55 protein-coding genes and 2 pseudogenes (2 of these 57 cut by a window edge) are annotated in these 56,255 nt (G+C 56.2%); 31 read left to right on the plus strand and 26 right to left on the minus strand.

Features of this window, described 5'->3' with window-relative positions; all coding sequences use genetic code 11:
• From AC0Z5Z_RS17820 to rfaH, 6 genes are all read right to left on the minus strand, one after another.
• A protein-coding gene (locus AC0Z5Z_RS17820; protein WP_485611430.1) for a UDP-glucose dehydrogenase family protein crosses the window boundary here: on the minus strand, nt 1-1,125 show its 5' portion. The gene continues 234 nt to the left of window position 1, outside the view; the window shows 1,125 of its 1,359 coding nt (coding positions 1-1,125); it begins with the start codon at nt 1,123-1,125; its stop codon lies off the left edge, out of view.
• Nucleotides 1,126-1,171: 46 nt separating this feature from the next.
• Nucleotides 1,172-2,563 carry an undecaprenyl-phosphate glucose phosphotransferase gene (locus AC0Z5Z_RS17825; protein ID WP_485611431.1) on the minus strand — a complete coding sequence of 464 codons (1,392 nt, stop codon included), beginning with the start codon at nt 2,561-2,563 and terminating at the stop codon, nt 1,172-1,174.
• 66 nt (nt 2,564-2,629) lie between these two features.
• Nucleotides 2,630-4,939, minus strand: coding sequence for a GumC family protein (locus AC0Z5Z_RS17830; protein ID WP_485611432.1), 2,310 nt, complete (start codon nt 4,937-4,939; stop codon nt 2,630-2,632).
• A gap of 2 nt (nt 4,940-4,941) precedes the next feature.
• The gene (locus AC0Z5Z_RS17835; RefSeq protein WP_056785638.1) at nt 4,942-5,475 is read right to left on the minus strand and encodes a polysaccharide biosynthesis/export family protein; all 534 of its coding nucleotides are present in this window, start codon (nt 5,473-5,475) and stop codon (nt 4,942-4,944) included.
• A gap of 12 nt (nt 5,476-5,487) precedes the next feature.
• On the minus strand, nt 5,488-6,648 hold the full coding sequence (locus AC0Z5Z_RS17840; RefSeq protein ID WP_236168958.1) for an outer membrane beta-barrel protein: 1,161 nt from the start codon (nt 6,646-6,648) through the stop codon (nt 5,488-5,490).
• Nucleotides 6,649-6,699: 51 nt separating this feature from the next.
• The gene (gene rfaH, locus AC0Z5Z_RS17845) at nt 6,700-7,218 is read right to left on the minus strand and encodes a transcription/translation regulatory transformer protein RfaH (protein WP_056785643.1); all 519 of its coding nucleotides are present in this window, start codon (nt 7,216-7,218) and stop codon (nt 6,700-6,702) included.
• 685 nt (nt 7,219-7,903) lie between these two features.
• Between rfaH and AC0Z5Z_RS17850 the strand changes: the two genes are divergently transcribed.
• A complete protein-coding gene (locus AC0Z5Z_RS17850; RefSeq protein WP_485611433.1) occupies nt 7,904-8,878 on the plus strand; it encodes an NAD-dependent epimerase in 975 nt (324 codons plus the stop codon).
• 1 nt (nt 8,879) lies between these two features.
• Here the strand turns inward: AC0Z5Z_RS17850 and AC0Z5Z_RS17855 are convergent, their stop codons facing one another.
• Complete coding sequence (locus AC0Z5Z_RS17855) at nt 8,880-9,089, minus strand: hypothetical protein (protein WP_056785649.1); 210 nt, start codon at nt 9,087-9,089, stop codon at nt 8,880-8,882.
• A gap of 94 nt (nt 9,090-9,183) precedes the next feature.
• Nucleotides 9,184-10,110: an alpha/beta hydrolase gene (locus AC0Z5Z_RS17860; RefSeq protein WP_485611434.1), complete on the minus strand. Its 927-nt coding sequence runs from the start codon at nt 10,108-10,110 to the stop codon at nt 9,184-9,186.
• Between the two features lie 118 nt (nt 10,111-10,228).
• On the opposite strand from AC0Z5Z_RS17860, the gene AC0Z5Z_RS17865 reads away from it, so the two are divergent.
• The 9 genes from AC0Z5Z_RS17865 to AC0Z5Z_RS17905 all read left to right on the plus strand — a co-directional run bounded on the left by AC0Z5Z_RS17865 (nt 10,229) and on the right by AC0Z5Z_RS17905 (nt 19,638).
• A complete protein-coding gene (locus tag AC0Z5Z_RS17865) occupies nt 10,229-11,134 on the plus strand; it encodes a LysR family transcriptional regulator (RefSeq protein ID WP_256809917.1) in 906 nt (301 codons plus the stop codon).
• Between the two features lie 202 nt (nt 11,135-11,336).
• Nucleotides 11,337-12,584 carry an ABC transporter substrate-binding protein gene (locus AC0Z5Z_RS17870; protein WP_056785656.1) on the plus strand — a complete coding sequence of 416 codons (1,248 nt, stop codon included), beginning with the start codon at nt 11,337-11,339 and terminating at the stop codon, nt 12,582-12,584.
• Nucleotides 12,585-12,660: 76 nt separating this feature from the next.
• A complete protein-coding gene (locus AC0Z5Z_RS17875) occupies nt 12,661-13,536 on the plus strand; it encodes a branched-chain amino acid ABC transporter permease (RefSeq protein WP_024012825.1) in 876 nt (291 codons plus the stop codon).
• 11 nt (nt 13,537-13,547) lie between these two features.
• Entirely contained in the window at nt 13,548-15,329 is a 1,782-nt protein-coding gene (locus AC0Z5Z_RS17880; RefSeq protein ID WP_252878103.1) for a branched-chain amino acid ABC transporter ATP-binding protein/permease, read from the plus strand.
• A complete protein-coding gene (locus AC0Z5Z_RS17885; RefSeq protein ID WP_073474647.1) occupies nt 15,322-16,026 on the plus strand; it encodes an ABC transporter ATP-binding protein in 705 nt (234 codons plus the stop codon). The genes AC0Z5Z_RS17880 and AC0Z5Z_RS17885 overlap by 8 nt, the downstream gene beginning before the upstream one ends.
• A gap of 33 nt (nt 16,027-16,059) precedes the next feature.
• Complete coding sequence (locus AC0Z5Z_RS17890) at nt 16,060-16,830, plus strand: SDR family oxidoreductase (protein WP_252878104.1); 771 nt, start codon at nt 16,060-16,062, stop codon at nt 16,828-16,830.
• Nucleotides 16,831-16,854: 24 nt separating this feature from the next.
• On the plus strand, nt 16,855-18,000 hold the full coding sequence (locus AC0Z5Z_RS17895) for a glycerol dehydrogenase (RefSeq protein WP_315435011.1): 1,146 nt from the start codon (nt 16,855-16,857) through the stop codon (nt 17,998-18,000).
• A 108-nt stretch (nt 18,001-18,108) separates the two neighbouring features.
• Nucleotides 18,109-18,645: a 2,4'-dihydroxyacetophenone dioxygenase family protein gene (locus AC0Z5Z_RS17900; protein ID WP_024012829.1), complete on the plus strand. Its 537-nt coding sequence runs from the start codon at nt 18,109-18,111 to the stop codon at nt 18,643-18,645.
• An 87-nt stretch (nt 18,646-18,732) separates the two neighbouring features.
• Entirely contained in the window at nt 18,733-19,638 is a 906-nt protein-coding gene (locus AC0Z5Z_RS17905; RefSeq protein WP_016774575.1) for a LysR family transcriptional regulator, read from the plus strand.
• A 121-nt stretch (nt 19,639-19,759) separates the two neighbouring features.
• Here AC0Z5Z_RS17905 and AC0Z5Z_RS17910 read toward each other — a convergent pair whose 3' ends face one another.
• From AC0Z5Z_RS17910 to AC0Z5Z_RS17920, 3 genes are all read right to left on the minus strand, one after another.
• A complete protein-coding gene (locus tag AC0Z5Z_RS17910; protein WP_305383019.1) occupies nt 19,760-22,219 on the minus strand; it encodes a fimbria/pilus outer membrane usher protein in 2,460 nt (819 codons plus the stop codon).
• Between the two features lie 197 nt (nt 22,220-22,416).
• On the minus strand, nt 22,417-23,166 hold the full coding sequence (locus AC0Z5Z_RS17915; RefSeq protein ID WP_041478776.1) for a fimbrial biogenesis chaperone: 750 nt from the start codon (nt 23,164-23,166) through the stop codon (nt 22,417-22,419).
• Nucleotides 23,167-23,233: 67 nt separating this feature from the next.
• Nucleotides 23,234-23,839, minus strand: a complete 606-nt coding sequence (locus AC0Z5Z_RS17920; protein WP_083352866.1) for a fimbrial protein — start codon at nt 23,837-23,839, stop codon at nt 23,234-23,236.
• A gap of 320 nt (nt 23,840-24,159) precedes the next feature.
• On the opposite strand from AC0Z5Z_RS17920, the gene AC0Z5Z_RS17925 reads away from it, so the two are divergent.
• From AC0Z5Z_RS17925 to AC0Z5Z_RS17950, 6 genes are all read left to right on the plus strand, one after another.
• Nucleotides 24,160-25,380, plus strand: coding sequence for an EAL domain-containing response regulator (locus AC0Z5Z_RS17925; protein ID WP_056785675.1), 1,221 nt, complete (start codon nt 24,160-24,162; stop codon nt 25,378-25,380).
• A 173-nt stretch (nt 25,381-25,553) separates the two neighbouring features.
• On the plus strand, nt 25,554-26,261 hold the full coding sequence (locus AC0Z5Z_RS17930; protein ID WP_041478777.1) for a response regulator transcription factor: 708 nt from the start codon (nt 25,554-25,556) through the stop codon (nt 26,259-26,261).
• Between the two features lie 7 nt (nt 26,262-26,268).
• Nucleotides 26,269-29,901, plus strand: coding sequence for a transporter substrate-binding domain-containing protein (locus AC0Z5Z_RS17935; protein WP_485611435.1), 3,633 nt, complete (start codon nt 26,269-26,271; stop codon nt 29,899-29,901).
• Between the two features lie 101 nt (nt 29,902-30,002).
• A complete protein-coding gene (locus AC0Z5Z_RS17940) occupies nt 30,003-30,380 on the plus strand; it encodes a type 1 fimbrial protein (RefSeq protein WP_016774580.1) in 378 nt (125 codons plus the stop codon).
• Between the two features lie 338 nt (nt 30,381-30,718).
• Nucleotides 30,719-31,150, plus strand: a complete 432-nt coding sequence (locus AC0Z5Z_RS17945) for a hypothetical protein (protein WP_150635414.1) — start codon at nt 30,719-30,721, stop codon at nt 31,148-31,150.
• A 115-nt stretch (nt 31,151-31,265) separates the two neighbouring features.
• Nucleotides 31,266-32,894 (plus strand): methyl-accepting chemotaxis protein, encoded by a 1,629-nt coding sequence (locus tag AC0Z5Z_RS17950; protein WP_095179876.1) that lies wholly within the window; start codon nt 31,266-31,268, stop codon nt 32,892-32,894.
• A gap of 38 nt (nt 32,895-32,932) precedes the next feature.
• On the opposite strand, the gene AC0Z5Z_RS17955 is transcribed toward AC0Z5Z_RS17950, so the two are convergent.
• Nucleotides 32,933-33,517, minus strand: a complete 585-nt coding sequence (locus tag AC0Z5Z_RS17955) for a hypothetical protein (protein WP_056785683.1) — start codon at nt 33,515-33,517, stop codon at nt 32,933-32,935.
• A 330-nt stretch (nt 33,518-33,847) separates the two neighbouring features.
• On the opposite strand from AC0Z5Z_RS17955, the gene AC0Z5Z_RS17960 reads away from it, so the two are divergent.
• Nucleotides 33,848-34,804: a fimbrial protein gene (locus tag AC0Z5Z_RS17960; protein ID WP_056785684.1), complete on the plus strand. Its 957-nt coding sequence runs from the start codon at nt 33,848-33,850 to the stop codon at nt 34,802-34,804.
• On the opposite strand, the gene AC0Z5Z_RS17965 is transcribed toward AC0Z5Z_RS17960, so the two are convergent.
• Complete coding sequence (locus AC0Z5Z_RS17965; RefSeq protein ID WP_016774585.1) at nt 34,799-35,158, minus strand: response regulator; 360 nt, start codon at nt 35,156-35,158, stop codon at nt 34,799-34,801. The genes AC0Z5Z_RS17960 and AC0Z5Z_RS17965 overlap by 6 nt on opposite strands.
• Before the next feature lie 23 nt (nt 35,159-35,181).
• The gene (locus tag AC0Z5Z_RS17970; protein WP_041478782.1) at nt 35,182-36,621 is read right to left on the minus strand and encodes an ATPase domain-containing protein; all 1,440 of its coding nucleotides are present in this window, start codon (nt 36,619-36,621) and stop codon (nt 35,182-35,184) included.
• Nucleotides 36,622-36,934: 313 nt separating this feature from the next.
• Between AC0Z5Z_RS17970 and pstS the strand changes: the two genes are divergently transcribed.
• The 6 genes from pstS to AC0Z5Z_RS18000 all read left to right on the plus strand — a co-directional run bounded on the left by pstS (nt 36,935) and on the right by AC0Z5Z_RS18000 (nt 42,187).
• A complete protein-coding gene (gene pstS, locus AC0Z5Z_RS17975) occupies nt 36,935-37,966 on the plus strand; it encodes a phosphate ABC transporter substrate-binding protein PstS (RefSeq protein WP_051600442.1) in 1,032 nt (343 codons plus the stop codon).
• 74 nt (nt 37,967-38,040) lie between these two features.
• The gene (gene pstC / locus AC0Z5Z_RS17980) at nt 38,041-39,006 is read left to right on the plus strand and encodes a phosphate ABC transporter permease subunit PstC (RefSeq protein ID WP_024012838.1); all 966 of its coding nucleotides are present in this window, start codon (nt 38,041-38,043) and stop codon (nt 39,004-39,006) included.
• Nucleotides 39,006-39,917 (plus strand): phosphate ABC transporter permease PstA, encoded by a 912-nt coding sequence (gene pstA, locus AC0Z5Z_RS17985; protein ID WP_016774590.1) that lies wholly within the window; start codon nt 39,006-39,008, stop codon nt 39,915-39,917. The genes pstC and pstA overlap by 1 nt, the downstream gene beginning before the upstream one ends.
• 75 nt (nt 39,918-39,992) lie before the next feature.
• A complete protein-coding gene (gene pstB, locus AC0Z5Z_RS17990) occupies nt 39,993-40,754 on the plus strand; it encodes a phosphate ABC transporter ATP-binding protein PstB (RefSeq protein WP_016774591.1) in 762 nt (253 codons plus the stop codon).
• A 93-nt stretch (nt 40,755-40,847) separates the two neighbouring features.
• Entirely contained in the window at nt 40,848-41,546 is a 699-nt protein-coding gene (locus AC0Z5Z_RS17995) for a hypothetical protein (RefSeq protein ID WP_150635412.1), read from the plus strand.
• Nucleotides 41,546-42,187 carry a hypothetical protein gene (locus AC0Z5Z_RS18000; protein WP_485611436.1) on the plus strand — a complete coding sequence of 214 codons (642 nt, stop codon included), beginning with the start codon at nt 41,546-41,548 and terminating at the stop codon, nt 42,185-42,187. The genes AC0Z5Z_RS17995 and AC0Z5Z_RS18000 overlap by 1 nt, the downstream gene beginning before the upstream one ends.
• 336 nt (nt 42,188-42,523) lie before the next feature.
• Here AC0Z5Z_RS18000 and AC0Z5Z_RS18005 read toward each other — a convergent pair whose 3' ends face one another.
• The gene (locus AC0Z5Z_RS18005) at nt 42,524-43,573 is read right to left on the minus strand and encodes a tyrosine-type recombinase/integrase (protein ID WP_485611437.1); all 1,050 of its coding nucleotides are present in this window, start codon (nt 43,571-43,573) and stop codon (nt 42,524-42,526) included.
• A gap of 1 nt (nt 43,574) precedes the next feature.
• Nucleotides 43,575-43,817, minus strand: coding sequence for a DUF4224 domain-containing protein (locus tag AC0Z5Z_RS18010; RefSeq protein ID WP_485611438.1), 243 nt, complete (start codon nt 43,815-43,817; stop codon nt 43,575-43,577).
• Between the two features lie 103 nt (nt 43,818-43,920).
• Here AC0Z5Z_RS18010 and AC0Z5Z_RS18015 point away from each other — a divergent pair, with 103 nt between their 5' ends.
• Nucleotides 43,921-44,130, plus strand: coding sequence for a hypothetical protein (locus tag AC0Z5Z_RS18015; RefSeq protein WP_485611439.1), 210 nt, complete (start codon nt 43,921-43,923; stop codon nt 44,128-44,130).
• 302 nt (nt 44,131-44,432) lie between these two features.
• Here the strand turns inward: AC0Z5Z_RS18015 and AC0Z5Z_RS18020 are convergent, their stop codons facing one another.
• Nucleotides 44,433-44,876, minus strand: a complete 444-nt coding sequence (locus AC0Z5Z_RS18020; RefSeq protein WP_485611440.1) for a hypothetical protein — start codon at nt 44,874-44,876, stop codon at nt 44,433-44,435.
• Nucleotides 44,877-44,924: 48 nt separating this feature from the next.
• A pseudogene (locus AC0Z5Z_RS18025) lies at nt 44,925-45,185 on the minus strand (phiTE_072 family protein); the annotation flags it as partial.
• A gap of 105 nt (nt 45,186-45,290) precedes the next feature.
• Here AC0Z5Z_RS18025 and AC0Z5Z_RS18030 point away from each other — a divergent pair.
• Both AC0Z5Z_RS18030 and AC0Z5Z_RS18035 read left to right on the plus strand, forming a co-directional pair.
• Nucleotides 45,291-45,623, plus strand: a complete 333-nt coding sequence (locus tag AC0Z5Z_RS18030; RefSeq protein WP_485611441.1) for a hypothetical protein — start codon at nt 45,291-45,293, stop codon at nt 45,621-45,623.
• A 278-nt stretch (nt 45,624-45,901) separates the two neighbouring features.
• Nucleotides 45,902-46,987 (plus strand): PIN domain-containing protein, encoded by a 1,086-nt coding sequence (locus AC0Z5Z_RS18035; RefSeq protein ID WP_485611442.1) that lies wholly within the window; start codon nt 45,902-45,904, stop codon nt 46,985-46,987.
• Between the two features lie 301 nt (nt 46,988-47,288).
• Here the strand turns inward: AC0Z5Z_RS18035 and AC0Z5Z_RS18040 are convergent.
• A pseudogene (locus tag AC0Z5Z_RS18040) lies at nt 47,289-47,942 on the minus strand (DNA cytosine methyltransferase); the annotation flags it as partial.
• A gap of 77 nt (nt 47,943-48,019) precedes the next feature.
• On the opposite strand from AC0Z5Z_RS18040, the gene AC0Z5Z_RS18045 reads away from it, so the two are divergent.
• From AC0Z5Z_RS18045 to AC0Z5Z_RS18055, 3 genes are all read left to right on the plus strand, one after another.
• The gene (locus AC0Z5Z_RS18045; protein WP_485611443.1) at nt 48,020-48,919 is read left to right on the plus strand and encodes a hypothetical protein; all 900 of its coding nucleotides are present in this window, start codon (nt 48,020-48,022) and stop codon (nt 48,917-48,919) included.
• Between the two features lie 73 nt (nt 48,920-48,992).
• Nucleotides 48,993-49,181 (plus strand): hypothetical protein, encoded by a 189-nt coding sequence (locus AC0Z5Z_RS18050; protein WP_485611444.1) that lies wholly within the window; start codon nt 48,993-48,995, stop codon nt 49,179-49,181.
• Between the two features lie 501 nt (nt 49,182-49,682).
• On the plus strand, nt 49,683-49,895 hold the full coding sequence (locus AC0Z5Z_RS18055; RefSeq protein ID WP_485611445.1) for a hypothetical protein: 213 nt from the start codon (nt 49,683-49,685) through the stop codon (nt 49,893-49,895).
• Between the two features lie 26 nt (nt 49,896-49,921).
• Here the strand turns inward: AC0Z5Z_RS18055 and AC0Z5Z_RS18060 are convergent, their stop codons facing one another.
• The 7 genes from AC0Z5Z_RS18060 to AC0Z5Z_RS18090 all read right to left on the minus strand — a co-directional run bounded on the left by AC0Z5Z_RS18060 (nt 49,922) and on the right by AC0Z5Z_RS18090 (nt 55,610).
• Nucleotides 49,922-50,236: a hypothetical protein gene (locus tag AC0Z5Z_RS18060; protein WP_485611446.1), complete on the minus strand. Its 315-nt coding sequence runs from the start codon at nt 50,234-50,236 to the stop codon at nt 49,922-49,924.
• Nucleotides 50,237-50,318: 82 nt separating this feature from the next.
• On the minus strand, nt 50,319-50,549 hold the full coding sequence (locus tag AC0Z5Z_RS18065) for a hypothetical protein (RefSeq protein WP_485611447.1): 231 nt from the start codon (nt 50,547-50,549) through the stop codon (nt 50,319-50,321).
• 69 nt (nt 50,550-50,618) lie between these two features.
• The gene (locus AC0Z5Z_RS18070; protein WP_485611448.1) at nt 50,619-50,921 is read right to left on the minus strand and encodes a hypothetical protein; all 303 of its coding nucleotides are present in this window, start codon (nt 50,919-50,921) and stop codon (nt 50,619-50,621) included.
• 402 nt (nt 50,922-51,323) lie between these two features.
• Complete coding sequence (locus tag AC0Z5Z_RS18075) at nt 51,324-51,575, minus strand: DUF1654 domain-containing protein (protein ID WP_485611449.1); 252 nt, start codon at nt 51,573-51,575, stop codon at nt 51,324-51,326.
• 442 nt (nt 51,576-52,017) lie between these two features.
• On the minus strand, nt 52,018-53,064 hold the full coding sequence (locus AC0Z5Z_RS18080; RefSeq protein ID WP_485611450.1) for a DNA cytosine methyltransferase: 1,047 nt from the start codon (nt 53,062-53,064) through the stop codon (nt 52,018-52,020).
• A 4-nt stretch (nt 53,065-53,068) separates the two neighbouring features.
• Entirely contained in the window at nt 53,069-54,856 is a 1,788-nt protein-coding gene (locus AC0Z5Z_RS18085; protein ID WP_485611451.1) for an ATP-dependent nuclease, read from the minus strand.
• Between the two features lie 97 nt (nt 54,857-54,953).
• Nucleotides 54,954-55,610, minus strand: a complete 657-nt coding sequence (locus AC0Z5Z_RS18090; protein WP_485611491.1) for a LexA family protein — start codon at nt 55,608-55,610, stop codon at nt 54,954-54,956.
• Between the two features lie 88 nt (nt 55,611-55,698).
• On the opposite strand from AC0Z5Z_RS18090, the gene AC0Z5Z_RS18095 reads away from it, so the two are divergent.
• On the plus strand, nt 55,699-55,911 hold the full coding sequence (locus AC0Z5Z_RS18095; RefSeq protein ID WP_485611452.1) for a Cro/CI family transcriptional regulator: 213 nt from the start codon (nt 55,699-55,701) through the stop codon (nt 55,909-55,911).
• 83 nt (nt 55,912-55,994) lie between these two features.
• A protein-coding gene (locus tag AC0Z5Z_RS18100; RefSeq protein WP_485611453.1) for a phage regulatory CII family protein crosses the window boundary here: on the plus strand, nt 55,995-56,255 show its 5' portion. 162 nt of this gene lie beyond the right edge of the window; only the first 261 of its 423 coding nucleotides appear in the window; it begins with the start codon at nt 55,995-55,997; its stop codon lies beyond the right edge, outside the window.

Below are 56,255 nucleotides of genomic sequence, written 5' to 3' on the forward strand. Positions count from 1 at the left end.
CGTCAGGTCATCGCGCGGGCCGTAAAGCTGCTGCGCCTGTTCCATGGCTTTCGGGTCGAATGCCTGCACATTGGCGCCGGCTCGCCACAACGCCTCCATCAACACGCGGCTGGGCGCTTCGCGCATGTCATCGGTGTTGGGCTTGAAACTGAGGCCCCACAGCGCGAAGGTCTTGCCTTCCAGCGCACCGTTGAAGTGCTCGGCGATCTTGTGGAACAGCGTGCTTTTCTGCTCGTTGTTGCGCGACTCGACTGCGCGAAGCAGGCGCGCATCGATGTCGACGCCGTGGGCGGCGTGGATCAGCGCGCGCACATCCTTGGGAAAACACGAACCGCCGTAACCGATGCCGGGATAAATGAACTGGTAGCCGATGCGCGGATCCGAGCCGATGCCATGGCGAACCATTTCGATGTCGGCGCCAAGCTTTTCGGCAAGCCCGGCCATCTCGTTCATGAAGCTGATCTTGGTTGCCAGCATGCAGTTGGCGGCGTACTTGGTCAGTTCGGCGCTGCGCACATCCATGACGATGATTTTTTCGCGGTTGCGATTGAACGGTTCGTAGAGCTCGCGCATCAGCGCTTCGGCGCGCGGGCTGTCGGTGCCGATGATGATCCGGTCGGGGCGCATGCAGTCGTCGACCGCGCAGCCTTCCTTGAGAAATTCCGGATTGGCGACCACGTCGAAGGTCAGCGCAGCGCGGCCGCTCTCGGCGAGGATGGCGCTGATGCATTCGCGTACCCGATCCGCCGTGCCCACCGGTACCGTGGATTTGTCGACGATGATCTGCTCGCCGCGCAGGTGCTCGCCGATGGTGCGGGCGACGCTGAGCACATGTTTGAGATCCGCCGAGCCGTCCTCGTCCGGCGGCGTGCCGACCGCGATCAGCAACACATCGCCGTGCTTTACCGCAGCGGCCAGATCACTGCCGAATTGCAGACGGCCGCTGTGATGATTGTCCCGCACCAGGCTTTTCAGGCCGGGTTCGTAGAGGGGCAGAGTGCCGTCGTTCAAGGCCTGCACCTTGGCCGCGTCGACATCCACACACAGCACGTTGTGGCCGACCTCGGCCAGCGCGGCGCCCTGGACCAGTCCGACATAACCGATACCGAATACACTCACATTCATGGGAAAACCTCATGCGTGGCGGGGTGGGCCAGAGCGCTGGCCGCTGTCAGTAGATGTTTTTCGAGAACAGGGTGAAGGGCGTCTTCAGGAGGATCTTGATGTCCAGCCACAGCGACCATTGATTGATGTAATTGAGGTCCTGGGCGACCCGGCGCTGCATCTTTTCCACGGTCTCGGTTTCGCCGCGGTGCCCGGTGATCTGCGCCAGCCCGGTGATGCCAGGCTTGAGCCGATGCCGTGCCATGTAGGCGCGCACCTTGCCGGTGTAATAGATGTTGTGGGTGACCGCGTGCGGACGCGGCCCGACCAGCGCCATGTGGCCGAACAGCACGTTGAACAGTTGCGGCAGCTCATCGATGGAGCTGCGCCGCAGAAAGCGTCCCAGCGGTGTGACGCGGTCGTCGTCGCGGGTGGCCTGACGCACTTGCTGATCGTTGTGCACGCGCATCGAACGAAACTTCCACACGCGGATCACTTCGCCGTCGCAGCCATGGCGGTTCTGCTTGAACAGCACCGGTCCCGGCGACGTCAACTTGATCGAAATGGCCACGCCGAGCAGCAGCGGACTGAGCAGAATCAGCGCTACCGCTGCAACGCTGCGTTCGAACAGGTCCTTGCAGAACAGGCTGCCGGGGTGCGAGGTAAGCAGGCTTTCGTTGAGATAGATCGCCGGCATCCGCTCGATCTCGGAGATCGAATGATTGAGCAAGACCATGCTGCCCAGGTCCGGAATCCAGACGACGTCGACGTTCATGTCGAGCAGATTGATGTACAACGCTTCGATCGTCGCCGCCTCGGCCATCGGCAGCACGATGTACACCCGCCGCGCCTGCAAGCGCGTGATGATTTCGCGGATGTCCTCGACTTCACCGAGCAGCGGCAGAATGCTCGGCGCCGGGCCGCTGTCGGCTTTCGCCGCGACAAACCCGAGCAGTAACGCGCGATCCGGGTCGAGGAGTTTGCGCGCCAGTTCATGGGCGGTCGGGCAGGTGCCGATGATTACCGCGCGGCGCTCGTTGCAAATCATTTTGGTGTACATGCGCACGAACAGATGCAGCGGCAGAAACGTCGCCGCCTGGGCGAGAAAACCGACCACCGCCCAGACAATCACCACCTGCCGGGAGAACAACGCGCTGGTCTGGGTGACGAAGGCGATGCTCATCAGCAGTCCGAGCAGAATCAGCCAGCCGGCCAGCAAACGGCCGAGCCCGACCAGCAGGCCATGACGTTTGTGGTAGACCTGAACGAGGCTGTAGACCGGCATCGAGCCGAGCACCGTGAGGATGATCAGTAGCCGGTATTCACTGGGCAAGGCGCCGATGCGCCAGTGGACCAGAACAATCAGCAACAGATTGACCAGGGTCATTGCGCACAACCATTGCCCCCAGAAGGTGAGGCCGCGACGGTGTGCCATTTGCGCGGAATATTGCGAGGTCATCGGCGCGATCTCCGATTCATCGAACAGGGAAGGACAGGCTACGGCCGGGCGGCACGGCCCGAAGGATCAGCGCGGGGCGAAGTCGTAGTCGTAGAAGGAACGGGAATGGCCATGGCCGTACTTGCGCGCCTTGCGCAGATCGACCTGATTGAGCACCACGCCGAACACCGGCGCCTGGCTCTGCTGCAATACGGCGATGCTTTTGCGCACCTGGCCGACCGGCGTGCTCTGCGCCTTGACCACGTAGATCACCGCATCGGAATGCTGGGCCAGCAACAGCGCGTCACTGACGATTTCCGCTGGCGGCGAATCGATGATGATGTGCCGGTAGCGCGACTTGAGAATCTGCAACAGCCGACCGAGGCGCGGTGAGCTGAGCAAGTCCTGCGCGGGGGCCACGGCGTTGCTCGAACTGCTCGAGGCTTTCAAGCGTGGTGCCTCGAACGGGTCCAGCGCTGCGGGCGTCAGGCAGCCGGCCGGGAGCATGTCCAGATTACCGACACTGCGAATGCAGTCTTCCAGCCGCGCGCTGCCGGCCATGAGGTTGGCGAGGCCGGGGCTCTGCGGCGGGAAATCGAAATTCAGCGACAGCGTCGGCTGCCGCATGTCGGCATCGATCAGCAGCACCCGTTCCAGTGGCGCCAGTGACGAGGCAAGGTTGTTGGCGATGGTACTTTTGCCTTCGCCCGACACCGAGGAAGTGACGAGCACCACCTGCGCCGGGCGTTCGTTGTTCTGCAGCATCAGCCAGGTGCGCAGGTTGCGGATGGTTTCGCAGAAGCGCGGGTGGTCGTTGTCTTCGAACAACCGCGCCAACTGCCGCCGGCTCTTCTTCATCACCAGCGGCACGACGCTGAGCAACGGCACATTGAGCAGACTCTCGACGGTGTCGTCGGTCTTGAAGGTGTTGCTCAGCGTATCGAAGAGGAAGGCGAGGGCGACGCCAACCACCGCAGCGACCAGCGCAACAATCGCGAGAATCAGGTTCTTGCGCGGTTTGCTCGCTTCCAGCGGTGCGATCGCCGGGTCGACGATGCGCGCCTTGGCCGAATCCATGTCCGAAGTGGCGGCGGTTTCCTTGAGGCGGGTGACGAAGGTTTCGTACAGCGCCCGGGTGCTGTCGACTTCACGCTGGAATTCGCGCAGCTGGAATTCCTTGCGCGAAATGTCCTGAATCTGCGCTTTGTTGCTGTTGAAGGATTTGCGCAGGGCGTCTTCGCTGGCCACCGCCAATTGGTATTGACGCTCGATGCCGGCGACCACTTGCTGCACTTGCAGACGCAGACTGTTGGCGGCGGTGCGCTGTTCGGAACGGGCGGATATCAGCGCCGGGTGTTTCGGCCCGTAGCGGCCCGACAACTCCTCGACTTTGGCCTGAGCCTTGGCCAGATCAGCCTGGAACTGCTGAATCAGCGGATTGCTCAGCACTGCCGGCACGCTGGACAAACGACTGATGTCGCCGTTGCTCAAGGCTTGCGCCTGACGGAACTGGCTCTCCGCTTCGGCACGATCGCGGCGCGCATCGATCATGCGGTTGCCGGTCATCTGCAGCTCGTTGGCACTGATGGTGGCGACACCGTCTACATCGACCAGACCCTGTTCCTCGCGATAGGCCTGCAACTTGTTTTCGGCGACGCGCAGGTTGTCGCGCAACTCGACCAGGCGGGTGTTCATCCAGCTGGTGTTGTTTTGCGAAGACTTCAGGCTGGTGTCCTGCTGGCTGTCGATGAAGCCTTGCGCGAGGGCGTTGGCCACCGCCGCAGCGAGTGCCGGGTCGGGCAGTTCGACGTCGATCTCGAGCAATTGACTCTTGCCGACAAACTTGACGCTGGTGTGCAGCATCAGGTTTTGCGTGACGTCATTGAACACTTGCTCTTCGGTCGCTGGCGGCTTCGGCGGCGGCAACAGGTCCAGCCATGGCAGCCACTGGTCGCGATTGAGCTCCGCCAGCCATTGGCGCGGGGTGAACCAGCTCTGCGCCTGCTGGCGTGGATCGGTGATCGGGTTAATAGTCAGGCCAAGTTTGCGCACGGCGCGCTCGGCCAGTTCCCTCGATTGCAGCAGGGCTTGCTGGGTCTGCAAGTAATCAGTGGTGGTGGCGCCGCCGGATTCGGCGGCCTGCTGAAAACTCAACACCGGTGGCGTCTTGTCCTTGATCAGCAACGTCGCACTGCCGACGTATTGCGGCGTGATGAACGACAGCGCCACCACGGCCAGCGCGCAACTGAGCAGCACAAGCCAGGCGATGTTCCACTTCGCCGACCAGATCACCCGCCACAGATGCAGCAGATCAAGGGTGTCCGACTCGTCGGCGGCTTGCGTTGGCAAGTGGCCCTGGAGCGGACGTTCGAGGTAGGTGCTTGGGCTGTTGTCCATGATCAGAAAAAGCCTTGTGCAATGGAAATGGTGTCGCCGGGGGCGATGACGGTGGTGCGCGAAATGTTCTCAGTGACCGGTGGGCCGCCACTGCCGCGCAGGATCGTCACGCGTTTCATCGAGGCGCGTTCGGTCAGGCCGCCACCCAGGGCGATGGCTTTTTCCAGGGTCAGGCCGGGCTGAAACGGATAGCTGCCGGGCTTCTGCACCTCGCCGTTGATGTAGAACGGGCGGTACTCGATCTGGCTGAGGCTGACTTTCGGATCGACCAGGTAGCCTTGCTTGAGGCCGTCGACGAGCTTTTGTTCGACCTGATTGGGCGTCAGGCCCTTGGCGACGATTTCGCCTAAAAACGGATAGGAAAAGGTGCCGGCATCGTTGAGGCGGATCTTCTTGAAGCTCAGTTCCGGCTCGCCGAACACGATGATGCGCAAGACATCGCCAGCGGCCAGGCGGTAATGGGTGTCGGTGTCCGCCGCCTCGACCGTGGGCACTGTCCAGAGCAGCAACAACAATAAAATCAGGCGCGTGTGCATGGCCCAACCCTCCTAAAGACTGACGTCGAACGTGATCTGGAAAACATTGCGGGTGAAGCTTTCGTTGTCGGCATCGGAGTCGTTGTCGCGGTGGCGGTAGGCGACTTCGACGTCCAGCCAGCGGCGCATTGCGTAATTCACGCCGAGTTTGTAATCCTGCAAATCGTCGCTGCGATCCTGGCCTTCGTAGACGTAATGGCCCATGCCGGCTTCAGCAATCGTGGTAATGCGCTCGGTCCAGCCGTGGCGCCAGCCGAACTGGGTGAAGGTGGCTTTCACCGCGTCGGAGCCGTCATCGCCTTCGGCCATGGCCTGGCGCGCGAGGAAGGTGAAGGTCGAGTAGGTGCGCGGTTTCCACGCCAGATCCACTTGCCAGGTGGGGTTGCTCAGGTCGTCGGAACCGCTCTGGTCGAAATTCTTGCGCTCGTAACCGACGCGCAGCTTGCCGGTGGTTTTCGCTGTCATGTCCCACTCGGCCCCAGCCAGCACCGCGTCGGAGCGACTGCTGCGCGGGCTGTTCGATTGCAGGTAATCGAAGCGGGTGTGGTCGTATTCGAGCAGGCCACGGGTCTTGCTGCCGAGGCGGTGATACCAAGTGCTGGACAGATTGCTGGTGTTGCGCTCCTTGTCATCGTTGATGCCGTCGGAGTTGTCGTAGCGCAGCCTTGCGTAACTGGCGCCGAGGTCGATCTGGTTCAGCGCACTGCGCGCGCCGAAGGTGTAGACGCCGCCGACGCGCTGGCTCTCGATTTTGTCGTTGATGCCGTCGACGGCGGTCGAGGTGGTGCGCTCGTACTTGCGCGCCTCGGCTTCGAGTTTCAGCCGATGCCGATCGGTGAATTCCATGATGCTGTCGGCGCGCAGACGCTGGGCGGTGTTCGAAGCGTCCGAGGCGCTGTGATAGATGTAGCGGGTCGGCTCCCAGATCACCCGCGTGGCACTGTTGCGGTCCTCGGCTTTGAGCTCGAAGGCCGGCGCCAGGCGGGTGACCATGGTCGATTCGACATCGTGTTCGACTTCACGAAAGTTGTCGTCGTAGCTTTCCGACAAGGCAAAGGTCGGGGTGAAATCGAAGCCGTACACATTGATCGCTTGCGGCTCAACGCTCCAGGCAGCTTCGGGGGCACAGCAGGCGACGACTAAAACCAGGGAACAGCGAGGCTTCAGAGCCATGGATCACGCTCCTGATTAAGGGGGTCGGGGTCAGGGCGAAGCGGATCCGGACTATTGTCGCTGGCGTTCGAGGTAACTCAGCGGGACGCTGACGTGCTGTTGGCGGTTGAGGAAATTGAGCAGGATCATCACCCGTTCATCACCCTGCATGGAGAGGAACACGCCTTCGAGCGGGGACAGTGGACCTTGGACGATTTGCAGAGGTTCGCCGGGCTTGAGTGTCGGTTCCGCAGGAAAGCCGATCGACTCCTGACTGCGCTCACGCAATTGCGCGATCACGTCTTCATCGACCCGGGCGGGGACATGGTTGAATTCGACGATGCGGCTGACACCACGGGTCGAGCGAATCGGTGCCCAGTTGTCGTCGCGGCTCAGTTGAATGAACACGTAGCCGGGGAACAGCGATTCCAGTGTTCGTTGGCGTTTGCCACGAATACTGCGCTCGCTCATCAGCTGCGGCCGGAAGGTCGAATAGTTCTGTTGCTGCAGATTGAGTTGTGCCCGTTCATCCTGGCGGGGCTTGCACTGCAATAAATACCAGTTAGAGCCGTTGCGGCAAACCGTTAGCATGCTGGAGTACTCCATACATAGCGATCGTTTAAGCAGGACGGCCGATAGCGTGGGACGAGCCGTCATGCTTGCTAGTAGGTAGTAGGCTGATCAAGGCAAAGTGCCGAGCCAGATGCATCAATGTTTATTGGCAGAAGAAGTGTTTCAAAAATGAATCAACTTGGTTGGTTATTGTTATATCCGTGGCCGTCTTGGCTATAACGAATCGGCGCGCTTTCATTCAGGCAAAGCTACCGCACGGTTCGCAGTTGCGACCTTCAGGATCCAATTACATAAGTAGCCGGAGAGCAGAAAAGTGCGCGGCGGCGCGAGCTCTTCGGGCAGTGCTAAGTTATCGGCCAGTCTTTGCAAGCTGTCAATTAATAACAGTCAAAAAGACTGCCTTTCATCCGCTGATAATGGCCGTGTTTCGTAAGTCATTGTTTGTGAACGGTGAAATTTATTCGTCGGATTTTTTAAACTTTTCGAAGTTATTGAAGTCGCGGGTGTTAGATGGCGTCCGTGATAGCAAATTAGTTTCAATCTTACATCTTTCGATTCATCGGCAGTTCGGCTTTTAAATACCTCGCGTCGGATGCTGCTGGCCAGGGTAACTAGGGTCGTCTATCAATAGTTGCCGTTGTTGGCCGGTAAATGTTCGGTGCTGTGTATCTCCTTAAAGTCCAACCGGTGAGCCGAGGTGATCATGAGTGTTCTGGTAACAGGTGCCGCAGGTTTTATCGGTTATCACACGGTCATGCGTTTGTGTCGCGAGGGGCTCGAGGTTGTGGGTATCGACAATCTCAATCCTTATTACGACGTCAAACTCAAACAGGCGCGTTTGCACAGATTGCAGACGCTGGCCAATTTCACTTTCCATCGACTGGACATTGTTGATCAGGCGGCGTTGAACGCGCTGTTACAGCACGGACACTTCAAACAGGTCATTCACTTGGCCGCCCAGGCCGGTGTGCGCTACTCGCTGGACAATCCTGATGCATATGCGCAATCGAATCTGGTCGGGTTTCTCAACGTATTGGAAGCTTGCCGTCGCCATCCGCCGGAGCACTTGATCTACGCCTCGAGCAGCTCGGTGTATGGCGCCAATACCAAGATGCCGTTTGCAGAAGACGACCCGGTCGACCAACCGGTTTCGTTGTACGCCGCGACCAAGCGTGCCAACGAATTGCTCGCGCACAGTTACTGCCATCTCTACGGTTTGCAAGCCACCGGCCTGCGCTTCTTTACCGTGTACGGCCCGTGGGGGCGGCCGGACATGGCGCTGTTCAAATTCACCGAAGCCATGCTGCACGGGCGCGCCATCGACCTTTACAACCAAGGCGAAATGGCGCGGGATTTCACCTACATCGATGACATCGTCGAAGGGATTTTGCGACTGCTCGACAAACCGCCCGCACTCAGCGCCGAGCGTGGTACTAACCGGCTGTTCAATATCGGTCGCGGCAGTCCAGTAGCGCTATTGAGCTTCGTCGAATGCCTGGAGCAGGCATTGGGCATGAAGGCCCAGCGCCGTTATCTGCCAATGCAGGAGGGCGATGTATTGAAGACCTGGGCCGACGTGTCGGCGCTGGCACGCTGCATCGACTTCAGCCCGCAGGTGCCGATCGAGCAGGGCGTGCAAGCGTTCGTGCAGTGGTATCGCGAGTTCTATCAGGTCTGATTCAGTGCAGGGTGACGGCCCTGCGACTTTCCCCGATGCGGATCCGGTCGAGGGCGCGATTCAGCGCATCCAGTGCATCGAGCAGCGCCTTGGCCTCGGCCTCACGACCGTCACCCCACAGGCGTTCGGCCATTTTGTTCAAGGCCAGAATGGCGCGTTCGATGTCGGCTGCGCTGGCGGTGCTGTCAGGGGCTGGTGGTTTTTTCGGCATTCAGGGTTCCTCGGCGGTCGGCAAATCACCATACCGCCAAGGCGCCGAGCAATACAGCGACAAGTGTCCCCGATCAGCAGCTAATGCTGTCTGGTCAGCGATTAGCCTCAGTCAACCCCGCCTCGATAAACCGCACCGAGCTCTCCAGCGCCTGCTGCCCCTCGGCCAGCATGCCCGCGTAGAAATGCCAGGCGTGAAACATGCCGGGCCACACTTCAAGATTGACCCGGACGCGGTTGTCCGCCAGGTGATTGGCCAGACGCATGGCGTCACTGAGCATCAGTTCGTTTTCGCCGATCTGCACCAGAATCGGTGGCAGTCCGGTGACGTCGGCGAACACTGGCGACGCCAGCGGATGGTTGGCCAAGGTGTCGCCGAGAAAGGCTCGCGCGAGGATGTCCAGCACGGGCTTGGAGTTCAGCGGATCAAGGCCTTCACGATTGCTCATGGAGGCGCCGGTGTGTTCGAGGTTGGCCCATGGCGAGATTGACGACCCCACCGCTGGTAATGGCAGGCCTTTGGATTTTGCCGCGACCATCACGCTGACCACCATCGCGCCACCCGCCGACTCGCCTGCGAAGGCAATCTTGCTGGCGGCGATGTTCTGCTCGAGCAGCCACTCATAGGCGCGCAAAGTGTCATCGATGGAGGCGGGGAACTGATGCTCGGGTGCAAGGCGGTAATCCGGCATGTACACCCGCGCGCCAAGCATTTTTGCGTAGTTGCCGCCAATGCCGTGGTAGCCGTCAGGTCGACCGACGATGTAGGCGCCACCGTGGATGGACATCAGCACCGCGTCGGTCTTGAGTTCATCCGGAGTCACCAGCGTAGCGGGCACGCCGCCCATGTCGACTGTTTCAAACCTCACGCCAGCCGGCGGCTGATTCTGCCCGAGCATTTTTGCGTAGGCATCGCGGATGTCGCTCATCTGTGTGGTGGTATCGGTGCCCTTGAGTACGGGTACCAGATCGCTGAGGCTGTTGGCCCAGGTTTGCACGGCTGCTTTTACTTCAGTGTTCATATGACCTCAATCAGGCGTTGGTGATGGATTAACTAATCGAGATGTTATGCTCATGATTAGGGAATAGGGTTCCCCATAACCGGTGCCAAGCCGCTTGAATGCCAAACCCGGAGGCCACATGGAACTGCATAACCTGAACGACATCGCCGCCTTCGTCGCCTCGGTGGATGCCGGAAGTTTTACGGCGGCGGCCAGGCAACTCGGGCTGACTCGCTCGGCCGTCGGTAAATCGATCGTGCGGCTCGAATCGCGTCTGCAGGTCCGTCTGCTCAACCGCACCACCCGCAGCCTGAGCCTGACCGACGATGGTCGGGTGCTGTATGAGCGATGCGTGGGCATCCTGCAGGATCTGGACGAGGTCGAAGAAGCTTTGGCGTTCCGCCGTTCGACGCCCAGCGGCCGCTTGCGCATGAGCCTGCCGGTAGCACTGGGCCGGCTGCACGTTGTGCAGCACATCGAGCGCTGCCTGAGAGACTGGCCGTCGCTCGCCATCGACGCGACGTTTTCCGATCGGCTGGTCGACCTGATCGACGAGGGTTTCGATCTGGCGATTCGCATCGGTCCGCCCAAGGAAGACTCCGGACTACTCACGCGCACGGTGGCTTACCAGCAAATGATCACCTGTGCCTCGCCCGATTATCTGAAAGAACATCCGGCACCGCAGACACCCGAAGATCTCGCCGGGCATGCGTGCCTGCACTTCGTCAGCGGCGGCCGATTGCTGCCGTGGAATTTTCGCGTCAATGGTCAGCCTGTGTCGGTCATTCATGCCGGGCGGCTGCAGATGGACAGCGCTGAGGCCTTGCATCAGGCGACTGCCGCAGGCCTCGGTATCGCGACGTTGCCATCCTATGTAGTCAACGATGACTTGCGCAGTGGCAAGCTCGTGCAGTTGCTCGCAGATTACGCCGAGGCTGCCGAGCCGATCCGGGTGATTTATCCGAGCAAGCGACACCTGTCGCCGAAGATTCGGCTGTTCATCGACAGACTGGTGGAAGCGTGGTCGCCGGCGCCTTGGGACTGATCAATCGGCGATAGAAGCTGTGCCGAAAATTCACAGCAGGTGTGCTTTTTCAGCTATATCCAGCCAATCTTGGCGAGCCGTACTCTTGCAAACAGTGGCGCAGAAACTTGCGTGTCATCGCCACTGTAATCCGATGATGTCTGTGCTCGGCACGGATCATTTGAAGGAACAATAAAAACAATATCTGCGGGAGATGAATCCAATGAGACTCGCTCAAGAGGAAGCCGTGGCCGTGGCGGCTACCGCGAAAAGCTGGCTGAAAGCTGCCGGCATCCTGCTTTGCCTGTCCACTCCGGTTGCCGCGCTCGCGGACATCAGGATCGGTGCGCTTTATCCCCTGAGTGGATCCCTGGCGTTGCTGGGCGACGAGAGCTTCCGTGGCCTCGAACTGGCCGTCGCCGAACGAAATGCCTCGGGCGGTTTGAAGGGCGAGCCGATCAAGTTGCTCAAGGCCGACGCAGTCGATGCGGGACAAGCGGTCGGTGCCGCGCGCCGGCTCACCTCTGTTGAGAACGTCACTGCTGTATTTGGCAGCTATTCCTCGGCGCTGTCATTTGCGGCCACGCAGGTGACGGAGATGGCGGGGGTGCCGTTTTTCGAGTTGGGTGCGGTGTCCGACCACATCACTGAGCGTGATCTGAGCTACGTGATGCGCAGCAACCCGACCGCCAGGAATTTTGCCGAAGGCACCATCACCGCCATCACGGAGATTGTCAGCCCATCGCTCAAGGTCGATCCGAAACAATTGAAGGTCGCGATCATCCACGAGGATGCGCTGTACGGTACGACCATCGCCGGGTTTCAGAAAAAGATCGCTCAGGAGCAAGGTCTGAATGTGGTCGAGGTACTGCCGTATTCGGCCAAAGCGGTTGATCTCTCATCGCTGATCCTGCGTTTGAAGGGCGCCCAGGCGGATGTGGTATTGCAGACCAGTTATCAGAACGACACGACGCTGTTTTTCCGCCAGATCCGCGAAGCCGGTTTCAGGCCCAAAGCCGTTATCGGCGCCGGCGGCGGCTATTCCATGCAGGACACGGTCAAGGTCGTCGGCGCAGCCAATATGGAAGGCGTGCTCGATGTCGATTTCCCACAGTTCCAGACCAATGAAAACGGCGCTCCCGGTATCGGGGCGTTCGCCAAGGCATACAAGGATCGCTACGGCAGCGAACCGCGCTCGGGCCACAGCCTGATCAACTATGTCGGGGCGAAGATATTCCTCGATGCCATGGAAAACAGTACTTCGCTGGACGCCGATGCGATCCGTGCCTCGGTGGCAACCATCGATATTCCTCTCGGTGGCACGGCTGCCGGCATCGGTGCCAGGTTTGGCAAGAACGGCCAGAACCAGCGCGCCAATACGGCAATCATGCAGTGGCAGAACGGACTGCTGAAAACCGTTTACCCCCAGGCAGCCGCCGTTGCCCAAGCGCGTTTTTCCGACCAACCCTGATACCTGAACCCGCAATCTGCTGAAGCTTGATCATTGAGCTTCACGGGTTCGTTCGCTCGCAAAGAGGGCGCCAACCGTGGAAATTTTCATCCAGCTCCTGTTGAACGGCTTATTGCTCGGTGGCACGTTGGCCATCATCAGCATCGGCCTGACTCTGATTTTCGGCATCGTGCGAGTGGTCAACTTCGCCCATGGCGAGTTTCTGATGATCGGCCTGTATGCCGTGTACTTGCTGAATTCGCACTTCGGCATCCACCCGTATATGGCGATCATTCCTGCGACGATCCTGTTGTTTGCCGCTGGTGCGGCAATGCAGCGTTTCATCATTCAGCCGTTGCTTGGCGCCGAGGGACATATCCAGATTTTCGCCACCGTCGGCGTCTCGATTGCCCTGATGAACGGCGCGTTGCTGATCTTCGGTGCCGACGTCATGACGGTGAAGAACATCAGCGTCGGTACCACGACCGTCAGCTTCGGCGCCTTTCGCGTCAGCAGCGGTCAGTTGATCACGTTTGTCGCGTCGCTCGCACTGGTCGCGGGGCTGCACTGGTTTTTGCAGAACACCTTTCTCGGCCGGGCCGTGCGCGCTACTGCACAGCATCGCAACGCGGCGCAACTGATGGGCGTCAACGTCAAGAACATCTATGTGTTTGCCTTCGGCCTGGGTTGCGCCTGCCTGGGCGTCGCCTCGGGACTGATCGCCCCGCAATATCCGGTCTTTCCAACCGTTGGCACTTTCTTCGTGCTGACGGCGTTTGTGATTGTGGTGCTGGGCGGCCTGGGTAGCCTGTCCGGCGCACTGATCGGCTCAATGCTGATCGGCATCGTCGACAGTCTCGCCGGTTACTACATCGCGCCGGACCTCAAGGAGGTCGTCTACTTCACGATTTTCCTGGGCATCCTGGTGTTTCGTCCGACAGGTCTTTTCGGCGCCGGTCGCGGGTCTGAGTGAGGAAGATGTTCATGAATATTTTGCACCCGCGTGTCTATGTCAGTGCACTGGCCCTGGCGCTGTTACTGATCATTCCATTGAGCGTTGGCTCGCCGTTCGTTTATCACCTGTTCATCCTCATATGCAGTTATGCGGCACTGGCCAGTGCCTGGAACATCGTCGGCGGGTTTGCCGGCCAGCTGTCGTTGGGGCATGCCGTGTTCTATGGGGTGGGCGCTTACACGACGACGCTGCTGATGATGAAACTGGGCATCAGTCCATGGATCGGCATGTTCGCTGGCGCAATCCTATCGTCGATTGTCGCGGTGCTGATCAGTTGGCCGTGCTTCAGATTGCGCGGGCCGTTTTTTGCCTTGGCGACCATTGCGGTGCTGGAGGTCGTGCGTCTGGTGGCGATCAATCAGCATGACGTGACCGGTGGTGCGGCAGGGCTGGGCGTACCGCTGAAGCTCGGTTTCGAGTGGATGTTGTTCCGCCCGCGCTGGCCATACCTGCTGATTGCCTTCGCCTTTCTGCTCATCACATTGGCAGTGTCGTGGAAGATCAAGAATTCCCGACTGGGTTATTACCTGATCGCCGTGCGTGAGCGTGAAGACGCCGCCCATGCGGTGGGCGTGAACTCGGTCAAGGTCAAGCTGATCGCCGTGGTGTTGTCCGCATTTATCACCAGCCTGGTCGGCAGCTTTCACGCGATGTACCTGACCTTCATCGAACCCGGCTCGATGTTTTCTCTCGAGATGTCGATTCAGATCGCCATGTTCGCGTTGATTGGTGGACTGGGCACGGTATCGGGACCGCTGATCGGCACTTTGCTGGTGCTGCCGCTGGCTGAACTGGCACGCGGCTGGCTTGGCGATCTGGGCAGCGGGGTGCACGGTCTGGTCTATGGCATCGTGCTGGTCGTGGTGGTGCTGACTATTCCGCAAGGCGTGGTGGGGCGTTTTGGGGCCCGGATATTTGCCTGGATCGACTCATTGCCCGGCGGCCGTCGTTCGATGGCAAATACAAAAGCACCGATCGGGCCGACCTTGGCGCAAGCCCACTCGGCCACCCACGGTGAGCCGGTTCTGGTCGCAGAAAACCTGCACAAGTTCTTTGGCGGACTGCACGCCACCAACGATGTTTCGCTGAGCTTGGCCGAAGGCGAAATCGTGGGTGTGATCGGCCCGAACGGCGCCGGCAAAACTACGGTGTTCAACCAGCTCTCCGGGTTTCTTCTGCCATCCAAAGGCCAAGTGAAAGTGCGCCTGCTCAATGGCGACTGGGTCACCCCGAACAGCCCGGCCGAGTTCGCCCGGGCAGGCATTGGCCGGACCTTTCAGATCGTGCAGCCATTCGCTGATCTGAGTGTCTGCGAGAACATCATGCTCGGTGCATTCATGCACACCGCCGACGCGAAGGAGGCGAGGGCGATCGCCGAGCAAGTCGCCGAGCTGACCGAACTCACCGCGCTGCTCGACACCCGGGCGCGCAACTTGACGGTCGGCGGCATGAAGCGCCTGGAAATGGCCCGCGCTCTGGCGACCCGCCCGCGCATCCTGCTGCTCGACGAGGTCATGGCCGGCCTCAACCCGACGGATGTTGCCAAGGCCATCGCAGTCATTCGCCGGGTGCGTGATTCGGGCGTCAGCGTGTTGATGATCGAGCACTTGATGCAAGCCACCATGAGCCTTTCTGACCGCATCGTCGTGATCAGTTCCGGCACGCTGCTGATGCAGGGCGCGCCTCACGATGTGATCAACGATCCTCAGGTTATCGAAGCCTACCTCGGTAAGGAGTACAGCCATGCTTAAACTCGACAACGTCCACAGCGGCTATGGCGGTACGGAGATCCTTCGTGGCGTGTCGTTCGAGGTCAATGCCGGTGAGGTGGTGACTATCGTCGGCGCCAACGGCGCCGGCAAAACCACGACCCTGCGCAGCTTGTGCGGCATCGTCACACCGTCCCAAGGCACGATCGAATTCGAAGGCCAGCGCATCGATGGCAATCGCCCCGATCAGATTGTCGACGCGGGCCTGACACTGATACCGGAGGGGCGCCAGTTGTTTCCCTTCATCAGCGTGCGCGACAACCTCTTGATGGGCGCCTACAAACGCAGTGCACGAGCGGGCTACAGGCAGCGTCTGGACAATATTCTCGATCTGTTTCCGAGGGTGCGCGAACGTCTTGATCAGAACGCCGGGACACTGTCGGGCGGCGAACAACAAATGGTCGCCATCGCCCGGGGGCTGATGGCCGAGCCGAAATTGTTGATGTTTGATGAACCCTCGCTGGGCCTGTCGCCGCTGCTGGTGTCGCAGGTCTTCGAGATTATCAACAGGATTCTCCAGTTGGGCACCACCGTGTTGATCGTCGAGCAGAACATCGTTCATACGCTGCGCATTGCTCATCGCGGTTACGTGCTGGAGAACGGCGAAGTGGTGCTCAGCGGCACCGGCCAGGAACTGCTGGAAAACCCGCACGTCAAGCGTGCTTATCTGGGGCTCTGACCCAGTCCATTCATCTGCAAGTGAGAACAGCTCATGACTCATTCCAGACACGCCGGGCGCACCGTATTGGTCACCGGTGCCGGTGGTGGTATCGGTGCGGCGATCGCGCGGTTGTATTGCGAAGAAGGTGCAGCCGTGGCGCTGCTCGATGCTGATGCCGACAAGGTGCAACAGCAGGGCGTGGCGTTGCGTGATGCGGGTTTTGCGGTCGCGTGGGCGCAGGCTGATGTCGCGAGTTTTCAAGACTGCGCTGCTGCATGCGAGCGCGTGCAAGGTGAGCTCGGCCCCATCGATACCCTGATCAACAACGCCGGCGTTTCGCCCAAACACCACGGCGCACCCGCGCCGATCTGGACCATGGCGCCGGAGGAGTGGCTGCGGGTGGTCGATATCAACCTCAATGGCTCCTTCAACCTGGTGCGAGTGCTCGCGCCCGGCATGGTCGAGCGCCGGTTCGGGCGCATCGTCAATATGTCTTCGGTGGCGGGCAGCGCGTTCTTGCCGATTGTCGCAGCGCACTACAGTGCGACCAAAGCCGCAATCATCGGCTTTACCCGCCACCTGGCCGGCGAACTCGGGCCGTTCGGTGTCACCGCCAATGCGCTGGCACCTGGACGAATCGAAACGCCATTGCTCAAGACCGTATCGGCCCAGGCCAATCAAACCGTGGTCGACGAGACACCGCTGCGCAGGCTGGGCACACCGCTTGAGGTGGCGAGAGCGGCGTGTTTTCTCACGTCAAGCGAAAGCGACTTCATTACCGGCCAGGTGGTTGATGTCGCGGGCGGCTGGTTGATGCGCTGATGACTTCTTGCGAGGACGTTTGTCATGGTTAAAACGATGGGATTTCCCGGGCGCTACGAGCAGGGTCCGAATGCATTGCAACAATTGGGCAGAGTGCTGAACGACATGGGCCGATCACGGCCGCTGGTGCTTTGCGATGAGTTTGTCGCCCGGCATCTATGGCCGCAGGTTGGCGCCACGTTGCAGGACCAGGGATTGGAGCCATTGCACATCGAGTTTCCCGGCGAGTGCACGCGCGCTGCGATTGCGCAGTTATCCGAGCAGGCATTGCTGCACGCCCCCGACACGATCATTGCGCTGGGCGGTGGCAAGACCATCGATACGGCGAAGGGGCTGGCGGCCAATCTCGACGTGCCGATCATTGTCTGCCCCACGATCGCTTCAAGTGACGCGCCAACGAGTCGGCTGATCGTGCTTTACGACGAAGAGCACAAAGTGGTGGGCGTGGAGTTTCTGAAGATGAATCCCGCTGCGGTGATTGTCGATACAGAGGTCATCGTTCAGGCGCCGGCACGGTTCTTCGCGGCCGGGATCGGCGATGCCATCAGCAAGAAATTCGAAGCCCGACAGTGCTACGCCGCCGGCGGCCACAACTCTTTCGGCACACCGCCGCTGCACACGGCATTGATGCTCACCAACCTGGTTTTCGACACGCTGATGCAGTACGGCGTCCCGGCATATCAGGCGGTGTGTCGACATGAACTCACCGATGATGTCGAGCGGGTCATCGAAGGCACCGTGCTGATTAGCGGTGTCGGTTTCGAGAGCGGTGGTTTGTCACTGTCCCATGCCCTGGTTCGGGGGCTGACCGCGATACCGGCGATGGCGTCGATGCTGCATGGCGAACTGGTGGCGTTCGGCACGCTGGTACAGATGGCGGTGGAGGCGCGACCGGCCGAAGAGATTGAACAGGTCGCGCGTCTGCTGCACGCGGTGAAGCTGCCCGTGACGTTCGCTGAACTGGGTCAGCGCACGCCGTTGACGACGGCGCAGATCAATATTCTCGTGGACGCAACCTTATCGGCGGCTTACGCCAGAAACATGCAACCGCCCTTGAACTACCAGCGCCTGGTGGAAGGATTGGCGGCGGCTGACAGCCTTGGTTCACGGCTGGTCAGAGTCTGCGCGAACCCGCCCCGACACTGTGATCCTGCGTCACAACAGGTGTGACCAAGTAGCTGTTTTCTCCCGTACAGCGACGCCATAACCTTTCCCTCAAGCGAAATCCTGGCGCAATCAAGTGCTGTGAATTCGTCAAAAAAACCGAGAGGCCTGACTATGAATACTCCTGTTAAACCTGATGAACTCGCCATTGCGTATCAGTTGCCGCAAGTTCCCTTCATGACGCCCGACATGGTGCACCCGGGCGTCATGACGCAGTGGCTCGAAGACGATGCGCTGTGGGTGCCGGTAACAAAATCTGTCTCCTTCAAGCCATTGCTGCTCAACACCAGCGGCGGCTATTACATCAACCTGTTGCGGGTGCGTCAGGCCGGCGTGCTGTCGCGTCACCGCCATACCGGCGGCGTGCATGCGATCGTGCTCAAGGGTCGCTGGTACTACCTGGAGCATGACTGGGTCGCGGAGGAGGGGTCTTTTGCCTATGAGCCGCCCGGTGAAACGCATACCCTGTTCGTCCCCGAGGATGTGAGTGAAATGATCACCTGGTTCCACGTGCAGGGTGGCTACACTTACGTCGATCCGCAGGGCGTTGCCGTGGGTTACGAAGATGTGTTCACCAAGCTTGAAGCCGCCCGAGCGCATTACAAGACGCTGGGTTTGCCGGACGACTACATCGAACAGTTCATTCGCTGACCCGGACCCCAGGAAAAAGCGCGCTTCGGCGCGCTTTTTCATAAGCGTTGAGACAACATGCCTTCAAGCTTTTCGCCAGGACCGGCCATGGACAATTATTCGCAGCTGCTCGCTTTTATATGGTCTACCGAATGTGGAAGTTTTTCTGCTGCCGCGCGCGCCCATCACCTGACGCCATCAGCGGTCAGCAAGCTGATCACCCGCCTGGAAGATCGCTTGCAGGTCCGGCTGTTCCAGCGCGGCTCACGCGTGCTGACGCTGACCGAGGAGGGCGCCGCTTACCTGCGCAGCGCCAAAGCCGTCGTTGAAGCCATGAACGAGGCGGACTCGCTGGCCGAGGCGTTGCCCTCCAGGGTCAGTGGCACCCTGCGCATCCACACCATGACCTCTTTCGCCAAACACCAGATCGTGCCGTGGCTACCGGAATTTCTGGATTTGTATCCCTCACTGGACGTTGAGATTCAACTCGGCGCGCAATTCGTCGATCACTTCGAGCAAGGGCTGGATATCGCCATCCACAGCGGCGTATTGCCCAGCTCATCACGCATTGCCAGACGCATCGGCGAATGTGAATGGCTGATCTGTGCCTCGCCGCAGTACCTGGCTGAACACGGCACACCAACCACACCCGCAGATTTGCTGAATCATCGTTGCTTCAATTTCAGCTTCGTCAGCCCGTGGAACAAATGGTCATTTTTGCAGGATGGAGACGGCGTCTCGGTACCGGTGACCGCCAGCGCGTCGTTTACTCAAGGCGATCTGTTGCGCGACATGGCGCTGTCAGGCGCTGGCGTGGTGAAGCTTGCGGACTTTCATATCGGGCTTGATGTAAAAGCGGGAACGCTGGTGCCGTTGCTTGAGGATTTCAAAACGGGTGTGGTCGAGCCGATCTACCTGCTTTATTCGGATCGCAAGCATTTGAGTCCACGGATACGAGTATTCATCGAGTTTTTTCAGAACAAGTGGCGTGAGCATCCGTGGAAGGTCTCCTGACGTTCAGCTCTGGGGGCAGCGTATTGATCAACGCGATGCTAAAACTGCGCATTAAAAAGCCCTGAATCATCAGGGCTGAGTTTTGGTTGAGGGGGCGTAGAGTGACAAGCTCGCGGTCGGTCTACTTCGCGCTCGAAGAGCAAGCCAACCGATATTGCTCGTAATTCAAACCTTCGACCTTTTCCGGCAGCTTGTATGGCACGGGGCAGCTTTTGCCCTGCCACTTGATGGTGATGACACCGTGATCTTTGGTCACCAGCGCCAGGGCCTTGCCCGTCGGATCTGACAATGCCAGTTGTTTGCCGTCGCTATCCAACAGCACCGCGCCGAATGGAATCGGCTGGCCGTTGGCATCGTACAGCTCAAACTGGACGCGTCTGCCTTTGCTGCCTTCGAAGCGTGCAAGAACTATCGAACCTCGTCTTGGCACCAGTTGCTGGGTGGCATTGTCCAGCTCGATCTCACCGCCCAGGTTACGCGTGTCCAGCGTTACCCAGTTCACGCGGTACGGTTGCGCGTTAGGCAGAACCGCATAGCCGTTCAGGCCGGTTTTCACACCCGAATAGCTGCTGACTTCGACGCCCGACATGCCGGGCACTTCCACCAGACCGAACGTTTCACCGACGGTCTGGCCCATATTGATGCCGCCTGCATGGGCCACCAGCGATCCGGCGGCACTCAAGTTCTGTGATTCATAACCGTTGCCTCGGTTGTAACCCAGGCTCAGGTCGCCCATCGATGTGCGGGTACTCAGGCTCAGCGAGCCAGATCGATCGCCTTGGACACTGCGCCCGGTCTGCACGGAATAGTAGGTGTCGCTGTCCTCGGTCAGATAACCGTTGATCCCGGCTTGGGTGCTGGTACCGGTGTTCTGATGGTTACTGGAAATGTAGGCGCGCGGTGCGCGGGGTGTCGAACCGAGCGGAAACGAAATCGAGACGCTCAGTTGTGTGTCGTTGCTGGTGTCACCGCGCGCGCCGAACTCCTGGGTTTTGCTCAGGCTGATGTTGTAGTTCAGGTCGCGCCAATTGTTGTTGTAGCCGGCGGAAAAGCTCCGCGAGCCACCGCGATCCCAATAGCGCTGGTCACTGGCGTTCAGGTACAGCGAGCCGAACTGGCGTGCTTCGCCCAAAGTCTGGTTGACCGTGAGGTCGGTGCGGGTTTTGGAATTACCCAGGCGCCGGGTGGCCCCCGAGCTGGTGTCCTGGACATGGTCGGTCAGCGTGCGGTAACCCTCGGTCGAATAACGATAAGCGGCGAGGGTGAAGCTGGTATCGGTGCCGGTGAAGGTCTTTGCATAGAGCGCGCGTATGCTGCTGCCCTGGGTGGTTTTGCCGAATGCCTTGCTGGACGATTGCGTCACGTCCAGGGACATTGCGCCAATCGAGGTGTTCTTCGCCGCACCGACTGAAATCGCCTTGAAACCATTGCTGGCCTGAAGGCCGGCAATGCCTGTCAGGTTGCTGGTCAAGCCGTAGGCGAACGTGCCGCTGAGGAAGGCGGGCTTGTCATAGCCCTCGCTGTTGTTATTGAATTTGCCGCTCGACAGGCTGTACTTCAACTGTCCCTCACGCACCATCGTCGGCAGGGCGGAGAATGCCTGTCGGGTGACCTTGCGCCGTCCATCCGCTTCAACAATGGTGATCTCCAGATCGCCGTTGGAGCCCGATGGATAGATGTCACTGATCTCGAACGGACCCGGCGGCACGTTGGTGGTGTAGAGAATGTAGTTATCCTGGCGGACCTCGATCGTGGCGTTGGTTTCAGCAACGCCACGTATGATCGGCGCATAGCCGCGCTCGCTGTCTGCGCGCATGCCCTCATCAGAGGCCACCTTGACGCCTTGATAGCGCACGCTGTCGAACAGATCCGAATCGGAAAAGATTTCACCCGCGCTCAGTTGCCCCTTGATCGCCGTGAGGTCGCGCTGGATGAACGTGCGGTTGCTGACAAAACGATTGGGCCGGCCGGTGGAGCTGCTCAGATTGGACTCGTTGCGCAGACGCCAGGCGCCAAAGTTGATGCCGTTGCGCAGCCCCAGGTTATTGGAGATTTGCGTGGTGTAATCGGTTTTGCTGCGGGTGCTGCTCAGCTGGTAGTTGATGAAACCGGCGGCCACACCTTGGTCCCAAAGCTCTGGATCTACATAGCCGCGCATGCCACGCGCCATGGCGACCTGCGGCACGCTGATATTGAGGCGCAGGCGGTTGGCATCGAAGCTGAGACTGGCTTGCTCGATCATTGCAGGCAGGTCGTAGTGATCGGCAGGGTGTTGCTCGTCAACCAGACCCTGCTCACGAAGTTTGCGCATGTCCACACCCAGCTGCTGCAACAGTTCCAGAGTGATGCGTGGCTCGACTTTGCCGTTGACCGGGTTGGCCGCGAAATCGATATCGCGACGCCCGACCAGCGTGCCATTGCTGAACACGTCGACGCGGTATTGGCCTGGCAAGACGCTGTTGGCATTCAGCAACGGTTGCAGATCGACCGCCGATGAACCTTCAAGGAACAGCGTATTGAAAGATTCACTCGCCACTGCGGCCGGGGCTTCGGCGCCCACGGCGAAGCCGCAAATGGCCATGTTGATAGCAAAGCACAATGGATGCAGGCAGCCCAACGCCGCTTTGTTTTTCTGGCGCGCAACATGATGCTTAACACAACTTTCAGATGTGTGGTGTTGGGAGGGAAACATGCAATTTGCCTTATCAGTCCGTGTTGCTTCAACCGGAGTCCGGAACTTGTGAATAGCTTGTAAGTTGGCAGGGTGGGGTGGGGGATTTACTGGGCGGAGGCATCTTTCACGCGCTCGGCATGGCTTTCGGCAACGCTTAGTGGTGCATCGAATCGTTGTTGTGCGCCGTAATCGTTAATTGCTGAAAAACTCAAATGCGAAGTACCAGCTGGCAGATCTTTCAGATTGAATGAGCGAACTTCCCCTGGAACGATCATTGTCGAATCAATTACCAATTCCGCTTTTTTCCCTGCAACGACTTTCAGATCCGCCAGCGACACGTGGTAGTTGCTTTGGTTTTTTACTTTCAGCACCGACTTGCCAGCCTGAGTGACCAATTGCCATGCAAGTTGCTCCGGTGCCTTTGCGGCATCACCGGTGAGTCCGTCCGGGCGGAAGAAGACCTTGATACGCTGACGTACCGCCAATTGCAGCGTGTTGACATCGGCAGCACTGGCCTGGGGGATTTCCTGCACGTTCAGCCATACCACCGACTCCTTGTCCGCAGGCATGCCGCGGCCTTCATAAAGAATCCTCAGTAATTGCTGTTGATTGGGCTCAAGTTTGGCCAGTGGTGGAGTAACAGCGAAAGGCGGTGCGCTGCCAGCCGTGTCGCCGGCATCGAGCCACGATTGTGCGAGGATGGTTTGCCCGCCGTTGCGCACCGTGACGTTCGCCTCTTTGTGCGCGCCATCGAAGATGATCCGGGTGGAGCTCAGAGAGATGCTGGCGAATGCCGAGTGCGTCATCAACACCCCGGCAAGCCCCAGGCAAAGCGGAAAATAGCGACTTAACATAGTTTTCACCGATTAATGGCCGGGGAAGGACGAGGCACAGCGGCCCCGTCCGGGTATTGCGCGTTGCTTATTCGTATTCGAGAACGAACGGCAGAGTGGCGTTACCGGTACCTGCAGTAGCAGCGGTCTTGTCGCCGGTGGTGACGTAAGCGGCTGCGAACGACAGGGTGCCGTCGCCGCCAGTGGTGCCGTCGCCAGTCAGGCTGGTCTGCACTTTGGCGGTGGCTTCGGAGCTCAGGTCGATCAATTGGCCATTGCTGTCCAGCAGCGCGATACCTACGCCTTTGGCCGCATCGGTACCTTGCAGCTTGAGAACTTTTTTGCCATCAACCAGGCCCGAACCGCCGTTTACGGTTGGTTTGAACAGCATCGAAACCTTGGTGCCAGCGTTGCAGTTCACTTTCAGGTTGAAATCGTTGGCGGCCACACGACCGGCGCCCGGAGCAGAGTCGGTGCCCATGTCTTTGATCGACACGCTGCCCATGTCCACGGCAATCATCTTGTCGTTACCCGAAGCGCCGTCTACCGAGCAGGCGTCGTTGTTGATAACGCCGGTGAAGCTGATTTGACCGCTGCCGCCCTTGACAGCTTTAGCGGCTTCTTCTTCAGCCACTGCACCAGTGGAGGCAGCCAGTACGGAAAGAGTGAGTACTGCGAAAGCGAACTTTTTCATGTTTATATCCGAAGTTATTGTGAAGTGCTGCATTGAAATGCCAGGCCATATTAGGTGTGCGGTGGTGGCGGGTCTTTGGGATTTGTCTTAAAGCGATAAAGGTGCGAGCCAGTCAGTAATATGGCAGTGGCGTATTCATATTTGCGGTAATGGTGCAGCGAACCAAATGAGACAATTCTCAAAGTCGTGCGGTTTTTGTCTGGCTAGTATTCGCGGATGCAGAAATTCTCAGTCAACGCAAAGTTTGTGAGCGGGCGTCCTGCTTGAAAGATTATTCAAACTTTCGCGATTAACGACTGATAGAAAGAGGTTCCAGGTTTGTGAACACGCTTCGTATATTGGTCTTGGAAGATCACGCCTTTCAGCGCACGGCGGCAGTCAGTGCGCTTAATAGTCTGGGGTACAAAAATATCTTTCAGGCGGCTGACGGCAAGGATGCGCTGGCTGTGATATCCCAGGCTGGAGGCGTGGACGTTGCATTGTGTGACTTGAGCATGGCCGGGATGGATGGTTTGACGTTCTTGCGCCTGGCGAGAGAGGCCGGTTTGATTCGTGCAGTGATCATCTGCAGTTCACTGCCTGAAGACTTGTTGCGCACGGTTGACCGGATTGTCACGTTGCAGGGGCTGGAATTGCTTGGCAGTGTCGGCAAGCCTCTGATGATCGATGTGCTGGGGCCATTGTTGGCGCGTTATCGGCCGCACACTCCGGGCGATACCAAAGTGGTGGAAAGTCATCTCGATCAGCCTTCGGAGAACGAAGTGCTCGAAGCGATACGCCGTCAGGAATTTCGCGCCTACTTCCAGCCCAAGTTTCATCTGCGCAGTGGTGAGGTGGATGGCGCCGAGGTGCTGGTGCGATGGCAGAGCCCCAGTCGCGGCTTGCTCTCGCCAGGCATGTTCTTGCCGACGATCGAGCGCTGCGGGCTGCTCGATGAGATGTTTTTCAGCCTGCTCACGCAAGGCTTGAGTCTGCAGCGCTTCGTCCAGTCTCACGGCAAGCCGTTCAAGCTGGCGTTCAATCTCGACGTGACGCAGATGGCCAATCCGAATCTTGTCGACCGGATCAAGGCGCTGTTGCGCATCCATGGCGCCTCGCCAGCTGGGCTCATTTTCGAGCTCACGGAAACCGGCCTGCTGCAGATGCCCGAGATCAGCATGGAAAACATGGTGCGTCTGCGCATGCTCGGCTTCAGTCTGGCAATCGATGATTTCGGTGTCGGCTATTCTTCACTTGAGCGGCTGTGCCAGATGCCGTTCAACGAAATCAAACTCGACGCCGGCTTCGTGCAGAATTTCCATCAGGCGCGCTACAGCGCGGTCATCCACGGGGCGTTGGCCTTGGCGCGGGAATTGGACATGCGCGTGGTGGCAGAGGGTATTGAAACCGCAGATCAGGTTCAGCATCTGGCGCGGCTTGGTTGTCAGTGGGGGCAGGGCTTCTTCTATGCTCGCCCGATGAATTGGGCGCATTTGGTCGACTGGCGTTTCGAAGGCCAGAAGTCGTCCTGGCGCCGCGCAATAGGCACATCCGATCGTTGATGCAAGCGGCATTCTGACTTTTGGGACAAAGCCCTATTTCGTCACGCCTTCAAAACACTCATCATGTGCCGAGAAATCAATCAGATGCACCTGAATGCTTCGGTGATGCCCGGGATTTGCCGCGGTTGCCAAGTGCTGATGGTCCTCCAACACTCTTCATCATGGAGCTGTTCATGCATTGGTCAGTCGTGAATCCGTTACGCGTTGCCATCCTTGATGATCACTCGCTCATACGTCTGGCGATGAAGTCGCGGCTGACGCGCGAAGCCGAGTTCAGTGTCGTAGGTGTGTATGGCAGCAGCGCGCAGTTGCTCACCGGATTGCGCGAAATCGACATCGACCTGCTGATACTCGATTACAAACTGCACGATGGGGAGCTGGACGGGCTCAATCTGATCCGCCTGCTGCGCAAGCAATATCCGGGCATGCGCATCCTTGTCTCATCTTCCGAAGAGCGCCCGGCGGTAGTGAATATGGCGATCGGGGCGGGCGTCAGCGGATTCTTCGGCAAGTCGCAGTCGGTCGATGACCTGATCACCGCCATCCGCAGTGCTGCGTCCGGCCAGTTGTATCTTTCGCCGGAAATGGCCTTCGAACTCGATGTGCTGCCTGCGTCGGTCGACGAACCTGCTGGTGCCAATGACGATGGCGCGGCGCACGGCGACGACTTCCTCAGTAATCCTCTTCTGTCACCGAAAGAAAAAGAAGTATTGCGCTGCTGCCTCGAGGGGATGGGAGTGACGCAGATCGCTTTGAAGTTCTCGCGCAGTCGCAAAACCATCAGCGGGCAAAAACAGGCCGCTTTCAAAAAGCTTGGCATTCGTGGTGATGCGGAGCTGTTCAAGTTGCAGCACAGCCTGACGGCGGACAACCAGGGATAACTCGCTTATGTTTCATCTGTTGCGCGGTGTTTTGCTAGTCAGTGTGCTTGTCATGTTCGGTAGCGGGTCGTTGTGGGCAGCAGAGCCGCGCACTCTGCAGGTGTTCGGTCGGTCTGACTGCAAGGAGCTACAGATCGATCTGGCCAATGAAGACTGGAGTTGGCTGCGGCAGAAGCGCAGTCTGGTGCTGGGCTCGGCGCTTCCGGATTTCCCGCCTTATGTCATGACCGCCAGCGGTACGCGGTACGAGGGAATAGCCGCCGACATCGCCTGCATTATCGGTCAGGCCTTGCATGTCGAAGTTACCGTCAAGGCTTATCCCGACCGTCGCGACGCCATGGCGGCGCTCGAGCGTGGCGACATCGACATGCTGGGCAGTTCCAACAGTTTCGAGTTGATCGACGGCCTCGTCACGCTCAGTAAGCCTTATGTCGAAGACGTGCCGGCAATGTTCATGCGCGGTGATGATCGGCGCCCGATGCCGGCCAATCTGGCCGGTTTGCGTATTGCGGTTGCCGACGATTACCTGCCTTCCAGTCAATTACACGCGTTATACCCCAACGCCGAATTCGTGCTTTTTCCATCGAACGAGTTGGCACTGGCTGCGCTGGCTTTTGGCAAGGTCGACCTGTTTCTCGGCGATACGGTGTCGAGCAATTACCTGATCAACCTCAACTACTTCAACTATGTGCGGCTGCACTCTTTCGTCAAAACCCAAACCAGCGGTTTCAGCTTTGCCTTGCGCCGGGGCAACGACCAATTGCTGCGTCTGATCGATTCGACCCTCGAGTCGCTGGGTGATGCGAAGATTGCCGAAATTACCAAGCGCTGGTCGGGCGGCGGCGGGGCGCTGACGCCCAAACGCATTGACCTGACACCCGGCGAAGCACGTTGGCTTGAGCTGCATCCGGTCGCGCGGTTCGTGATCAATGACGATCAGGCACCGTTTGCATTCTTTGATGGTGACGGCAACTTTGGCGGGATCGGCGCTGATCTGCTCGAGCTCATCCAGCGGCGTACCGGCTTGCAGATCAATGTCGAGCGCACCGACAGCTTTTCCAGTCTGAGCACGCGTCTGCTGGATGGCAGCGCGGATATTTCTCTGCTGACACCAACGGTCTCGCGGGAAGTCGGCATGCGTTTCACTCATCCGTTCCTTGCCAGCCCCTTTGTGATCGTCACCACCAAGGACGCAGGCGCGCCTTCAAGCCTGCAGGAGCTGCGCGGCAAGCGCGTCGCAGTGCCCGAAAGTTCGGCTGAGCGTGAGCTGCTCAAGGACTACCCCGACATCGAGATCGTTGATAACGAAACAGTTCTGGGCGCCTTGGCTGACGTGAAGGACGGTCGAGCGGACGCGATGATTACCACGTTGCACAGTGCGCGCTACTACATCGCCCACATCTACAGCGACAGCTTGCGTATCTCCAACATCGTCGGCATGAACAAAGGCTTCCTCGCTTTCGCCGCGCGGCGTGCCGATACCGAACTGGTCAGCATTCTGAACAAGGCGCTGCTGAGCATTCCGCCGGATGAGCTGGACGTAATCCTCAACAGGTGGCGTCCCATTGCAGCGTTTTCGGGGTTGTCGTGGCGCGATTACAAGGCGCTGATCTACCAGATCAGCGCTGGCGCGTTCCTGATTATCCTGGGATCGCTGGCGTGGAATTTCTACATCCGTCGGCAGATTCGCGAACGCAGTCGTGCAGAGCGCTTGCTCGGCGATCAGCTGAAGTTCATGGGGGCGCTGATCAACGGCACGCCGCATCCCATTTACGTACGTGACCGGGAAGGTCGGCTGGTGACCTGCAATAATAATTATCTGCAAACATTTGGCCTGTCAGAAAAGGACGTGATCGGCAAGACCGTGCTCGAAAGCGGCAAGCGCAATCGTCAGGAGGCGTTGCAATTTCACGACGACTACCTGCGCGTCATCGAGCAGGACGAACCTTACGAGGTGGATCGCACGCTGCATGTGGGTGATACGCGGCTGATCATTTACCACTGGATCCAGCCGTATCACGACACGGCGGGTGAAGTCAGAGGCGTGATCTGCGGCTGGATCGATATCAGCGAACGCCGTGAACTGATCGAGGAGTTGCGTTCGGCGAAAGAGCTGGCTGACGAGTCGAGCCGCGCCAAAACCACGTTCCTGGCGACCATGAGCCACGAAATCCGTACGCCGATGAGCGCCGTGATCGGCATGCTCGAACTTACCCTCAAGCGTGCCGAGCAAGGTCACTTCGATCGGCCGGCGATTGAAGTGGCATACGACTCGGCAAAAGGTCTGCTGGAACTGATCGGCGATATCCTCGATGTGGTACGCATCGAATCGGGCCATGTCAGCCTTTCGCCGAAACGTGCCAACCTGCGCGAATTGGTCGAATCCGTGGCGCGGGTGTTCGACGGCTTGGCCAGGCAGAAGAGTCTGGTGCTTAAGCTCGACATCGACGCCACTGTCGGCTGTGACGTATTGGTTGATCCGATGCGCTTCCAGCAGGTGCTCTCGAACCTGGTGGGCAACGCGATCAAGTTTACCGACACCGGTCATGTCACCGTCTCGATTCGCGGCCAACGTCTCGCTGACGAACGCTTACAGGTCGACCTCAAGGTCGAGGACACCGGCATCGGCATTTCCAGCGCCGATCTGCAGAATCTGTTCCAGCCGTTTTCCCAAGCCAATCATGGCCCCTCCAGCAGAGGCGGCACCGGTCTGGGACTGGCGATCTCCCGTTCATTGTGCGAATTGATGGGCGGGCGGCTGAACATTACCAGTACGCTTGGCAAAGGCACCTGCCTGGAAGTGTCGCTGTTCTTCAATATTCTCAGCCCGCTTGGCGGCAAAGTGCTGCCTGTTTCGGTTGTTCAGGACAAACCGGTACCGACACTCAGGATTCTCGTAGTCGATGACCAGAGCGCCAACCGCCTGCTGTTGACGCAGCAGCTGAGTTTCCTTGGCCAGGCGGTGCGTGATGCCGCCGACGGTGCCCAGGCATTGGCGCTGTGGCGCTCGGAGCCGTTCGACATTGTGATCACGGACTGCAACATGCCGGTCATGAACGGCTATGAGCTGGCCCGCACCATTCGCCAGGACGAACGCGAAAGTGGTGGATCGCCGTGCATCGTACTGGGCTTCACGGCCAACGCGCAGCCGGAAGAAAAAGTGAAATGCCGGGAGGCCGGGATGGATGATTGTCTGTTCAAACCGATCAGTCTCGGCACCTTGTCGATCATGCTTGCAGGCTGGGAAAAAAATGTTGAAACCCAGCCATTTGAAAGCCCGCCTGCGGCGACTATCAAGGAGCTGGGTTCGATTCGCGAGCGTCTTGACGAGCTCACCGGAGGCGATCTCGACATGATGAAAGAACTTCTGCGCGAGGCGCTGTCGAGTTGCGAAAAGGATCTGGAGGAGTTGCATTCGCTAATACCCGAAAGCGATCCCGGGCTGTTGGCTGACCTGGCGCACCGCATCAAGGGGGCGGCGCGCATTGTTGCCGAGCATCAGGTCATTGAGGCGTGTAACGAGCTTGAAGCCGAGTGCGAGGCGCCTGTTATCGATCCGCTGGACCTCAATCGCAGTGCATTGAAGCTGGAGCATGCACAGGCTGATCTGATCAAGAAAATCAAACGGATCGAGCTGTAAACGTATCGGCTCATGACCATCCGACTGGCCTTGCATTAAAGCTGACGTTAAAGATCATTTTGCAGCGGGCGATACCTTGGTAATAACCATGGAGTTTCGCGATGATCATTCGACGTCCTTTATTGATTGCCTGCCTTTGCCTGCTCGGTTTTGACACCGTCAGCGCAGCCCAGTCTGCGCCGGTCAGCGGAGTGATTCGCTTCAGCGGTCGAATTGTCGAGGCAAGTTGCATTGCCAGTGGCGCCAGCCATTCTTCTGTCGAGTTGCTTGATTGCCCCCAGGCAAGCACCGGGCAGATTTTTACCGTGAACAACGTCAGTGCGGCAGGGCGAGGTGAGTCGCGCCAGCAGGTGTTTGTGAAGGTGATTGCCGATACTCATGAGCAGGACGATTATTACGACCAGCGCTTGCTGCTCACGGACAACAAGGGTCACCAGATAACGAGCGGTAATTACGTAGTGACGATGACGCTGCCTTGATGGCTTGGAAAGAATGAGTCTGCGCCCCTTGTTTCAAGGTTACTGACAAAAAGGGGCGTTAATAATGAGAATTGTCTGGTTCGCACAGAACCGTCCCGCGCTTCTGGCTTGTCGCCACTCCCCTGCGTTGCAAAATCCCTCCTTCAACACTTTCTGAGCCAGACCATGCGCCGATCGCTTGGGCTGTCGTCAAGGTGTGGCTTTTTATCATCTATCCCTGCGTTCATTTTTGAGACAAGTCTCATATCAGGCAGGTTGGCCCTTGGTTATTTTCTTGAAAGGAAGAATGGAGCTGCCAAAGGTGCCCGATGTTTCTTGAAAATAACCGCAGTCGATCCTTGCGGATCCTGATCGCCGATAGCGATGTGCGCAGAGGTCTGTCAATCGAACAGCAGTTCAACAAGCTGGGCTGTCTCAGCGTCTTGAACGTTTGCACTTATCGTGACCTGAAAATACTGACGTATTACTGCCCTCAACGGTTGAGCCTGGTCGTCGTCAATGCTGAGCTGCTCAGCGAGATGGCGATGGATCCGCTCGACTTTTTCGGGGAAAACCCGCTGATTCGTCATTTGCTGATTTTCAATCCCAACGATGATCACCAGTGGTCGAAGACCTTCTTCAACCCGCATCCGCAACGCTGGATGCGCCTGGTCTCGAAAATCAATCTGCCGCGACTGGCAGATTTTCTGATGCTGGCCGACCCGGCGCTCAAGGAACTTGCGGAGCCGGCCTCGACCGACTCCACACTCTCTTCGTGCGCAAACCGCTAGCTGCTGCACCTTCCCGCGATGATCCACGTAGACGCTGAGGTGCTATTGCCCAGCGCCTGCTGTGCCGCCCACTCGTTTGCCCCATTGTCTTGAATACACTCTAAGGTAAGGCATCATGCTGCTTCGTAAACTTAATCTCGCGCCTCGTTCGGCGCTGTGTTTCGGCTTGTTCTGTCTCATGATTATCGCGATCGGATTGATCGCTCTGCAGCAAGTCGACTTGCTCAACAAGGCAGAAACGTACGTCGAGACGACGATCGTGCCGAGTATCAAGCTGCTCGGCCAACTCGATCGAGAGTTCGTCGAAATCAAGGGCAACAACGCTCGCTTGCGCAATCCCATCGAAACCCCTGAGCGCAAGGCGCAAGCCCTGATGGACATTCAGCAGTCGCGTCAGCTGATCAAAAAACATCAGCAAGCGCTCATTGATCTGCTGGCCACTGACGCTGGGCGCGAGGCGTTCGAGGAGTTTGCCAAAGCACAGAAGGTCAACGATCTGGCTCAGGAGCAATACCTTCAAACCGTGGCGAACGGGCAGCTTGAAGCGGCCATTGCGTTGTCAAAGAATCAGATGCGTGCTGCCTCGGATGGCGTACAAGTCGCGCTCAAGAAGCTGATTGCACTCAACGAAATAGAAGCTTATGAGGCGGGCAAGCAGGCCGACAATGTCTATGAGCACACGCTGTTGATCGTCAGTGTGTTCATTCTCATCGCGATCGGTGCTTCGTTGGCCCTGGCCGTGTTGTATACCCGCAGCCTGACGGTACCCATTGCAGGCTCGCTAAGGGTGGCGGAATGCATCGCCGCCAATGATCTGAGCGAAACCATTGCGCTGGATGGCTCTGATGAGGCGGCGCAAATGCTGTCGTCATTGGCGGCGATGCAAACCAGCCTGCGAGATGCCTTGATCATGATCCGTGATTCGTCCACGCAGTTGGCCGAGACCTCGGAGGTCATGCACGGCGTCACTGAAGATATCTCGCGTATCACTCAACGTCAGAGCCATGAAATCGAAATGGCCGCCACCGCCGTCACTGAAATGAGTGCAGCGGTGGAGCAGGTTGCAGACAACGCCGCATCGACCTCGCAGTTGACGTCGGAATCAAGTGCCGCAGCCGTCGCCGGTCGAAGCCAGGTCAGCGACACGGTAGCCGCAATCAACCTGATGGTGTCCAGCGTGCACAGCACCTCGGCTGAGGTGCAGGCGCTATCGACCATGGCGAGCGATATCAGCAGCGTGCTGGACGTTATCCGAGAGGTTGCCGAACAAACCAATCTGCTTGCCTTGAACGCAGCGATCGAAGCAGCGCGGGCGGGGGAGGCGGGTCGCGGTTTTGCCGTGGTTGCCGATGAGGTGAGAGGGCTGGCGCAGCGTACTCAGAAGTCGACCGAGGACATCGAGTCCATGGTCAGCTCCATTCAGTCGGGCACCAGCCGCGCAGTTTCCTCCATGAGCCACACCCGCGCTCAGGCCGAGAGAACGCTCGAAATGGCCAATATCGCCGGCGAAGTGCTGACCGACATCACTGGCTCGCTGAATCTCATCAACGAGCGAAACCTGCTGATGGCAACCGCTGCCGAGGAACAGGCTCAGGTTGCGCGGGAAGTCGACCGCAGCCTGATCAGCATTCGTGACCTGTCATGTGAAACCGCAGAGGGGTCGAAACAGACGGCAGTTGCATCGGCGGAGCTGTCGCAATTGGCGGCGTCGCTGAACAAATTGACCAAGGAATTCAAACTTTAATCAGTAAACGTAAAGCCCTGGCTACCAGGGCTTTTTGATCAGCGCTCGATCGGCGCAGCAAAGTCTTGCGCATGGGGTGCAGAGTCAGTTTGTGCTGGCGATGCGGTTTGTGCTGTCAACTGCTCAATGCAGCTGGCGAGTTGTTTTTCATAGCTTTCAAGTACCGCTTCGGCTTCAGCTTCGCGCTCATCACGCAGGCGGAAGAAATCGTCGCGATTGAGTTGGTCCGCAACAAGTCGGATGTTTTGCTCGATGATCGCGCACAGTGAATCTTCATCCTCTAACGCCGCGCTGGTCAGGGCTGCCTGTCGATTGTTTTCGAGTTCGGTTTTTGCGTGCTCAGCGGCCTTCGCCTGTTCCTTTGCGCTAAGCAGGTCGGCTTCCAAAACCTGTTTCTGTTCCGCCAGGCGCTTCAGTTCTGCGCTCATCGACTGGATTGCATCGGCGCGCTGGGTGAGTTGGACCTCCTGTTGTTGCACCACAGCCTTCAGTGGAAACAGTTCATTGAGTTGGTAGCCGGCGACCACAGTCATGGCGATCAGTGCCAGCGCAAGAATGGTCAGGCAGTAGATGGCGGCGTTGCTCTGGGGTTTTGAGCTATTGAGGGTATCGAGGGCTCTCACGGAATCGTTTCTCCTATCAAGAGTAGACAGTGTAATAACCTCGATTCGCTGGGCCTTTAAGACGAGTCTTAAATTGTGCTCTATTTGCGTATGTCGATAACGGCTAACATTTGTTAACGAATTCGCAGAAGGCTTCTTTTTTAAACCGACTATCTAAAGTTTCTTGTGGGTCCATGAGAATTGTCTTGTTTGCGAATAAATAAACTTTTTGCTCAAGCTCCTTTTTTTCATTATCGTCTGCTGCCGCTTTGGTGGCGTTTACTGCTGATAGTTCACGCAATCGTCCGCCATTCAAATGTTTGCAAACACGGCGAGTTCAGAGAGATTGCTATGAAGTTTTCCCATGTTTTAATTGTCGGTTTTTTGTATTTACTGCCATTTAACGCAATGGCTGCAGTTTGCGAATTTTATCCCGACCATTCCAAGGGCAGTGTCAGGGTGGTTCTTCCAGCCACGATCTCGGTGCCTCGTGACACGCCCAACGGCACGGTTATCTATGAAAGCCCGATCGTGACCCTGGGCGCCATACCCAGCTCATTCAGGTGCTCTGCGGTACACAACGAAGGTGTACGCAATACTGTCGGCGTTACTCAGCCGGGCGCGGAGATTTTTCCTATCGGAAATACCGGAATCGGCTGGCAATGGGTCCGACCGCCATCGGGGAAAGCGTGGAAAGGCTTTCCAGGAACTACCGACACTGCTGGCGGTTGGGGTTGGAATGGTTCTGAGCACATCTTGCGTTTTGTAAAGACGGGAACTATTTCCGGCAGTGCGACGATACCCTCAGGCCAACTTGGGACCTTCGTCGCTGCAGAAATCGAGCCTCTGGCAATGAATACAAATGGAACGCGGATCGTCTCGCAGTCTTGTGAAACACCTGATGTGAAAGTGGATATGGGCAGCTACACCATGAGCGATTTTTTGCAGAACGGTGACTATGCCAAGGAGAAATATTTCTTTCTTGATATGAAAAACTGTCCTCCCGGAATCAATAACTTCAGGTACTCCTTTTCGCCCACTGCGGGCAGCCCTGCATGGAGCGCTGATACCGGCGTGGTACACCTCAACAGTAATTCCACTGCCAAAGGGCTGGCATTGCAAATGCGCTTCAGTGACAGGACGATACTCAAGCTGAACCAGAATTACATAATGAAAGCGCCAACATCGAGCGGCGGTAATGCATCCGTTTCCTTGCAAGCCCGCTTCGTGCGCATCGAGCCTTCCAATGCGCAAATGCGAGCGGGCGATGCCAATGCCGAAATTGCCTTTGTCGTCGAGTATCTATGAGCCCAACAGCCTCTTCACCTCAGCCACAATCACCGCAATATCAAACGGCTTGGGCACTACCACATCAAACAGATCGGAGCGCTGCATGCCGATGTGCGCTTGCGCGCCACTCATGAGAATGATCGGCAAGTGTTTGACGGACGGCTGGGCACGCACGGCTTCGGCGAATTCGAGGCCGTCCATGACCGGCATCATGAAGTCAGTGATGACCAGGGCTGGACGTTCTCTTTCCAGCACTTCGAGAGCCTTCTTGCCATTGCTCGCGGTCACAGTCATGAAGCCCTCATCCTCAAGCGCAAAGCCAAGAATGTCAGCAATCAGATACTCGTCGTCGACTACCAGGATGGTGGTCATGTTATTTCAACCCGCTTGCAGACTTACGAAATTGAACCAGGCAATGACTCAGCTGTGACTGAAGGTTCATTTTTCAAAGCCTTTTCCAGGAACACATCTTGATCACGGATAACCACCTCGAACCGCGACGGGTTGTAGGAGCTATCACGTATCTTGAGAATGGAAAGCGTCCTGTGAAGTTCAGCGTGATTCTCAAAGAAACGCATGAGCATCAGGTTGTCGACAATACTGGACAGGTCGGAGTTCGGTGCGCTGACCTCGGAGCCGAACAAATCGCGCATTTCCCATGAGGCGAACACCGTAACGCCTCTGGATCGCAGCTCATTCATCAGCGCGCTGAAAAAGTCGGTGATGCGTTCCGGTGTGGTTGAAACCCGAGTCATGCCGCTGAGGCTATCGATGAACAGGCGCTTGATGCCTTTTTCATCGACCAGGCTCAGCAGGCGTGCGCCGAGGCCGTCCAGCAAGCCTTCGGTAGTTGGCTGCCAGGCAATGCTCAGCGCACCGCTGTGTTCCATGTGTTCGATATCAATGCCCAGCGAACGGCCTTTGAGCCGCAGCCGCTGCGGGCTTTCATAGAAGCCGAAGTGCAGGCCCGGCGCTTCGGCCGTCGACTGTGCGATGAACTTCAGACCCAGCGTGGTCTTGCCGATCCCGGAAGGCCCCATGACCAGCGTCACGCTGGAGCTGTGCAAGCCACCCCCGAGGATGTCATCCAGTGAAGCAATGCCGCTGGGGATGCGCGTCATGTCCGCGCTGTCAGGGGCGGAAGGGCGCTTGTAGAGACTTTCGAGGCGCGGGTAGACGACCAGGCCGTTATCGGTGATCTCGCACTCGTGAAGACCGGTCAACGCGCCGCTGCCGCGAGTCTTGCGCAAATGAATGCGGCGCACCGAACGGGTACCGAAAAGTTCTTCGCCCATTTCGATGACGCCGTCGACCATCGTGTGCTCGGGGCTGCCGTCGTCCAGGCGCGAGCTGGTCAGGAACAGCACGGTGCAACCGGCAAATGCGGCATGGCCTTGCAGTTCGGAAATGAATTTTTTCGTGTCGATCGGCGAGTCGGCTTTGGAGCGTGCATTGAGCAGGCCGTCAACGACCATGACGGTCGCCTTCTGCCGAGTGATTTCACGTCGCAGCAGCTTCACGACTTCATCGAGGCCTTCGTTTTCCAGCGTATCGAATGCGCTGACAAACTGAATTTCCGCGCCGACTCGCGAAGCGTCGAAAAAACTCATGGTCGACAGGAACTGGAACAGGCGGTCGTGGGACTCGGCCAGCAACGTGGCGACCAGCACACGGCCGCCGTTGCGGGCATGGTGAAACCCTAGCTGGTTGGCAAGGATGGTCTTGCCGGAGCCCGGGCGCCCTTGAATGATGTATGAAGCGCCGGCGACAAAGCCCCCCTGAAGCAGCGCGTCGAGCCCTTCGATCCCGCTTTGAAGGCGTTTTAGCTTTTCCACAATGCGACCCTGATCTGAATAAACAGGCTTGTTCAGCCGAATGAGTGAAATGCTAACGCCATTTCCGGTTGAGGGCCATAAAGGCTGGGGAAAAGTAGCGTTTTTGCAATGTGAACCTGGCACGTGACTGCTCGGGATCAGGGGGTAGTGACAAGCCCGGCACGGGAAGATTCGATTTTTCGAAACCCGGAAGCCGGTTACGGCCATATGCGCTGCTGCGGACCATGAGGGTAACGGTTGCCACTTTGCTTTCATGAAATCGTCACAAAACTGCTGCAGAGTTCGGGAGCCCGTAATCACTAGGTGTCATTTAATGAAAAGTTTGATGAAGTCTGCTGCGCTCGCCATTGCGGTATCTCTTTGTGCCACCTCGGCCTCCTTTGCAGCAGAAAATGTTCGCCTGACGGGGTCCGGAGCAAGTTTCCCGGCGCCGATCTATCTGACCTGGTTCAAGGATTTCAGCAAGAAATCCGATGGCGTCACTGTCGATTACCAATCCAAGGGCAGTGGCGCGGGCGTACAGGACTTCTTGAACAAAACCGTGGATTTCGCTGCCAGTGACTCGGCAATGAAAGACGAAGATATCGCCAAGGTCGCCGAAGGCGTGCAGTTGCTGCCAATGACCGCCGGGGAAATCGTGCTGGCCTATAACCTGCCGGGCAATCCCAAGGGTCTGAAGCTGCCACGCGACGTCTATTCCAACATTTTCCTGGGCAAGATCACGCGCTGGAACGATCCGCAGATCGTCGCAGCCAACCCGGACCTGAAACTCTCCGATACGCCGATCACGGTTGTCGTGCGTGCAGATTCCAGCGGTACGACCGCGGTATTCACCAAGCACCTGGCAACCGTCAACGCCGAGTTCAAGCAGGCGTTGGGTGAGGGCAACACCGTCAACTGGCCGGCCAGTGACAAGTTCATCAAATCGCCGAAAAACGATGGCGTAACCGCTACCGTGCGCCAGACCCCAGGTGCGATTGGTTACATCGAATATGGCTTCGCGAAGCTGGCCAAGGTCGACTTTGCCCAGTTGCAGAACAAGGCTGGCAATTACGTAGTACCAAATGCCGAAAGCGGTGCCGAGGCCCTGGCGGCGGTGAAGATGCCGGAAAACCTGGTGGCCTGGCTGCCTGATCCGGACGGTGCCAAGTCCTATCCGATCACCTCTTATACCTGGATGATTTTCCGCAAGGACAATGGCAACCCGGCCAAGGCCAAAGCCATGCGTGAAATGGTCGAATACAGCCTGACCGAGGGGCAGAAGATTGCCGATTCGATGGGTTACATCCCGTTGCCGCAATCGGTCGTCGAACAGGTTCGCAAAGCGTCCGCCAACATTCAGTAACGCCGTGAGGTCTCTCTCGGCGTGTGCGTCTGCGCCACGCCGGGAGAGTTTTCCCCCTGTTCCGGACTTAGCCCATGAACAAACCTTTTGTCGTACCGGTTAATCCCGACTCTGCCTGCCAGCCACCTTCGACGAAGGATTTCCTGGTTGATCGCACCTTCCGCGCGCTCGCACGCATCGGTGTGGTACTGATTCTGGCGCTGGTATTTGCACTGGTGTTCGAAGTCGGACGCAAGGCACTTCCCGGTATGGAGAAGCACGGCTTCGATGTGCTTCTGGGCAGTGTGTGGGACGTCAACCAGGGCAAATACGGCATCCTGCCGGCCATCTGGGGCACGCTTTACAGCGCCTTCATCGCGTTGCTGATCGCCGGTGTCTTTGGCGTGAGCATGGCGATTTTCCTGACCCAGGATTTCCTGCCAACCAAGCTCGCTGCGCTGTTTCGCACCATCGTCGAACTGCTCGCGGCCATTCCCAGCGTGGTCTATGGCCTGTGGGGGATCTATGTGGTGATCCCGGCGATTCGGCCGCTGACGACCTGGTTGAACAGCGAACTGGGCTGGATACCCTTTTTCGGCACGTCCCTGAGCGGTCCGGGCCTGCTGCCCGCAGCTCTGGTGCTCGCCATCATGATTCTGCCGACCATTGCCGCCGTTTCGCAGGACGCGCTGACGGCTGTGCCGATGAAAACCAAACAGGCCGCGTACGGCATGGGCACAACCCATTGGGAAGCGATTCTCAAAGTGATGGTGCCTTCGGCTGCCACCGGCATTTTCGGCTCTCTGGTGCTGGGCCTGGGGCGCGCGCTGGGTGAAACGATGGCGCTGGCCATGCTGGTCGGCAATGCCAACAACATTTCCCTCTCGCTGTTTGCACCGGCCAACACGCTTGCCGCTCTGCTGGCGCTGAACTTCCCCGAAGCCGGGCCGAACGAGATCGAGGTGTTGATGTATGCCGCGCTCGTGCTGATGTTGATTACGCTGATCGTGAACATTTTCGGCTCGATGATCATGATGTACGCCCAACGGGGTAACAAGTGATGACTGATCTGACCGCAGCAACAGACCTGACGGCGCCAACCGGTGCGATGCCCAGTTTGCAACGCAGGTTCGAAGGCCGCGCGCTGCGCAGCCTGATCCTGACCACCCTGGTCTGGGCAGGTGCTTTGCTGGCCAGCGTGCCGCTGATTTCCGTGCTCTACATGCTGATCACTCGTGGTGGCGCGCGTCTTAACCTGGAAGTCTTCACCGAACTGCCGCCGACCGGCTTCGAGATGGGCGGCGGTTTCGGCAACGCGATGGCGGGTACCTTTGTGATGGTCGGTATCGCGGCAGCGATCGCGGTGCCGGTCGGGATCATGGCGGCCATTTTTCTGGCTGAACTGGGGCCGGATAGCAAGCTGGGGAACGCCGCGCGTTTTGCCGCCAAGATGCTTACGGGCCTGCCGTCGATCCTGGCGGGGGTGTTTGCCTACGCTTTGGTAGTAATGACGACTGGCACGTATTCGGCACCGGCAGGTGGCGTGGCGCTCGCCGTCCTGATGCTGCCTATCGTGGTGCTGACCGCAGAAGAATCGATGCGGATGGTGCCCAAGATCATGAAAGATGCTGCTTATGGCATGGGCTGCACTCGCTCGCAGGTCATCTGGAAAATCATCTTGCCGACCGGCATGCCGGCGATCCTGACTGGCGTGATGCTCGCCGTGGCGCGTGCCGCAGGCGAGACGGCACCGCTGTTATTTACCGCGCTCTTCAGCAACTACTGGATCTACCACCAGGGCAATCTCGATGTCATGAATCCGACTGCCTCGCTGGCGGTGCTGATCTACAACTTCTCCGGCATGCCTTTCGATAACCAGCTCGAGCTCGCATGGGCGGCCTCGTTGGTGCTGGTGATGATCGTGCTGTTCGTGAACATCATCAGCCGGATTTTCGGCAAGCCCAAGTATTAAGAACGGGAGCATCTGATTTTGAACGTATCCACTGCGCAAATAGCCGCTCCGTTTGTCACCCAGGCGCCTGTAGTCATGGACTGCAAACTGGACAAGATTTTCTACGGCAACTTCATGGCAGTACGTGACAGCCACGTGCCCATCGAGAAAAACAAGATCACCGGATTCATCGGTCCCTCGGGCTGCGGCAAAAGCACCGTGCTGCGCAGTCTCAACCGGATGAACGATCTGGTGAAGGGCTTTCGTTTCGAGGGCCATGTGCATTTCCTCGGGCAGGACGTCTACGGCAAGGGTGTCGACCCGGTGGTCGTGCGCCGCTACATCGGCATGGTGTTTCAACAGCCTAACCCGTTCTCGATGAGCATCTTCGACAACGTCGCGTTTGGTCTTCGCCTCAATCGCTACAAGGGCGATATCGGCGACCGTGTCAAGCATGCGCTGCAAGGCGCCGCGCTGTGGGACGAAGTCAAGGACAAGCTCAAGGTCAGCGGCCTGTCGCTCTCCGGTGGTCAGCAGCAACGCCTGTGTATCGCCCGGGCGATCGCCACTGAACCGGAAGTCCTGCTGCTGGATGAGCCTTGTTCGGCACTGGATCCGATCGCCACCCGACGCGTCGAAGAATTGATGGTCGAGTTGAAGAAGGACTACACCATCGCGCTGGTGACCCACAACATGCAGCAAGCCATCCGTGTCGCTGACACCACAGCGTTTTTCTCGGTGGATATTTCCCAGGGCACGCGCACCGGTTATCTGGTCGAGATGGGCCCGACGGCGCAGATCTTCGACAACCCGCGTGAACAGATGACCGGCGATTACATCAGCGGCAAGTTCAGCTAAGTCACAGCACCGGTCACGGCCGCCTACCTGCACAAGCCAAATGGATTTGGCGGGCACCGGCGGACATTTACCAAGCGTTTCCAAGGAGCTCCAATGCCTGCCACGCATCGCCTTGATTTGCCTGCGATTGAACGCGCACTGCGTAACGTGCAGAGCCGTTTCGCCGAGCTCAGCCGGCACTTCACCGAGCCCCGAGACCCGTTCACTGACGAAGTCCTGAACAATGTGCTTGAAGGTTATGCGTTGGTTGACGAATATGTTGCCCGCGGCATCGACCTGTTCGATCTGCAGCAACTGAACCTGATGCTGGAGATCAATGCCACAGTGCTTTGTGGCCGGGATCCGGCGCGCCGGCTCGAATACGCCCAGCATCTGGCAGCCACCGAGGCGCACTTCTTCAACAATGTTGAGGGCGGCATCAAGGACTTGTACAACTGGTATTGCGCGTATCGCAGTGAATCGGTCTGGAAGCGTGCAGCGGGGGTCTATGTGCGCATTCTGAGCAAGCCGCAGCTGTTTATCGAAGGCAATAACCGCAGTGGCTCGCTCATTGTCAGCTACCTGCTCATGCGCGCAGGACTGCCGCCGTTCGTGCTGACGCTTGAAAACGCCGAGGGCTATTTCAACCCGTCCTCGGTCATCCGCAACTCCGCCAAGCATGGCGTCAAGGCGTTGTACGAATTGCCCAAGATCAAGAAAAAATACGCAGCATTTTTAGAAGAACAGGCGCCCGATCCAATGAAGTTCTTTCTCAAAGACAAGCCCCTGCCTGTCTCCCAAGGTGGCCATTGATGAGCGGGGCTCCAGCATTGGCCAAATGCAGAACCTTCGCCAGCCGGGCAGGGCAAGTCATCCGCTGCGCTCTGCCGCAGCTGTTCAGGCGTCAGCGCATACGAATTTCGTTCGATATCGATGACACGCTCGCTTGCCAATTGCACCATTGCGCAGTCGAGAAAAGCCGACTTCCCGCCTGTATTCATCGTTGGCTGGGTGAGCCGTTGCGCATGGGCACGCGATCGCTGATCCGCGAGCTGCGCCGCCAGGACTGCAGTGTCTGGGTCTACACCTCATCCGGGCGCACGCCGTCCTATATCCGACGTTGGTTGGCGCTGTACGGTATCCGCGTCGACGGCGTGGTCAACAGCGTGCTGCACAACCGTGCCCTGACGGCGCACGGGATGTCGAATGCGCCTTCCAAGTATCCGCCAGCGTTCGATATCGACTTGCATGTCGATGATTCGGAAGGCGTGCAGATTGAAGGCAAGGATCATGGCTTCCGGGTGGTCGTGGTGCATCCCGAGGATGATCGCTGGGCGCAGAAAGTGCTGGATTCGGTGGCCAAGGTCCAGGCGCAGCTCGCCTGGCAGCAAATGCTCAGACCTCAGGCGCCGGTGCAACAGCGTGCGGAGGCTGTCTTTGAGTCGCTTGCCTGAGCGGGTACGCATTGGCTATTCGGGCAGCAGCGCCTCAGGTGTACGAGGCACTGCTGTGAAATGACTCAACAGATGCGCAAACGATGCTGCGCAAAACATATCTCGCAGAAACGACAAAGCCCTGAATAATCAGGGCTTTGTCGTATCAAATATGGCGGAGGCGATGGGATTCGAACTCATGGACCTGTTACAGTCGACGGTTTTCAAGACCGATATGCAAGGCCAATGAAACCGGGGCCTGTAGCAGCTTTTCGTTACGATACGTTTATTTTTTGACACCTCTACAGCCCGCGTTCTACAAGGGGCGGATTTTGAGTTTTGTAACGGTTTTTGGGGCTATTTCGATGGCTTGGCAATGGCTCCAATTCGTCGATAGACGCGCTCGGTAATATCTCCTTTGGTGTGCCCCAAGAGTAGGCTCGCATCGCCGACGTCGAGGATTTCCGACGCCGCTTTCGGCCTGATGTCTCTGAACTGGAAGCCTCCGATTTTCTCAGCCAGCTGAACATCGCCTTTTTCTTCAGCTTCTTTCTTGGCCCTTTCTCTTGCATCGTCCCATCGATCGCGAAGCATCTTCGCGGTCATTCGCTTGCCGCGTGCGCTCACGATCAAATAGCTGCAAATGTGCTGAGCATTGCGCTCGGCCATTTTCCCGATCAACAGGCCCAGACTGTTTGGCTCATCACCATCAGTCATCTGGATACGCAGCTTTTTGTGTGTCTTGTTCTGCTGCACACCCAAGTAATTTCCCTCGACATCGTCCTTCCTCATGACCAGGACATCTGCCGGTCTTTGCCCGGTCAGATAAGCCAAGTCCATCGCGTCCTTCAGTTCTTGAGCTGCCTTCATGTAAACAGCATCCCAAATCACATCATTTGCGTAATAGTCCCTCGGCGTTTCCTTGTTTTTGCGTACGCCCTGGCAGGGATTTTCTTTGGTCGTCAGTCCCCATTCCCGAGCAATGTTGAACACGTGGGAGAGAGTGGCAATCTCGCGATTCGCGCGAACCTTGGCGGTCCGCGCGTCGCGGTACCCGGCGATAGTTGCAGGGGTGATTGAGTCGATAGGAGCGCTGTCGAACATCGGCCGAAGTTGCTTGATCTCGGCCAGATTGTCCTTCTGCGTCCGTGCCGCTTTCTTCGATACGATGTCGCGGATATAGCGGTCGAAGATGCCTTTCATAGTGCGCAGATCAAGCGGCTTTTCCTTCGCCTCCAGCTCCGCCCATTTGACTCTGGCCAAGTCCAGATCCTTGCCCAGCGGGATCGCCTTACCTGTCATATCCAGATAGTAATAGGCGATCCAAACCTTTCCGCTTTTTCGTGTTCGTGTCCACTTGTACATCCGAGGCGGCAAGCTGCGTGTGTCGGCCTTGCGGGGGCGCATATCAGTTCACTCGCGAGTAGTCTGGTGTCCATACCGGTGTAGCCGGCGGTGGGTTCGTATCGGCGATCGTAGGGCTGATCATGCCCAGCTTCATGCGGGCATACATGCGGCCCACCAGCGGGCGCTTGCCGCGGCTTTCGACGAACACCCACTGGCGATCAATCAGCCAGCGGCGCTGGTAGGCACGGGCCTTGTAGCCAGTGAGTTCGGACAGTTCCTCGTCGGAGAGGATTTCGGTTTCCATGAGGTATTGCTCCATGCCGCGCGTGGCGGCAGAAGGTGGTTAATATTGGGTGGTTGTGCTTGGATTACAGTTGATCGATGCGCAACTGATGCGGAGTATTCGGATGTTCAATAAGCATCCCGAGCAAAAGCAAAGCCGGACAGTATTGGGGGCGCTCGGCGCCGCGCTCCTGGCGCTGGGAATATTTCTGGTCGTCATCGATGCTGTTGGTGGGTTTATTTTCGTCGTCGCGGGAAGCGGCCTTGTCATGATGGCGTGGGTGGCAAGTGAGCGAACATTCGAGAGAGTGCTGCGAGCGCTGAACTGGATATGAGTGAGTGATTCCCCGCAGCATGGCTGCACACGGGTAGGTTGTTGAGTTGGGTGATGTGTTACGGGTACTGGCGTTTAATGCGCTCGGCGATACTTTCGAGCTTTTCCGCCATGTACCGAATGTCATTGTTATCGCGGCGGGAGACGACGCCCGATCGCCTAATGTTGCGACCGTCGATGATCCAGGCTGCTAAGAGGATGATTGCTGATTCGAGCCGACGCCTAAGCCAGCCGGTGTGTGGGACAAACTTCATCGCCACGGCCCACTGCAGATCAGGGAGGCCATGTAGAGCGGGGCGAAGATCAAGGCGTCACCTCTGAGGCTTTTGGAATACCCTCGAACTTGTAAATCTTGATGACGCGTTCTTCGACGCCAGAGACCTTGATAAATTTGGCCTCTTCAACAAAAGGGTAGGCGTCGGGCTCGGCATGCTTGGCGCCGCCGCTCATCTCACAAAAGGCGAGAGCACGACCATCGGGCAGGATGAAGGCCTTCACATCGACCTTGTAGTTACGCTCCCAACTGTAGTGGCACCAAGACGGAATTCCGGGTGCATCTACTGCGCTGTAACGCACCTCATTCACCGCATCATCGTGCGAGCTCTCATCGTAAAGCTGATCCAGATCCTCGCCGGGCATGGAAGCCAAATCTTCAAGCGTAACGAGGCCATTGGACGCCTCGCGCGGGCTGTCGTACTTGTAGCCGAAAGCTTCGATTCCGTGATGGATCACCAGCAGCTTTGCCATCTGGCTTGCAGTGAGCGTGTTCAGTGAGTGGTGAATGTTTTCTCAGTCACAATCGGCAACGAACTCAGCGACAGTGCGCGGGCCCATGCCGCCCCAATAGGCGTTCCAGCTGTTGTCCCAGCAGTTGATCGTGATCTTGCCTTGGGCGGTCTGGTAGTTCGGATCAGACTCGGTCGGGCAGTTACGGCGCCCGAAGTCTTCGAGGAAAACGGTGATCGGATCAAGCCGTGATGCGCCGGTGATCACCAGCTTCGTGACAGTCGAGCGCTCAATCTTCAGCGGCTCGGCCGGTTTGTTTTCTGTGCGCATGGGAATACCTCGACAGGATGGCGTTTTGCCTTCGCTAAGGTTAGGGTTGGGCAACGTTTGCTTCGTGCAGACGATGAAAAATTACGATTTTTTTGGAGTTATCTAATGTTCGAAGCTGTAGATGTGACGCGAGAAGTAGTGAACCTGCCTGGTCAACGACTCCTGACTTTCAGAAACAGCATCATTAATCTTGATGATGTCTCTGAGATTTTGAGAGACCCAACAGCGCCAAATTACAAGATCGTGTTCATATTCAAGAACGGAAGGGAACGAGAGTACAGCTACGAGACAAGGGCTGAGCACTCTCTGGCTCTGAATTGGTTGGATCATTCTATTGAAAAGAATTTGCTGCGTCTGGAGCTTACTTCAGACTGTTTTGCAAAGTGGGATCGATATCGAATCGATGAAATTAACCTCCTGTCTAAGCAGCGGACTTAAGCCGCTCCGACTATCAAGGGTCATTGGCTTGGGCCAGCACGCCCATCGGCTGTGGGCTAACGCTGTTGGAACTTGCTGGTTCTTGTTGAAGGGCTTGTGGTCGGCGCCGTAGCTGATGAGGTTCCTAACGCTGACTAAAGCTTACGCTGGGCTCAACTCACAAAAAAGTGGGTAGCGAGAGGACGGTCAATTTTTGAATTCGAAAGATCGGATATTCTCTTGATGTGATGGAATACAATACATAAAAATTAATACTTCGGGATTCTAGAGTACTGATGATGGAAAAGGCGGAAGTGGAATTTGCGCTCCGGTCAAGGGTGCTTTTTATTGATACAAATATATATTTTGCTAATAATTTTCAGTTTTTAACGAAGGACTTCGAAAGCCTCACTCGACTGCTGAACTCCGGGGAAATTACGCTTTTATTCACGACGGTGACAATTGCTGAAATTGAGCGGCATTTAAAGGCGGAGTCGACTAAGGCGGTCAGTGCTGCGCAGTCATTTCAAACGAAAGGAAAAGTTCTTCGTAATTTGCCGTTGTTTTCAAGTTCCATAATGTTTGGTGATATTGACTCGAGAGTAGTTGAGGCCACGCTGCGCGATCAATTTACGAGCTTTATGTCGGCGTCAAATATTGAAATTGTATCGTTGGAACTGGCGTCCGTTGAGGAGGTGTTTAAGAGGTATTTTTCGGTGCTCCCACCATTTTCTGAAAAAAAACCTAATGAGTTTCGAGATGCTTTTGTTTTAGGTGCATTAAAAGCATATGCCGTTCAGAATGACGTGCGGATACATGTGCTGAGCGATGATAAAGATATGCAGGGCTTTTGCGTCGACGATCCTGATCTCTTTTGGTCAGATAAGCTTGGTGAATTTTTAAATGCGGCTGTTCATGTGGAGCGGGGGACGCCCGCAATCTTTGCTGATGCAGCATTTGCTGTTGTTAAGAAGCATGTGTTTTCTCTCGTTGATACATATTTACATGATCAGGACTTCGGGGTACTTCAGGAAAGCGAGTATAACTATAGATATATCTCGTGTGAAATTCAGAATATAGCTGCTGTCAATGTTCGTATTTTATATGCTGACCGAAAATCTGCTAAATTCGCTATTGATTATGAGTTTGAAATTCAATCGGTCTATCTTCGCAGTGAACCTGTGTCAGAAACTTCTGGAGGTCAGCATGTTGAAATTCACAGATGGGAAGAATGTTATAAAAAAATTGCCGAGGTAACTGCTGATCTAAAGTTCTTCGAAGGCGATGTAAGCAGTGTTGTACTTGATGATTGGGATTGCAGGCTACCAAGTGGCGATATTCTGTGGGAGGACGAACGCATTAGCCAAGTCACTACGAAGTCGTAAACCTTTGATGCCCTCATGCATTGAAAGCTGAAATCAGGCGCCTGCCTAGCCAGGAGACGACCTTTACAGCTTTGCTATTTCCGAGGGTTTTGTAGCGAGGAGCGTCAGGACATTTGTCTGCTGGCTTTCCGCACCATGGGATCTGTGTGTAGTTATCGGGAAAGCCTTGGCAGCGTTCCCATTCGATTACGCTGGTTCTGCGGACGCCGTCGGGCTCCAGCACATATGCCTCTCGGTCATCGAGAGAGCCTCCCCCTTGTGCCGTGAGAGTAGGATGAACTGCGAGCTTCTCCGGCCATCCCGGCGGCCGATCCCTGCGAGGGCCTTCGCGCTCAAAAAGTACCTCGGTGGGATCGAATCCGTCTCGAGCACTTGCGACAACGAACACACGGCGGCGTCGTTGGGCCAAGCCGAAATATTGGGCGTCCAGAATCCGCCACGCGATTGTTCTTTTGGGTCCATACACACAACCAGCGTCCGGCCATTTCTTCCCTGAAGGCTGCAGTTCGCAGTCTTCCCCAGCAAGCGCGCCAAGAAAGCATCCGAAGGCGTTCCCTGTGTCGCTGAGGACCCCGGGGACGTTTTCCCAGACGACAACGCAGGCGGGCTTCCGCTGGCCGGCGCGAACAGAGTCAACTGCATCTGCAAGCTCCACGTATTTGATGGTGAGGGCGCCGCGCGGGTCGGTAAGGCCTTCGCGCATCCCGCCCACGCTGAAGGCTTGGCAAGGGGTGCCGCCGACGAGGATGTCCGGCGCGGCGATCTTGCCGGCCAGCACCTGAGCGCCGAGTTTTGTCATGTCGCCGAAGTTAGGCGTGTTGGGGTAATGGTGAGCCAGCACTGCGCTGGGGAAGGGCTCAATCTCGGCGAACCAGGTGGCGCGCATACCGAGCGGCTTCCATGCAAGCGTTGCCGCCTCGATGCCGCTGCAGACGCTTCCGTAACATATGGGCATAGTGGCTCCTCGGCGTTATTATCGCGAAAGTCCTGAAATTAGACGGAAATTTATATGAGTCACACGGAGTGTCCCCTTTGTCAGAATTAAAAGACTGCAGCGAATTTTCAGTATTTAATGTTTATCAGGTTGAGAGGGTTGATGGGAGTTACGTGTATGAGAAATTAAAAGAATTTAGTTTTGATGAGTATGCTGTGTATATTGATGATGAAATGAGGTTGGATTGTTATCATAATTGTGCTCTGTTGTTGAGCAGTATTCAGTCGAATATTCATGCATTTAACTCTGGTGCCATGCGCGCAGTACAGGATTATAGCTTTAGAAAAAGAAGTTCGGATCAGATTCGCACGGAGCTTGATGTTGCCATCTCTGGTCTTTTATTTAATTTCTTAAATTCAGTTCGGGCATTTATCGATCAAACTGAAGCAGCACTTTGTAGAGTGTATGGGGGTAAGGATTCAGTGGAGTTTAAGGCGTGGAAAGCCATAACAGGGAAAGAGTTCGATAGCGGATTGGCCTACGGATTTTTTGATAAGCTGAGGAATTACTGCCAGCATGTAGGTGTTCCCGTTTTTATTCATAGCGCTACACATAACCCGGAAAAAAATACGACTGCTTACAAGCTTGAATTTCATCGAGATGATTTACTTTTGAAATATAGTGGGTGGGGAAAAACGGCGGATAAATTGAGAGTTGCGCCTCAATATTTTTCTGTATTCCAACTTATGTCGGATTGGGCAGGCTCCTTTAATGAGATTTCAAAGTATATTCATAGGTTTTGGTATGAGTATGCGGTTGAGGCTGCCTGTCGTATTCAGAGTTATCGAAAAGAACTTTATGCAACTAAGGAGCTCGTAGTGGGGCGTGGAATAGAGAGGCCTGGAGTGGATGGATGGCAACGTATTCCGCGATTTTTACCAGAGGCAAAAGCGAGAAAGGTGATCATGGCTTATGCCACACCCGTTTACGAATCGTGATTACTCTCGCCGGCTGGTGTGATTCGTAGAAATGGGGTATGTATCTCTGAACTCACACTGGCAGGAGGCCGACATGAGGTTGCAGAGCGATGTAGATGCGCTAGCGGCGATCGAAGAGGACGCTAAAGCGATGCTTAAACGGATAGGGCTGCCGGATGATGATGTGAAGCTGGAGGTGGTCATATTTCTCCGGGAGGTGATCGACCTAGCCAGCTACATTGAGTCGGCGCATCGGCTGTTTGAAGCGCCGAGCATTGTCTGAGCTCAGCCTTGCAGGCAAATTGCCGTCCTTTGTGGTATTTGTGTTCGGCCCGGCATGGAGCCGGATAGAGAGGACGTCTAATGTTTCAAAGAACGGCTGTATATCAGGACTTTCTGCGTGCCTACCCAAATGCGCAGTTTATAGCTCTGAGCTACGTGAACGGGTTAACTGGTGAGGTGGCAATTGGAGAGGTTAATAGAATCGCCTGCGTCGTATTCGCCGGAGTCTACAATTCGAACGGTCAGACAGTCGGTGAAAAGACATTAACTGATGCTGATGTGGCGCCGGCCACTTTACAAGGGCACGATATTGCCTATGCGTTCACCGTTGCTGCGAACTTGGCTGACTCCATAGCTAATTCTGTTAGGACCCCCTAGATCGTTCATTTGTACAATACTTAGCAGAGTGTGCGAACGCCGCCCTCCGTGACCGATGATGGCAATTTGGTTAGGGTTGGGTTATTACGAGTGACCGGCGTGGGGCCGGATCAAGGAGCTAGAAATGCAACGAGGAGCTGCGGTTTACACAAAAGGGAAATTCACCGTTTACGAAAGGGTGATGATTCACCTCGACAATACGAGAGAGGTTGTGGGCTATCAATTGATTGGCCCTGGTGCAGACTCAACTTGGATTTATGATCTTGATTCAGCCATTGCTGCAGCTGATGACCTTAACTCGAAAAGCAAACCAAGCTCGATGCCCGGCCCACGGTAATACAGTTGATGGGCACCGAATGGATTTCACTGGAAATTCTCGGTGCCTGTTTTCGCAAAATCTTCAAGCTGCCTCGACCACTTATCCTTAATGACCATTTCTGGTCGCGACATGTTGGTGAATCGTTCAGAGTCGGTGGCAGGCGCTGCGGCCAGATTGATGATGAACGTCGACACCGTCTCCTGCCATTCCTCGAAGCCGTGACGCTTGCCGAGGATCTGAAGGGCGTCATCGAGCGCTTTCGAAACAATCAGCGATCGCTTCTCGGCGCCAATCCGATCGAACAGCGCCTTCTCCTTGGCGCGCTTGTCCCTTTGCAACTCTGCATTGCTCTTTGCCATGGCCAACCTCTTCAAATTCCGCTGGCCGGCAAGTCCAGCCAGGTCTGTCGGCGGGGTGTCGTCGCCCGGTTACTGATGCGTTTCATGAGTTGAACTTGAGTCCGTTCTCGCTGGCGATCAGCGCAACCCGCTTGACGTGCATTTGCAGTGTCTTGGCCGTCTCGCTGATGGTCTTGCCGGCTTCGGCCAGTTCGCGAACCTTCGGAGCGATCTTATTGCGCTCGACGCGCAGACGGTCGTGGTGCGGTGTGGATGCCCTTTGGATCGCCAGTGACGCCACTGGGGATTTGCTGAGCCTTGCCGCCGGCGCCAAAGAACTGATCCAGCTGCTCGTTCAGGGCCGCGACGATGCAGTCTCGGGGGTTAGGTTGCGGTACGCCGATCACTCCTGACCTCCTGCTGGCCGGTTCGCTTTTGCTTCGAACTGAATCGCCATGTCGAGCGCCGCTTTGTAGGTCCAGCGAAACGCCGCGGTTTTGCCGGTGGACAGATTGACGACATGGAAGGCCTTGCCGATTGTCCTCACCTGGAAGCGCACCTTCTTCTCCGGCATCACCAGGCCTGCGAGTCGCGCAAACGTCTCGCGTGCTGCCTGGGTACGAATCATCAGGACGCGCAAAACATCGACGCGCTGTTGCATCAGTGGGTGCATTTCGACCTGAGCAATTTCTGTTGCGTGCTTCATGGTTGATTACCTGTCGGTTGTCATCCCAAGCAGCCCTCGCGAGAAGGCTGCTCAGTGATGCTTTCCGTTTCTCGCTGCACTTCTACGCCGGAGTCCTCTCTCTGCCCGCTGCCGCTACTGGCGTCACATCGGGTGGCTGTGCAACTTTGCGTGCTCTCATGAAAGAGCCCGGCCAGTTCCAGAGCTGGCATGGGGATCGAAATTTGTGTTTCGCGCTGTTCCCGTTGCCGGGGATCGATCCGCGAAGATTCCAGATTGTGAAAGAGCGGCGCGGCTTTCGCTGCTGGGCCGGTGTTGCGTTGCCTTGGTCTCAAATATAAGAGCACTTATTTTAATCGTCAATAAGCACGCTTATAATTTTTCGTATGCACGATAAAAAGCCCGCTCAACGGCGGGCTCGTTTTAACCTTCGCAATAGCCTCGCCACCCAATCCTTACGGCGCCCCCGTCCAAATGTTCGATGCGTACCCCGTTAGTCTCTCCGATCTCTTGAATCACTTGCTGCCAAGCTTCCGGGCTTTCATCGTCATTGCGAGCGACGGTTACGACCTGAACTTTTTGCACATTCGGCGCTGTGATCAGTCTCTGGATGCGGCGACCTACCATTACGTAGGAATCTAGGGATTGCATTACGGGAGAAGCGGTAGCGGGCATTGATAGCTCCTTGCTTTAAGCTGTATGTGCATACAGTATTGCGGCCGTCATAATTTGGCAAGGGTGGGGAAGGGCACTTTGGGTTCGGAACCGCATATCGGCGGCGGCAAGCACGAGGAATGAAGGTCTCCTCCGATTCATAGCCCATCAAGTGACTTACCTTAGCGACAACCGGGAAATTCAGGCGTTGGCCGCTTCGCGAAAACTCCTTGAGGGCCTCGAAATCCGGATGGAAAGCCAGGGAGTATTACGAGGAGGTTCTGAAGCTAGTGGGCTCGTACAAGAAAGTCGGCGTGATCGATGAGGACAAAAGGCTGTAGGAGGCGACGTTCTTTTATGTATGTCTCGAGGCTAGAGCGTGGGGGAGCAGAGGAGGGTGTCCATGAAATAAAGGTAGGCATGAGTGAGACGCGTGTGCTGAAAAAATCACTAGAGAGTTTTTTTAATCAGCAACGCTTTTCGATTTTAAGTGTTTTTTTATTTGCTCAGCTACCGCGTAAGCCATTAAGGGAGGAACAGCGTTCCCGACCTGCCGAGCCCTAGATTGCTTTGAGCCAAAAAAAACAAAATCTCGAGGAAACGTTTGAAGGCAAGCAGCTTCGCGCAAGCTCAGCGCACGATCTTCTACTGGATGACCGAACCGTCCATTTGAATAACTAATGCATTTAGTGGTTAGTCCAACGGCAGGTTTATTCCAACTGAGTCGACCGTAGACGTCGCTGTGGCCACTATAGCCTTTATGGCAATTTAGGATTAAATTATCAGGCCAATGCTCTCGACCACCTCCCTCAGGTGTTGCTCTGATTCTTTCTAAGTTTAGTTGCGATAGCTGCATGGAAAAATGATCGCGATCGTTGTTATCAGTTTGCCCACTCTGTAGAGGTGGAAGGTCTGAAATCCAATCTGCGACCGTCGAATACTTGCGATTCTCTTTGCCATGAGTTTGGGAAGGAATGACAATTTCACCCTGCAGCGTTGCAAGAAGCACTAATCTGGTCCTTTTTTGAGGAACACCAAACCATTGTGCTTCAACTACTTGTGCATCATATTTGTAACCTAAGCGAATTAGTAGCTCTGTAAAACGTTTGAATGTTTCACTTTTTGCAGCTTTCTTTTGCATGCCAGGAACATTTTCGATAAATACATATTCTGGCCTCCACTCTTCTACAAAACGACCAAACTCATCAAGTAGGTCGATTCGGGTATCTGATGCGCTGGCTTGTCTATTTTGCTTTGAAAATGGTTGGCAGGGAGCGCAACCGCTAAACAAAATAGGATTGCGACGCTTCCCTACTAGGTCGGAGATGCATTTCACATCAACAGTTCTAATGTCGTCCTGTATAAAGTGCGCGTGAGGGAAATTAGTAGTGAATGTCTCCCTCGCGTCAGCATCGATGTCTAACCCCATCTTGATGTTGAACCCAGCCTGGCGAAAGCCAGAGCTGGTTCCGCCACATCCAGAAAAAAAGTCAAATACATCAATGCTCATTTTTTTACTCAATAAATTCTTTTAAGGTGTTTGTTATTGCTTGAAGGTCAGGGTTGTTGTCCTTGATTAATGCTAGCTTTCTTATTTGAGTTTCTAGGATCTCGGTGCTTGTTGTTTTTTCGAACTCACTGAGCCCTTTTTCAAGTTTTGTTAGTTTGTTAAATCGTTCCTTAGGCTGTAGTTTACCACATTTTTTTGTGTTTTGATCTTCTGGCATATTTTCCCAAACAAAAATCTCAGGATTGGCGCAAGGAAGATAAAATGTTCTAGGTAAAGCATAATCTAGATATTTGCGCTCTAGGACCTTTCTTTTTTCGCCCGCGCTAGGATCATTTCCTCCGTCTAGAGCGAATTCAAGATGCTTTATGCCAGTAAGATTAAGGATCTGCTCGCGAATATCATCATGTTTTATGTCGGGGATTTCTTGAGGCCATATGATATTTTTCTTGGGTTTCTGATCACCATCAAGGAAAAACAAAGATTTGCTGTCCCCAGTTTGCACCAAGCCGGTCATGCACTTTCCAAATATTGATGGAGCGCCCCCTGGGAAAACAATTATCTCAAACTGGTTCATTGCAGCTTCACCTAAAGTTCTTAGGCATTTTTTAACAAGTGCCGCTGCAAGTTGATCTTCAACAAAAACTCTTTTTTTGTGATCGGTATTCAACCCTAAATGGAAGAATGCTTCACTAGGCTTGATATTTTGTTCTGAAATTATTTTTTGGGTTACAGGATCTGTTTGAAGTAAAATGATGGATTGCGGGGACAGCTTTTCGATAATGTATTTAGAATGAGTGCCAATAAATACCTGATGCTTGTTTTCTAAACAGTGTTGAGTGAGGAACTCCATTAGCTTGACTTGCGCACCGGGGTGCAAAGAAACCTCCGGCTCATCAAGAACAATTAGGCTGTTTGGTTCTAAGTCCATTATTTTATGTACCAACATTACTACTGCAAATTCGCCGCTACCAGCGAATGCTTCACTATATTGAAGCGCCGTGGTCTGCATGATTGCGGTGTATGATGTACTTTCAAATAGTCTGTGTTTTATAAGTCGTATATTAACGTAAGTGCGACCCAGTATATTTGAAATTACATCTAGCTGACGTTTTGGTAGTTGAGTGTTTGAGAAAATTGTCTCTTGCTTTGCCCTAAACGGTCGAAAACTTTGCAGGTCTTCATTTATAACGCGCTTCAAATATTTAGATCTGGAGCGCAAGTGCTCTTTAGCAGTTCTGTTTCGAAGTTGTCCTGTCATATCGCCATGATAAAAAAGCTTGTCAAAGGCACTGATCTCGCTTCGAAAATCAAGTATTTCTAATTCTTTTGTTATTCCTGACCACCTGGTTTTGCTGCGGCCTTTTAGTTTTTCACCCGGTTTTATTTCGGGCATCTTCTCCATTTGATCTTGAAGCAGTGGACGCGAAGGCTCCCAATAGTCTGGATTTGAGGCTTTCTTGATTCTCACTTGAATTACTTCAACAGTCTTACGCGAGTACGGGTCTATGTATCCAAAAATGTAGCGCGGCCGTCCTCCCGACTCGTCAATTGGGTCAATGTCAGTAGAAAACCAATGATCCCCGATGTTCTCATGATGCGGGCAGCAGGCTAAAGCTCTTAATACTGAGCTTTTGTTTGCCCCGTTGCTGCCTACTATTGCGGTGATCGGAGTTGTAAAGTTCAATTGCAGGTTAGGGCTTAAATTTTTAAAGTATGGGAATCTAATGTGGCGTATGGTTGGTTCGCACTTGCCTGCGTCAAATACTATTTTCAGCTTTTCGTTGATGTCCATTTCTATTACTGCTCATATAGTTTTGAGAGATTGTTGTGAGCGAAAACGATGCCATAGGCGCGATGCCGAATTTATGGAGACATTCGGTTTAGAGGCTTTAAAATTTCTGCAATGCACGAACGACGACACCTACAATTCGGCAATGTTCATCAAATAGTTCAATAGGATAGCTTGGGTTCAGCGGCTTCAAGAACAATCGCCCACCGTCGCTGACTAGCTTCTTAAATGTGGCTTCATTGCTATCTGGTAGTTTGGCCACTACGAGTTTACCTGGGGCAACCTCTGCCTCAGTGTCGACCAATATAAGCGTGCCTTCAGTGATGCTTTGACCGGCCGGCGCTGTCATCGAGTCCCCCTTGACGGTAAGCCAAAAAGCCGCTCCCTTCGAATCGTACTCGGAAAATTCATACCGATCTGAGAATCCGGCAGGGTAGGGTTCAACCGCTTCGGCCCATGCGCCAGCGGCTACCCAACTAATCACCGGGTAACGGTAGGACTCGACAGGTTGATGTGTATCGCCAACGTTCGATTCTCTGATGCTCCCGCCAATCATAGGACCGATGTTTTCAGAGAGCCATATGGCATTAACCCCACATACATGCGCGATTTTTGGCAGATGTGCGCTTTGCAGGTTTTTTCCTGTTTCCAGCTGTGAAATCACCGGCTGCTCAACGCCCACTTTCATTGCAAGGGCCTTCTGCGTCAGCTTTGCGTGATTCCGCGCGGATTTGATTCGTTCGGCGAGTGTGCTCATTCGTTGGAATTTATAAGTTCCCTTATTGGCTTGCAAATAAGTTTCCTTCTACTTAGGATATAAGCATGCTTATTTGGAGGTTTCTTGCATGACCCCAATTGAAAAACTCGTCGAATTTTTTGGCGGGCAAACCAAGACAGCTTTGGCCCTAGATGTTTCCCAAGCCGCAGTCTCGTACTGGGTTGCCGGCATTCACACGATGGGGGCTGAAAAGGCATTTAAAGCGGAGGAGCTGACGGGCGGAAAAATCACGGCTCGAGAACTCTGTACGCGCCAAAAGGATCAGCAGTCCGCAGCTTGAGATGCCTTACCCCTCAACCGATTGATGAAATATTCGCCCCAGTCTCGGCAGGGCGCCACGGAAACAAATTTGAGGTTTTACGAATGGAAGACTTTTTGGACGCATGCCAGGCAGCAGTCAAGGGCAATAGCCCCAAAACCTTGGCGGCAAAGATGGGTATTTCGCACGTTGGCCTGCTTCAGCGCGCGAATCCGGATAATGAGGCACACCATCTTACCGTGGAGCACTTGTTCGGGGTCTTGTTGCATACAGGCGATATGCGCCCGTTGCTGGCCTTGGCCAATGAGTTCGGCTTTGACTTGGTATCGAAGTCGGCGCCGGAGCCGCAAGCGCTCACCAATTCG

The sequence above is a fragment of the Pseudomonas sp. 1L-E-NC-VB-C3 genome, assembly GCF_057291535.1.

Coding starts and splice junctions, on each gene's coding strand:
- AC0Z5Z_RS17825 (WP_485611431.1), bottom strand. CDS start 2,563: ATGACCTCGCAATATTCCGCGCAAATGGCACACCGTCGCGGCCTCACC.
- AC0Z5Z_RS17830 (WP_485611432.1), bottom strand. CDS start 4,939: ATGGACAACAGCCCAAGCACCTACCTCGAACGTCCGCTCCAGGGCCAC.
- AC0Z5Z_RS17835 (WP_056785638.1), bottom strand. CDS start 5,475: ATGCACACGCGCCTGATTTTATTGTTGTTGCTGCTCTGGACAGTGCCC.
- AC0Z5Z_RS17840 (WP_236168958.1), bottom strand. CDS start 6,648: ATGGCTCTGAAGCCTCGCTGTTCCCTGGTTTTAGTCGTCGCCTGCTGT.
- rfaH (WP_056785643.1), bottom strand. CDS start 7,218: ATGCTAACGGTTTGCCGCAACGGCTCTAACTGGTATTTATTGCAGTGC.
- AC0Z5Z_RS17850 (WP_485611433.1), top strand. CDS start 7,904: ATGAGTGTTCTGGTAACAGGTGCCGCAGGTTTTATCGGTTATCACACG.
- AC0Z5Z_RS17855 (WP_056785649.1), bottom strand. CDS start 9,089: ATGCCGAAAAAACCACCAGCCCCTGACAGCACCGCCAGCGCAGCCGAC.
- AC0Z5Z_RS17860 (WP_485611434.1), bottom strand. CDS start 10,110: ATGAACACTGAAGTAAAAGCAGCCGTGCAAACCTGGGCCAACAGCCTC.
- AC0Z5Z_RS17865 (WP_256809917.1), top strand. CDS start 10,229: ATGGAACTGCATAACCTGAACGACATCGCCGCCTTCGTCGCCTCGGTG.
- AC0Z5Z_RS17870 (WP_056785656.1), top strand. CDS start 11,337: ATGAGACTCGCTCAAGAGGAAGCCGTGGCCGTGGCGGCTACCGCGAAA.
- AC0Z5Z_RS17880 (WP_252878103.1), top strand. CDS start 13,548: ATGAATATTTTGCACCCGCGTGTCTATGTCAGTGCACTGGCCCTGGCG.
- AC0Z5Z_RS17885 (WP_073474647.1), top strand. CDS start 15,322: ATGCTTAAACTCGACAACGTCCACAGCGGCTATGGCGGTACGGAGATC.
- AC0Z5Z_RS17890 (WP_252878104.1), top strand. CDS start 16,060: ATGACTCATTCCAGACACGCCGGGCGCACCGTATTGGTCACCGGTGCC.
- AC0Z5Z_RS17895 (WP_315435011.1), top strand. CDS start 16,855: ATGGTTAAAACGATGGGATTTCCCGGGCGCTACGAGCAGGGTCCGAAT.
- AC0Z5Z_RS17900 (WP_024012829.1), top strand. CDS start 18,109: ATGAATACTCCTGTTAAACCTGATGAACTCGCCATTGCGTATCAGTTG.
- AC0Z5Z_RS17905 (WP_016774575.1), top strand. CDS start 18,733: ATGGACAATTATTCGCAGCTGCTCGCTTTTATATGGTCTACCGAATGT.
- AC0Z5Z_RS17910 (WP_305383019.1), bottom strand. CDS start 22,219: ATGGCCATTTGCGGCTTCGCCGTGGGCGCCGAAGCCCCGGCCGCAGTG.
- AC0Z5Z_RS17915 (WP_041478776.1), bottom strand. CDS start 23,166: ATGTTAAGTCGCTATTTTCCGCTTTGCCTGGGGCTTGCCGGGGTGTTG.
- AC0Z5Z_RS17920 (WP_083352866.1), bottom strand. CDS start 23,839: ATGAAAAAGTTCGCTTTCGCAGTACTCACTCTTTCCGTACTGGCTGCC.
- AC0Z5Z_RS17930 (WP_041478777.1), top strand. CDS start 25,554: ATGCATTGGTCAGTCGTGAATCCGTTACGCGTTGCCATCCTTGATGAT.
- AC0Z5Z_RS17935 (WP_485611435.1), top strand. CDS start 26,269: ATGTTTCATCTGTTGCGCGGTGTTTTGCTAGTCAGTGTGCTTGTCATG.
- AC0Z5Z_RS17940 (WP_016774580.1), top strand. CDS start 30,003: ATGATCATTCGACGTCCTTTATTGATTGCCTGCCTTTGCCTGCTCGGT.
- AC0Z5Z_RS17950 (WP_095179876.1), top strand. CDS start 31,266: ATGCTGCTTCGTAAACTTAATCTCGCGCCTCGTTCGGCGCTGTGTTTC.
- AC0Z5Z_RS17960 (WP_056785684.1), top strand. CDS start 33,848: ATGAAGTTTTCCCATGTTTTAATTGTCGGTTTTTTGTATTTACTGCCA.
- AC0Z5Z_RS17965 (WP_016774585.1), bottom strand. CDS start 35,158: ATGACCACCATCCTGGTAGTCGACGACGAGTATCTGATTGCTGACATT.
- pstS (WP_051600442.1), top strand. CDS start 36,935: ATGAAAAGTTTGATGAAGTCTGCTGCGCTCGCCATTGCGGTATCTCTT.
- pstC (WP_024012838.1), top strand. CDS start 38,041: ATGAACAAACCTTTTGTCGTACCGGTTAATCCCGACTCTGCCTGCCAG.
- pstA (WP_016774590.1), top strand. CDS start 39,006: ATGACTGATCTGACCGCAGCAACAGACCTGACGGCGCCAACCGGTGCG.
- pstB (WP_016774591.1), top strand. CDS start 39,993: ATGGACTGCAAACTGGACAAGATTTTCTACGGCAACTTCATGGCAGTA.
- AC0Z5Z_RS17995 (WP_150635412.1), top strand. CDS start 40,848: ATGCCTGCCACGCATCGCCTTGATTTGCCTGCGATTGAACGCGCACTG.
- AC0Z5Z_RS18000 (WP_485611436.1), top strand. CDS start 41,546: ATGAGCGGGGCTCCAGCATTGGCCAAATGCAGAACCTTCGCCAGCCGG.
- AC0Z5Z_RS18005 (WP_485611437.1), bottom strand. CDS start 43,573: ATGCGCCCCCGCAAGGCCGACACACGCAGCTTGCCGCCTCGGATGTAC.
- AC0Z5Z_RS18010 (WP_485611438.1), bottom strand. CDS start 43,817: ATGGAAACCGAAATCCTCTCCGACGAGGAACTGTCCGAACTCACTGGC.
- AC0Z5Z_RS18015 (WP_485611439.1), top strand. CDS start 43,921: ATGTTCAATAAGCATCCCGAGCAAAAGCAAAGCCGGACAGTATTGGGG.
- AC0Z5Z_RS18020 (WP_485611440.1), bottom strand. CDS start 44,876: ATGGCAAAGCTGCTGGTGATCCATCACGGAATCGAAGCTTTCGGCTAC.
- AC0Z5Z_RS18030 (WP_485611441.1), top strand. CDS start 45,291: ATGTTCGAAGCTGTAGATGTGACGCGAGAAGTAGTGAACCTGCCTGGT.
- AC0Z5Z_RS18035 (WP_485611442.1), top strand. CDS start 45,902: ATGGAAAAGGCGGAAGTGGAATTTGCGCTCCGGTCAAGGGTGCTTTTT.
- AC0Z5Z_RS18050 (WP_485611444.1), top strand. CDS start 48,993: ATGAGGTTGCAGAGCGATGTAGATGCGCTAGCGGCGATCGAAGAGGAC.
- AC0Z5Z_RS18055 (WP_485611445.1), top strand. CDS start 49,683: ATGCAACGAGGAGCTGCGGTTTACACAAAAGGGAAATTCACCGTTTAC.
- AC0Z5Z_RS18060 (WP_485611446.1), bottom strand. CDS start 50,236: ATGGCAAAGAGCAATGCAGAGTTGCAAAGGGACAAGCGCGCCAAGGAG.
- AC0Z5Z_RS18070 (WP_485611448.1), bottom strand. CDS start 50,921: ATGAAGCACGCAACAGAAATTGCTCAGGTCGAAATGCACCCACTGATG.
- AC0Z5Z_RS18075 (WP_485611449.1), bottom strand. CDS start 51,575: ATGCCCGCTACCGCTTCTCCCGTAATGCAATCCCTAGATTCCTACGTA.
- AC0Z5Z_RS18080 (WP_485611450.1), bottom strand. CDS start 53,064: ATGAGCATTGATGTATTTGACTTTTTTTCTGGATGTGGCGGAACCAGC.
- AC0Z5Z_RS18085 (WP_485611451.1), bottom strand. CDS start 54,856: ATGGACATCAACGAAAAGCTGAAAATAGTATTTGACGCAGGCAAGTGC.
- AC0Z5Z_RS18090 (WP_485611491.1), bottom strand. CDS start 55,610: ATGAGCACACTCGCCGAACGAATCAAATCCGCGCGGAATCACGCAAAG.
- AC0Z5Z_RS18095 (WP_485611452.1), top strand. CDS start 55,699: ATGACCCCAATTGAAAAACTCGTCGAATTTTTTGGCGGGCAAACCAAG.